The 57671-nt window shown below is 54.2% G+C and carries 43 protein-coding genes and 1 tRNA gene (2 of these 44 running past the window's edge); 24 read left to right on the top strand and 20 right to left on the bottom strand.

What is annotated here, in order from left to right; genetic code table 11:
• Together ACFE8Q_RS19650 and ACFE8Q_RS19645 are read right to left on the bottom strand one after the other, a co-directional pair.
• A protein-coding gene (locus ACFE8Q_RS19650) for an NAD(P)-binding domain-containing protein (RefSeq protein ID WP_375447140.1) crosses the window boundary here: on the bottom strand, positions 1–383 show its beginning. 784 nt of this gene lie to the left of the window's left edge; only the first 383 of its 1167 coding nucleotides appear in the window; it begins with the start codon at positions 381–383; its stop codon lies beyond the left edge, outside the window.
• A 160-nt stretch (positions 384–543) separates the two neighbouring features.
• Entirely contained in the window at positions 544–1809 is a 1266-nt protein-coding gene (locus ACFE8Q_RS19645) for a DNA polymerase IV (RefSeq protein ID WP_375447139.1), read from the bottom strand.
• Positions 1810–1931: 122 nt separating this feature from the next.
• Between ACFE8Q_RS19645 and ACFE8Q_RS19640 the strand changes: the two genes are divergently transcribed.
• Positions 1932–2648 carry a S24 family peptidase gene (locus ACFE8Q_RS19640; RefSeq protein WP_375447138.1) on the top strand — a complete coding sequence of 239 codons (717 nt, stop codon included), beginning with the start codon at positions 1932–1934 and terminating at the stop codon, positions 2646–2648.
• Between the two features lie 94 nt (positions 2649–2742).
• On the opposite strand, the gene ACFE8Q_RS19635 is transcribed toward ACFE8Q_RS19640, so the two are convergent.
• Entirely contained in the window at positions 2743–3405 is a 663-nt protein-coding gene (locus tag ACFE8Q_RS19635) for a hypothetical protein (protein WP_375447137.1), read from the bottom strand.
• Positions 3406–3502: 97 nt separating this feature from the next.
• Here ACFE8Q_RS19635 and ACFE8Q_RS19630 point away from each other — a divergent pair, with 97 nt between their 5' ends.
• Positions 3503–4630, top strand: coding sequence for a lactonase family protein (locus tag ACFE8Q_RS19630; protein ID WP_375447136.1), 1128 nt, complete (start codon positions 3503–3505; stop codon positions 4628–4630).
• A 135-nt stretch (positions 4631–4765) separates the two neighbouring features.
• Here ACFE8Q_RS19630 and ACFE8Q_RS19625 read toward each other — a convergent pair whose 3' ends face one another.
• The 3 genes from ACFE8Q_RS19625 to ACFE8Q_RS19615 all read right to left on the bottom strand — a co-directional run bounded on the left by ACFE8Q_RS19625 (position 4766) and on the right by ACFE8Q_RS19615 (position 6720).
• Entirely contained in the window at positions 4766–5161 is a 396-nt protein-coding gene (locus tag ACFE8Q_RS19625) for a hypothetical protein (protein WP_375447135.1), read from the bottom strand.
• A 36-nt stretch (positions 5162–5197) separates the two neighbouring features.
• Complete coding sequence (locus tag ACFE8Q_RS19620; RefSeq protein ID WP_375447134.1) at positions 5198–6007, bottom strand: PD-(D/E)XK nuclease-like domain-containing protein; 810 nt, start codon at positions 6005–6007, stop codon at positions 5198–5200.
• A 62-nt stretch (positions 6008–6069) separates the two neighbouring features.
• Positions 6070–6720, bottom strand: a complete 651-nt coding sequence (locus ACFE8Q_RS19615) for a hypothetical protein (RefSeq protein WP_375447133.1) — start codon at positions 6718–6720, stop codon at positions 6070–6072.
• A gap of 382 nt (positions 6721–7102) precedes the next feature.
• On the opposite strand from ACFE8Q_RS19615, the gene ACFE8Q_RS19610 reads away from it, so the two are divergent.
• The 4 genes from ACFE8Q_RS19610 (at position 7103) to ACFE8Q_RS19595 (ending at position 9769) form a co-directional block, all read left to right on the top strand.
• The gene (locus tag ACFE8Q_RS19610) at positions 7103–7573 is read left to right on the top strand and encodes a hypothetical protein (RefSeq protein ID WP_375447132.1); all 471 of its coding nucleotides are present in this window, start codon (positions 7103–7105) and stop codon (positions 7571–7573) included.
• Positions 7574–7814: 241 nt separating this feature from the next.
• The gene (locus ACFE8Q_RS19605; RefSeq protein ID WP_375447228.1) at positions 7815–8480 is read left to right on the top strand and encodes a DUF1080 domain-containing protein; all 666 of its coding nucleotides are present in this window, start codon (positions 7815–7817) and stop codon (positions 8478–8480) included.
• A gap of 64 nt (positions 8481–8544) precedes the next feature.
• Positions 8545–9432: a hydroxypyruvate isomerase family protein gene (locus tag ACFE8Q_RS19600; protein ID WP_375447131.1), complete on the top strand. Its 888-nt coding sequence runs from the start codon at positions 8545–8547 to the stop codon at positions 9430–9432.
• Positions 9433–9550: 118 nt separating this feature from the next.
• The gene (locus ACFE8Q_RS19595) at positions 9551–9769 is read left to right on the top strand and encodes a VF530 family DNA-binding protein (protein WP_375447130.1); all 219 of its coding nucleotides are present in this window, start codon (positions 9551–9553) and stop codon (positions 9767–9769) included.
• Here ACFE8Q_RS19595 and ACFE8Q_RS19590 read toward each other — a convergent pair.
• Complete coding sequence (locus tag ACFE8Q_RS19590) at positions 9761–11272, bottom strand: amidase (protein ID WP_375447129.1); 1512 nt, start codon at positions 11270–11272, stop codon at positions 9761–9763. The two genes, ACFE8Q_RS19595 and ACFE8Q_RS19590, sit on opposite strands and share 9 nt — an antisense overlap.
• A 16-nt stretch (positions 11273–11288) precedes the next feature.
• Positions 11289–14561, bottom strand: a complete 3273-nt coding sequence (locus ACFE8Q_RS19585; RefSeq protein WP_375447128.1) for a glycoside hydrolase family 2 TIM barrel-domain containing protein — start codon at positions 14559–14561, stop codon at positions 11289–11291.
• Positions 14562–14638: 77 nt separating this feature from the next.
• Here ACFE8Q_RS19585 and dnaG point away from each other — a divergent pair, with 77 nt between their 5' ends.
• The 3 genes from dnaG to ACFE8Q_RS19570 all read left to right on the top strand — a co-directional run bounded on the left by dnaG (position 14639) and on the right by ACFE8Q_RS19570 (position 17556).
• Positions 14639–16771 (top strand): DNA primase, encoded by a 2133-nt coding sequence (gene dnaG, locus ACFE8Q_RS19580; protein WP_375447127.1) that lies wholly within the window; start codon positions 14639–14641, stop codon positions 16769–16771.
• A gap of 128 nt (positions 16772–16899) precedes the next feature.
• On the top strand, positions 16900–17334 hold the full coding sequence (gene tssD, locus ACFE8Q_RS19575; protein WP_375447126.1) for a type VI secretion system tube protein TssD: 435 nt from the start codon (positions 16900–16902) through the stop codon (positions 17332–17334).
• Positions 17335–17340: 6 nt separating this feature from the next.
• Entirely contained in the window at positions 17341–17556 is a 216-nt protein-coding gene (locus ACFE8Q_RS19570; RefSeq protein WP_375447125.1) for a hypothetical protein, read from the top strand.
• A gap of 278 nt (positions 17557–17834) precedes the next feature.
• Here the strand turns inward: ACFE8Q_RS19570 and ACFE8Q_RS19565 are convergent, their stop codons facing one another.
• Both ACFE8Q_RS19565 and ACFE8Q_RS19560 read right to left on the bottom strand, forming a co-directional pair.
• A complete protein-coding gene (locus ACFE8Q_RS19565; RefSeq protein WP_375447124.1) occupies positions 17835–18125 on the bottom strand; it encodes a chaperone modulator CbpM in 291 nt (96 codons plus the stop codon).
• Between the two features lie 11 nt (positions 18126–18136).
• Positions 18137–19039, bottom strand: coding sequence for a DnaJ C-terminal domain-containing protein (locus tag ACFE8Q_RS19560; protein ID WP_375447123.1), 903 nt, complete (start codon positions 19037–19039; stop codon positions 18137–18139).
• A 92-nt stretch (positions 19040–19131) separates the two neighbouring features.
• On the opposite strand from ACFE8Q_RS19560, the gene ACFE8Q_RS19555 reads away from it, so the two are divergent.
• Both ACFE8Q_RS19555 and ACFE8Q_RS19550 read left to right on the top strand, forming a co-directional pair.
• Positions 19132–19623 carry a VOC family protein gene (locus ACFE8Q_RS19555; RefSeq protein WP_375447122.1) on the top strand — a complete coding sequence of 164 codons (492 nt, stop codon included), beginning with the start codon at positions 19132–19134 and terminating at the stop codon, positions 19621–19623.
• A 64-nt stretch (positions 19624–19687) separates the two neighbouring features.
• Positions 19688–20806 carry a hypothetical protein gene (locus tag ACFE8Q_RS19550; RefSeq protein ID WP_375447121.1) on the top strand — a complete coding sequence of 373 codons (1119 nt, stop codon included), beginning with the start codon at positions 19688–19690 and terminating at the stop codon, positions 20804–20806.
• A gap of 11 nt (positions 20807–20817) precedes the next feature.
• Here ACFE8Q_RS19550 and ACFE8Q_RS19545 read toward each other — a convergent pair whose 3' ends face one another.
• Complete coding sequence (locus tag ACFE8Q_RS19545; protein WP_375447120.1) at positions 20818–21402, bottom strand: RNA polymerase sigma factor; 585 nt, start codon at positions 21400–21402, stop codon at positions 20818–20820.
• Between the two features lie 317 nt (positions 21403–21719).
• Between ACFE8Q_RS19545 and ACFE8Q_RS19540 the strand changes: the two genes are divergently transcribed.
• Positions 21720–25937 carry an ATP-binding protein gene (locus tag ACFE8Q_RS19540; protein WP_375447119.1) on the top strand — a complete coding sequence of 1406 codons (4218 nt, stop codon included), beginning with the start codon at positions 21720–21722 and terminating at the stop codon, positions 25935–25937.
• Positions 25938–25964: 27 nt separating this feature from the next.
• On the opposite strand, the gene ACFE8Q_RS19535 is transcribed toward ACFE8Q_RS19540, so the two are convergent.
• Genes ACFE8Q_RS19535 through prmA form a run of 3 tightly spaced genes read right to left on the bottom strand, consistent with a single transcriptional unit; the run spans position 25965 to position 32689 of the window.
• Positions 25965–26561 carry a DUF1080 domain-containing protein gene (locus ACFE8Q_RS19535; RefSeq protein WP_375447118.1) on the bottom strand — a complete coding sequence of 199 codons (597 nt, stop codon included), beginning with the start codon at positions 26559–26561 and terminating at the stop codon, positions 25965–25967.
• Positions 26562–26616: 55 nt separating this feature from the next.
• On the bottom strand, positions 26617–31812 hold the full coding sequence (locus ACFE8Q_RS19530) for a hypothetical protein (protein ID WP_375447117.1): 5196 nt from the start codon (positions 31810–31812) through the stop codon (positions 26617–26619).
• Positions 31813–31852: 40 nt separating this feature from the next.
• Entirely contained in the window at positions 31853–32689 is an 837-nt protein-coding gene (prmA, locus tag ACFE8Q_RS19525) for a 50S ribosomal protein L11 methyltransferase (RefSeq protein ID WP_375447116.1), read from the bottom strand.
• A 208-nt stretch (positions 32690–32897) separates the two neighbouring features.
• Here prmA and ACFE8Q_RS19520 point away from each other — a divergent pair, with 208 nt between their 5' ends.
• Positions 32898–33539 carry a response regulator gene (locus ACFE8Q_RS19520; protein WP_375447115.1) on the top strand — a complete coding sequence of 214 codons (642 nt, stop codon included), beginning with the start codon at positions 32898–32900 and terminating at the stop codon, positions 33537–33539.
• A gap of 74 nt (positions 33540–33613) precedes the next feature.
• Here ACFE8Q_RS19520 and ACFE8Q_RS19515 read toward each other — a convergent pair whose 3' ends face one another.
• Positions 33614–35443 (bottom strand): ATP-binding protein, encoded by a 1830-nt coding sequence (locus tag ACFE8Q_RS19515; RefSeq protein ID WP_375447114.1) that lies wholly within the window; start codon positions 35441–35443, stop codon positions 33614–33616.
• A 168-nt stretch (positions 35444–35611) separates the two neighbouring features.
• On the opposite strand from ACFE8Q_RS19515, the gene ACFE8Q_RS19510 reads away from it, so the two are divergent.
• From ACFE8Q_RS19510 to ACFE8Q_RS19495, 4 genes are all read left to right on the top strand, one after another.
• A complete protein-coding gene (locus ACFE8Q_RS19510) occupies positions 35612–37300 on the top strand; it encodes a trypsin-like peptidase domain-containing protein (protein ID WP_375447113.1) in 1689 nt (562 codons plus the stop codon).
• Positions 37301–37509: 209 nt separating this feature from the next.
• Positions 37510–38364: a Stp1/IreP family PP2C-type Ser/Thr phosphatase gene (locus tag ACFE8Q_RS19505; protein WP_375447112.1), complete on the top strand. Its 855-nt coding sequence runs from the start codon at positions 37510–37512 to the stop codon at positions 38362–38364.
• Positions 38361–40094 carry a serine/threonine protein kinase gene (locus ACFE8Q_RS19500; protein WP_375447111.1) on the top strand — a complete coding sequence of 578 codons (1734 nt, stop codon included), beginning with the start codon at positions 38361–38363 and terminating at the stop codon, positions 40092–40094. Before ACFE8Q_RS19505 ends, ACFE8Q_RS19500 begins: the two co-directional genes overlap by 4 nt.
• Positions 40095–40099: 5 nt before the next feature.
• The gene (locus tag ACFE8Q_RS19495) at positions 40100–40723 is read left to right on the top strand and encodes an outer membrane beta-barrel protein (protein WP_375447110.1); all 624 of its coding nucleotides are present in this window, start codon (positions 40100–40102) and stop codon (positions 40721–40723) included.
• Between the two features lie 42 nt (positions 40724–40765).
• Here the strand turns inward: ACFE8Q_RS19495 and ACFE8Q_RS19490 are convergent, their stop codons facing one another.
• On the bottom strand, positions 40766–41353 hold the full coding sequence (locus ACFE8Q_RS19490) for a YdeI family protein (protein WP_375447109.1): 588 nt from the start codon (positions 41351–41353) through the stop codon (positions 40766–40768).
• 84 nt (positions 41354–41437) lie between these two features.
• Between ACFE8Q_RS19490 and ACFE8Q_RS19485 the strand changes: the two genes are divergently transcribed.
• Positions 41438–42940 (top strand): lipopolysaccharide biosynthesis protein, encoded by a 1503-nt coding sequence (locus ACFE8Q_RS19485; RefSeq protein ID WP_375447108.1) that lies wholly within the window; start codon positions 41438–41440, stop codon positions 42938–42940.
• Here ACFE8Q_RS19485 and ACFE8Q_RS19480 read toward each other — a convergent pair.
• From ACFE8Q_RS19480 to ACFE8Q_RS19470, 3 genes are all read right to left on the bottom strand, one after another.
• Positions 42893–44086 (bottom strand): putative sugar nucleotidyl transferase, encoded by a 1194-nt coding sequence (locus ACFE8Q_RS19480; RefSeq protein ID WP_375447107.1) that lies wholly within the window; start codon positions 44084–44086, stop codon positions 42893–42895. The two genes, ACFE8Q_RS19485 and ACFE8Q_RS19480, sit on opposite strands and share 48 nt — an antisense overlap.
• Before the next feature lie 620 nt (positions 44087–44706).
• Positions 44707–45306, bottom strand: coding sequence for a heme-copper oxidase subunit III (locus ACFE8Q_RS19475; protein WP_375447106.1), 600 nt, complete (start codon positions 45304–45306; stop codon positions 44707–44709).
• Positions 45307–45415: 109 nt separating this feature from the next.
• A complete protein-coding gene (locus ACFE8Q_RS19470) occupies positions 45416–46243 on the bottom strand; it encodes a 4-(cytidine 5'-diphospho)-2-C-methyl-D-erythritol kinase (RefSeq protein WP_375447105.1) in 828 nt (275 codons plus the stop codon).
• A 77-nt stretch (positions 46244–46320) separates the two neighbouring features.
• On the opposite strand from ACFE8Q_RS19470, the gene ACFE8Q_RS19465 reads away from it, so the two are divergent.
• The 3 genes from ACFE8Q_RS19465 (at position 46321) to ACFE8Q_RS19455 (ending at position 50092) form a co-directional block, all read left to right on the top strand.
• Positions 46321–46929 (top strand): HupE/UreJ family protein, encoded by a 609-nt coding sequence (locus ACFE8Q_RS19465; protein WP_375447104.1) that lies wholly within the window; start codon positions 46321–46323, stop codon positions 46927–46929.
• A gap of 57 nt (positions 46930–46986) precedes the next feature.
• Positions 46987–47571 (top strand): Uma2 family endonuclease, encoded by a 585-nt coding sequence (locus tag ACFE8Q_RS19460; RefSeq protein WP_375447103.1) that lies wholly within the window; start codon positions 46987–46989, stop codon positions 47569–47571.
• A 103-nt stretch (positions 47572–47674) separates the two neighbouring features.
• Positions 47675–50092, top strand: coding sequence for a M1 family metallopeptidase (locus ACFE8Q_RS19455; protein WP_375447102.1), 2418 nt, complete (start codon positions 47675–47677; stop codon positions 50090–50092).
• Positions 50093–50227: 135 nt separating this feature from the next.
• On the opposite strand, the gene ACFE8Q_RS19450 is transcribed toward ACFE8Q_RS19455, so the two are convergent.
• Positions 50228–50746, bottom strand: a complete 519-nt coding sequence (locus tag ACFE8Q_RS19450) for a hypothetical protein (RefSeq protein ID WP_375447101.1) — start codon at positions 50744–50746, stop codon at positions 50228–50230.
• A gap of 105 nt (positions 50747–50851) precedes the next feature.
• On the opposite strand from ACFE8Q_RS19450, the gene ACFE8Q_RS19445 reads away from it, so the two are divergent.
• The 3 genes from ACFE8Q_RS19445 to tssD (ACFE8Q_RS19435) all read left to right on the top strand — a co-directional run.
• Positions 50852–53464 (top strand): zinc-dependent metalloprotease, encoded by a 2613-nt coding sequence (locus ACFE8Q_RS19445; protein WP_375447100.1) that lies wholly within the window; start codon positions 50852–50854, stop codon positions 53462–53464.
• 128 nt (positions 53465–53592) lie between these two features.
• Positions 53593–53666 (top strand) — tRNA-Pro (locus ACFE8Q_RS19440).
• A gap of 607 nt (positions 53667–54273) precedes the next feature.
• Positions 54274–57671, top strand: the 5' portion of a protein-coding gene (tssD, locus tag ACFE8Q_RS19435) for a type VI secretion system tube protein TssD (protein ID WP_375447099.1). 811 nt of this gene lie beyond the right edge of the window; the window shows 3398 of its 4209 coding nt (coding positions 1–3398); its start codon is at positions 54274–54276; its stop codon lies beyond the right edge, outside the window.

Here is a 57671-nt window from a genome sequence, read left to right as displayed (position 1 = left end):
ATCGTGTCGCCGTTATCGAGTTCAGCCGTGAACGAGTCACCCGTTTTTGACAAGTGCCGAACATAGGTCGACGTCACTGGGATGCCAGTCTGTTCGATAAACCAGGTTAGGTATTCGATGTAGTGCTCCCGCGAAATCGGATCAGATAGGGGTCGGGCTGGGTAGTGTTCGGTAAAAAAGCGGTCGATGGTCCACTGGTTGTCGGTATCGAGATGCCAATTGGTGTTCGAGCGCAGCAACATTCCTTTGGGCATATGCTGCTCCCAGAACTCCATCGGTTTGCCAACGAGTTGGTACTCGTGCCGACGTTGCTGTAGATAGGAAGCCAGCCCTAACCCAAACGGTCCGGCACCGATGATGAGCGTAGTAGTCTCGTGATTCATAGTGGACGAGTTGGGCGATAAAAATGCAGCGTTACTAATCAGCTATAAGCTACCAGACGGTTTGCCAATGTACCAGCAAGGGTATTGACCGGTGCAGGCACGGCTAACGTAAAATAGCTGTCTGTCAGTATTTTGGGGAAAAGGAAGAACCCGGTCTTTACTACTCACCCAAGTCTTTGATCGAGCCGAATCCGATGAGGTCTACAGGTACGTCGTCGCGGAGTTCGGTGGCGCGGATGAGGCTATTTTTTCCGAAGCGCGCTTTAATGGCGTGCAGCGTTTGCCGGAATTTGTCTTTGCGGCTGCTATCCTCAAACAGGGTGTACTGCACGCTGTTGGCCGGTATGAAATCGCTGACGCCCACACCGATCTGCCGCACGTCGGGGTTGAGCAGCGGGCCGCTTCGGTGCATTTCCTGGTAGCGTTTCATCCGGCTCAACACCAGGTCGAACAGCTCAATACCATCCTGCATCGGAATGCTGAACGTCAGTTCATCGTCGTAGCGTTTGCCATTGTGGTAACGTACCCAGCCCTGTAGCCGACGACAGAAAAACTGCTGATGAACCATGCGTCGTTCCAGGGTCAGGCAGAGGGTGCGCAAAATCGTTTCCAGCCCGTCGGGCGATTGCCGCTGCTCGGTCGATACTGACCGGATGGCCTGCATCTGTTTGTACGCGTGGGTGGCCAGGTCTACCTCGCCGCCAAAATTGAGCCGCAGGTGCCAGTGCCAGCCAATAATGCTTTTACAGACAAGCTTCAACCGGTCGGGCGAGGCATAGCGTAGGTCGAGCGGCGAGTTGATCCCGCCAGTTTGCAGCCGGGCCGCCATGTTGGCGCCAATGCCGGGCAGGTCGGTGAGGGTGAGCTTGCCCAATACCTCGTCGATATTGCCGGGCGAAATGATAACCAGCCCGTCGGGTTTCTGAAGGTTGGAGGCCAGTTTGGCCAGAAAGGCGTTGGGCGCAATGCCGATGGAACAGCGCAGGTAGTCGCCCACCTCGGTGCGAATGGCCTGCTTGATGCGCTGTGCCGTTTCGGGCATGCTCTTGTACGCCAGTTGGTAGCGCGTGAGGTCGATCACGGCTTCGTCGATGCTTTTGGGCAGCACATCGTCGGAAAAGCGTTTGAAAACCCTGATGAGTTTTGTATGATACGACCGGTAACGATTGGGGCTGGTCTGAACCGGAACCAGATCAGGACAAAGCGCCATCGCTTCGTTGAGCCGCATGCCCGTTTTTACCCCGCGCTGCTTCGCCTCGATCGACGGCGCGATAACACAGCCATGCGCCCCCGTATATACGCATACGGCCACCGGACGCCCTCGTAGCCAGTAGTTGTCCTGCTGTTCGCAACTGGCGAAAAAGCTGTTCATATCGACAAAAAGCACCGTTGGCTCAAGATGGGTACGCAGGCGGTTGTCATTCATGAAATATCAGCTAAAACTCATAGGGTATGCTTTCCTTTTGATAGTAATTTGTCGTAAACTTGCATTGAAAGGGTGCAATATATTTTACTTGTAACACACTATCCAAATTTTATATCATAAAAATGGAAGACTGTGCAATAAACATCGAGGCAGTGGAAACGATTCAGGATCGACTCAAGCAGGTATTCGAGGCTTTGGGGATGACCATCTATCAGATATCCAAAGACTTAGGGGAAAATCCGTCGAAATTTTATAATATTCTGAGTGGCCGGGCAAAACCCTCTTATGATACGATCATGAGCCTGTTGGCCTGCTACCCTCAGATACGGGCCGATTTTCTGTTGCGGGGTATTCAACCCGTGCTGGCCGATGGCGCAGAGGGTGGCAACAGTAAGTTCATTGTGACAGACGAAAACCTGATCGAGGTTCCGTTTGTGCCCATTAAGTTTTACGCCAGTTTTGTAGAAACGTATACGGAGGGGTTCCGAAAAATGGATATGGATACCTACCGGGTACGTAGTTCGTCGGTTCGTTCCAACAAGCCGGTTGTGGTTATCGAAATTTCGGGAAACAGCATGACGCCTCAACTGGGCAACGGCGCTAAAGTGCTGGCCGAACAGGTTGATCAAAGCAACTGGGAATACCAGTCGGGCGGTATCTATGCGGTCATGTACCGCGACTATTTTGTGGTAAAACGCATTCGCGACAACGAGTTGATGACCAAGCGCTATCTCACGCTTCACTCCGACAATCCGCTGGGTGGCAGTGTCACGGTGGGGCATAAAGACCTGCGCGGCATCTGGAAAATCATCAGCATCGTCGATTCGCCAGTCGAATAAAGTAGTCTACCGTTTAAAGTCCAATGTGCTCTGCTACTTCTCACGTTTGTGGAGTAGCAGAGCACATTGGACTTTAAACGGTAGACATTGAACCTTACAAAATCCCCTTCGCAAAGTTGAGTACGCCGCCGAGCTGTTGTTTTACGGCTGGCTCCGCGGCGGCACCGCCGATGCCTCCGAGTTTACTCACGCCCGACAACGCGTTGCTGATGAGAGAGCCGCCTGTACTCGTTGCCTGGCCACCCAGCGAAGGAAGGCCCCCTTTCAGCAGGTTCAGGCCGCCTGTCAGTGCGCCTGCTGAGCTAAGCAGGCTTCCGCCACCGCCAAGCAAGTTGCTGATCTGATTGGCACCCAGCGCCATTTTTACGAGCGAAACGGCTTTCGTAAGAATGTTGCCTGATACAGCACCACTCGCCACCCCCGGAATTAAGTTCTTCAGATTGCTGGCCTGACTCATTAGCTTATCCTTGAAATCGCCTTTGCTGGTTGCGGCCTGTGCCTCGGCCGCCGCTACGCCCGCATTTAGCGCACTTACGGTAGCGGCTTTGTCGCCTTTGGCATTCGCCGCCACTGCCTGGTCAAGGCTGGCTGCCGCCGAATCGGCCGCCGTGGAAGTTGAGGCAACCGCCGTAGTAGTGGCTGATGCCGTAGATGGTACAGCCTTGGGCAGCGTACCAAATTGAGCAAATGCGCTTGCCGTGCTCAGTAACAGGCTGGCTAGTGTTAGTTTAGGCAGCGTAAACAGGTTGCGTGTCATAATTATGTGTGATATACCTGGCAAGGTTGTCGATGTATTTCGACATAACCAACCTGAGTGAAGACTTTTAACCTACTTTTTAGTAACGAGTTACCCCATGAAATACATCCTTTTTTTTGTTAGCCTCTTAGCCATCGGTACGGTGTCGCGTGTCCAGGCACAGTCTACTTCAGCCGCTGATCGACTTTATGTGGGTACGTATTCGAGACGGGGTAGTGAAGGCATTTACGTGGTTCAACTCGATCGGAAAACCGGTGCCCTGTCAATCATCGGAACGGCCAGGAATAACGAGAACCCATCCTTTCTGGCGCTACATCCCTCTAAAAAGTATTTATATGCCGTCAACGAAGCTAGCGGTGGCACAGCCGGGGCCAATGCCTATGCTATTGATAAGGCCACAGGTACGTTGCAACTGCTGAATCAGCAGGTGACGGATGGCGCTGGCCCCTGTTATATCAGCATCGATAAAGCGGGAAAAATGGCTTTTGTGGCCGCCTATGGCGGTGGGGTATTCACGGCTCTGCCTATTGGCACCGATGGAAAGCTGGGTACGTTGGTCGAACGGGTCAAGTACACGGGCAGCAACCCGGCCAATTCGCGTCAGGACGGGCCACATGCGCACTCGGCTACGGTTTCGCCCGACAGCAAGCAGGTGTACGTAGCTGATCTGGGCAACGACCGGGTCTACATCTATACTATCGGCGGCACCAAACCCGAGCCGAATGCTACTCCCTTTGTGACGGTAAAACAAGGGTCAGGGCCACGCCACATGGCCATTCATCCCAACGGGCGGTTTGCCTACCTGGTCGAGGAACTGACCTCGTCTGTGGCGGTGTTTGCCCGTGACCCCAAAACCGGTTCGCTCACCCTGATCAAAGATGGTATTGCCACGCTCCCCGCTGACTTCAAGGAGCAAAACACATCGGCCGATATTCATATCGATGCAGCCGGAAAATATATCTACCAGTCGAATCGCGGGCATAATGCGCTGGCGGTGCTGAAGGTCGGCAGCGATGGTATTCCCACCCTTGTCGGGCACGTACCTACGGGCGGCAAAACACCCCGTAATTTCTGGCTCGACCCGCGCGGTCAGTTTGTCATTGTGGCCAATCAGGACACCGATAATCTGGTTGTCTTCAAACGCAATGCCAGCACGGGTATGTTGACGACCACGGGTCAGGAATTAAAAATCCCCGCCCCCGTATGTGTTATCTCTGGGCAGTAGGATGATTGGTACACGGATTTAAAGGGATTTACGCGGATTTTTGGATTGAAATGGATTACTAGCTCTAAGCGGAGCCAATCTTCTTTAATCCAAAAATCCGCGTAAACCCCTTTAAATCCGCGTTCCTTTAAACTATCACTCAATCCACATCACCTTGTCGTAGGCGATTTCGTAGTTGATTTCTTCCAGCGGAAGGGTATCGACAAATTCACCGGCGGCGTTGACCCGCACACCATGCCAGAGGCCCGTCGCGTCGCGCAGGAGGATTCGATAGCCGTAGAGCGGATGATACAACGCCTCGTCGGTCCGGTGGTCCCAGCCGGTTTGTAATTCAATGGCAAACGCTACGCGACTGATGACTTCCCGCATTTGATCGAGCAACGTACCTGTGGTGCTGAGGTCTTCGATCCAAAGCACCAGATTGTCGGTTCCCCAGTCGAACTGAATTGGCGACGGCCGTACCGACAGCAGAAGGGCAGTCAGCGCAGCGGTGTCGGCCAACTGGGTTGTTGACGGCGTTTTCGTGTTCATAGTCTGTTGTTTCTATAGAACAAAAAACCATGCCGATTAGTCCGTTAACCCGCTGGTTTCCTGCCACTTTTTAAGCCAGAACCGGTACTTTTTCCGGCCGTAGTCAATGAATCCCGGCAGCGATGTAGCGTCTACGGCGAAGAGGCGATGAGGTGTCTGTTTCATCACGCCAACGAACACAAACCGGAACCGTTTAGTCGTGGCCCATTCGTGGCCGTCGGCATAGCGAAGGCTATCGAGGTAGAATGCCGCCTGCCGGTCGTAGTCGTAATCGTAGCAGCTTTGCAGAAACTGGGCCTGGGTACGTGCCGATGTTGTTTTAAAATCAAAAATCAGCGCGTTCTGCCGTTTCGGGCTGGTGTACACCAGATCCAGGCGCGATTTGCAGGCCAGTTGCGTGGTTGGATCGGTAAACAGAACAACCCGCTCCCGTTCGGCTTCCGCCATTTCCCGACTGGCTGTACCGATCATCTTTGCCTGCTCGGCCATGCGCAGGTAACGGCGACAGAACGGGTCATGGCGAACAGCGTCCATCAGGCCAGATGCGGGATCGCCGTCGAGCTGACGAAGGTCATTGCTGGCCAGGCGGTTGTTGGTCAGGTCGGGTAACAACTGTTCCAGCACCGTGCCCACCGTTTCGGGCTCAAGCAGATGCTGATGGAACGCTTTGCCAAAGCTACGGGCGCGCCCGCTGCTTTGGCGAGTCGACAGTTGGTAGCCCAGTTGTTCTTCTTTGATCCGGGTCAGATCGGAATTGGAAATACGCGGCAGGGCACGGTAATCAAGGCCAGGGTCGCGGGCAACTAACGCCCGTCCGGGTGATACGGCCAGCAGGGATGGAGTCATACGTGAGTGGGTTTTACCTCACCGATACGTCGGGGCGGTCCGACGTATCGGTGAGGTGTACACTATTCTACGCCAGCGGCCAGCAGGCCCGACGCTGGTTCGTCGATAGCGTGAGCAAACGGGTTATAATAGTTGAACGCCGTTTTTATGTTTGCGATGTCGGTTAGTGTTTCCTGGCGGAACACCTTGTAATCCTGAGCGAACTGCTTGAGTTCGGCTGATTTCTCAGGATTGGCCATCTTGTAGGAGAAGTTGGCGATGTAGTAAACTCCCTTCGGCTGAATTTTATTATTCTCTTTTTTCTCCGCCACCGCCGTGATCACTACGTCGGCCAGGGTCAGGTCATCGTAGTAGAGCGGCTCGATGAGCCGAAAGATATTATCGACCGAATAGCCGTGGAAAAGAACGGCGGACACGCAGTTTTTTTCGTCGATAAAAAACAGTTCGGCCCAGTTCTTTGTGCCCATATTCAGGATGTTATCCGTGAAAATGCGCCAGGCGATGGGCTGGAAAGTGAGCGTCCGCCCCAGCTTCTCTGCGCCGTTGATATTGAACACACCTTCTTTGGCATCGAACCGGTATTGGCGCGGATGACCCTCCAGATACTTGTACCGACTGACCACTTCACCCGTGCCTTCATGAATCATTTGGTACGGTTTAACCACCTGAGCGTTTTGAAATGTCTCGATTGTGTTCTTGTTTTGCGTGTTCATTAGTATTTGTTGTTTACTGTTCGAGCAGGGGGTCCGGTTGAGACCCCTTTTGCCTTTTATAGGGGTGTTGTTTACTGGTTTAAAGATACGCATAATTGATCAAATAGAAAAATATAGTATTCGTTTTTTATCGCATAAGAGGCCGCCAAAAAGTTCCCGTATACTCCCCCTTGTTTATCCCCTGAATCACCGACGGAAGGCACGTTAAAACGCCTTCCAGCTCCTATATCCTCTATCTTGGGCACACCGCCCGCAGCGATTCTATCCGACTGTTTTAGTTGTATTATAGTTTGCCGGGAAAAGCGCTCAAATCGGCTGTTTTGGCCGTTTAAAACAAGTCATGAACGGGCGGGGTTATATACGAAACAAATCCCTCAACGCTATGGCAACCAAATCGCCTTTCGATCCCGATCACGTCGACCCTGAGTATTACTCGCAAGACCCTAATCAACAGGGAAAATCAGATTACGGACATGAATCAGAAGGAGTAGGCACCAACACCTATAAAGACAGCACCTCGGGCGCCGACATGGACGATCAAAATCGTGACTATGTAGCCGAAACGCGGGCCGAAACTTTCAGCAATAACAACCCCGACGCACCCGCCGGCGAAAGCGTGGGTACGTATCAGGAATGGGATATCGATCCTGAAAAGTTGAATCCCGACAATGTTGCGCCGCGGGGCATGAGCGATGCCGAAGCGAAGCACCTGGAGAGCTTGCCCGATAACCCGTCTGACGAAGCATTGCTGCACCGGGGCGATGCAACGTACCTGGAGCAAGGCGATGACCCAACCCGGCAGTATGATCCGCACAACGCGGGTTATGATAACAAGCCCGGGAAAGAACAATAAGTAAACTGGTCGGCCGCAGAAGGCGAGTCTTCAGAGCATTCAGTCAGAATCTCTGAAGACTCGCCTTTTTGTTGTGGGTAAAAGCGCATTAATAAGCACTTTTGCAGAATGACGTACTGATACAATCGAAACCAACGTCTTTTCTTCGATGAATCTCACTCAATTGACTACCGGAGGCGCAGTTGCATTAGCCTTGCTCCTCAACGTACCTAACTCCATCGCCGACCGCGATCCTGCCGGTATGCGGTTGACCACCCCCGCCAGGAACGTCACCAAAAACGTACAGAAACCGTGGGAGCCGCTGTTTGATGGCAAAACCCTCACCGGCTGGCATGTCTACCTGAAGCCCGGACAGCCGGTTACCGAAAAATGGGTAGTTCAGGATGGAGCTATTTACCTAACTGCAGGTGGAATAGGTGACCTGGTGACGGATAAAGCCTACGGCGATTTCGATCTGGAAATTGAATGGAAAATTGCCGAAGGCGGAAACAGCGGGATTATCTACCACGTTCAGGAGGATCCCAAGTTTCATGCTACTTACCAGACAGGCCCTGAAATGCAGGTGCTCGACAATGAACGTCACCCCGATGCCAAGCAGGGTCGTGACGGAAACCGGACCGCCGGTGCCTTGTATGATTTGCAGAAGCCCGTTACGCTCAACGCTGCCAAACCAGCCGGTGAATGGAATAAAGCCCGGCTGATGATCAAGGATGGCAAAGCCGAGCAATACCTGAACGGCAAAAAAACGGCCGAATACCCTACATCCGGCCCGGAATGGGACAAGATGGTGTCGGAAAGCAAATTCAAAACCTGGCCCGATTTTGGTAAATACGCGACGGGGAAAATTGCGCTTCAGGACCACGGAAACCAGGTTTGGTATCGCAACATCCGTATTCGCGAATTATAAAGCTCAATTTTCAATGTACAGTGGATGATGAACACTGTACATTGAAACCTCTCTCATTCACCGTATGCAACGCCGCCGCGCCCTCCGAAATCTAACAGGTACTGCCCTCTCAATGAGCGCTATACCTTCTTTTGCACAACTCATGAAAGACTCCGATCCTACGGCTCCTAAAGCAGCAGTGGCCGCTCCGTTGAAGGGGAACATCAACCATTCGGTATGCCGGTGGTGCTACAGCAAAATTCCGCTGGAGGAGCTTTGCCAGGCAGCCAAGTCGATGGGTATCAAGTCGATCGACCTCACCGGACCAGAAGAATGGCCGGTGCTGAAAAAGTACGGCCTCACGTCGGCGCTGCCGCAGGGAGCCGGAAAGGGCATCAACGATGGCTTCAACGACCCCAAATTCCATGACGAACTGGTGGCCAGCTACGAAGCAATCTTTCCTAAACTCAAGGCCGCTGGCATGACTACCGTTATCTGCTTTTCGGGTAACCGCCGGGGCATGTCGGATGCCGTTGGGTTGGAAAACTGCGCTGTAGGGTTGAAACGCCTGATGCCCAGTGCCGAAAAGCATGGTATCACCATGATCATGGAATTGCTGAACAGCAAAGTGAACCATAAAGACTACATGTGCGACCATACGGCCTGGGGTGTTGAACTCTGTAAAAAAGTGGGGTCCGACAAGTTCAAGCTGCTCTATGATATCTACCATATGCAGATCATGGAAGGCGACATCATCCGCACTATTCAGGAGAGTCATCAGTACATCGGTCACTACCACACGGGCGGCAATCCGGGCCGGAACGAGATCGACGAAACGCAGGAGATTTATTATCCGGCCGTGATGAAAGCCATTGTAGCAACCGGTTTCAAGGGGTATGTAGCGCAGGAATTCATTCCCAAGCGCGACCCGCTCACCAGCCTGCGCGAAGCCGTTCTGCTGTGCGACGTGTAGCACTAATTTGGTCATCAAATAGTCATCAGGTGGTCATTGATAGTCATTCATTGCTTAAAACGAATGACTATCAATGACCACCTGATGACTATTTAATGACCACTTTTTTTTAAATAGTATGCCTGAACCGCAACCTAATAATCCCCTGCATGGCCTAACGCTGGCTACTATTCTGGAACACCTCGTTGACCGCTATGGCTGGGAAGAATTGGCCGAACGAATACCGATCAACTGCTTCAGGACAAACCCCAGCATTAAATCGAGCCTGACCTTTCTGCGCAAAACCGACTGGGCCCGGCAGCGCGTTGAAGGGCTGTACCTGAAGAGTTTACGCTAAGCCAGTTGGCCAGTTACCGACCCAGGGTTGAGCCTCTTCCAGTTGCGCGGCAAGCTGAAACAGCAACGCTTCATTACCCAGTGCCGCCGTGAACATAGACCCCACCGGCAAGCCATCGGCCGAGTGGTGCAGCGGCACCGACATCGACGGCTGGCCCGTTATGTTGGCGATGGGCGGGAAGGGAATATAGCCAAACGATTTTTCGGCAAGCTGGTCAATCTGTTTGCTGCCTTTCAGCAGTTTCAAGCCGCCAACGGTATCGATGACCTTGATCAACTGGTTTTCGGCGGGTGTATTCTGCAACTCACCAATACGGATGGGCGGACGCGATAGGGTCGGCATCAACAGCAGATCATACGTTTCGTGTAGTTGGCCCATGCGGCGGGCCAGTGTATTCCAGTGCCGTTTCTGGTACGAAAAATCAGCGGCAGAATAAGCCTCCGAGATGCGGGATAACGCCCACGTATTCAACTCCATATCTTCGCGACGGGCAGGTCGTTTCAGGTAATCGGCCAGTTCTCGGACGGTAGCGCCGGTTTCACCCAGCACCATTGTCAGGTACATTTCGCTCAGTACCGTATGATCGTAGGGCAGCGCGATTTCGGTTACCGTATGGCCGAGGCTTTCGAGTAGTTTAGCCGTTTTTTGTACACCCAGCACACACTCTGTATGGGTCTGCTGGCCAGGAAAAGGATGTTGTGTAGTCAGGGCAATGTGCAGTTTTTTCGGCCTTTTCCCCACCTGACTCAAAAATGACTCAGGCGACGTACCCATCGTATAAGGATCGCCCGGCGACATACCGGCAATAACGTCCAGAAAGGCAGCGCTATCGCGAACCGTTCGGGATACCACATGGCTTCGCACAGCTCCCTGCCACATTTCGCCAAAGCCCGGCCCCAGTGAGGCACGCCCCCGCGACGGCATCAGTCCAAACAGGCCGCAACAGGAGGCCGGAATGCGAATGCTACCCCCGCCGTCGCTGGCCGAGGCAGCCGGTACAATGCCCGCTGCCACCGCCGCCGCCGACCCGCCGCTACTGCCACCCGGCGAGTAGGCCAGGTTCCAGGGGTTGCGGGCCGGTCCATACAACTGCGATTCGGTATAGGGCGACAGACCAAACTCGGGCGTGTTGGTTTTACCGAAGAAAATTAAGCCGGCCTGTTTGTATTTCGCTACTGCAAAACTATCGGCCGTAGAGACGTACCCGGCATACCCCCGGCAACCCGATTTCATGGGCGTACCGGCCCATTCCAGTTCAAGGTCTTTCAGCAGAAACGGTACACCACGGAACGGCATATCGGCCGCCGCTGCTCCGTCGGGCAATTGATCGAGCATCCGCCTGCCCTGTTCGTAAAGCGGCGTTACAATAGCGTTTATCGCCGGATTCTGAACTTCAGCTTCTGCAATGGCTGCATCGAGTAGTTCAAGCGGCGTTACATCGCCCCGGCGCACCAGTTCGGCAAGGCCCAGCGCATCATGTTGGCGGTATTCGGTGGAAGTCATAATGCAAGTTTACTGTTTACCTTGGTAAGATCATGTTGACCACGGCCTTGCGGTCGGTGCGGGTGTCGGTGGGGCGGAGGCGGAAACTGTAGCTGTAGGTGCGGGTGGCAGGAAGCTGGTATTCGGCGTGGGTACGTGGTGTCCAGCTATCGTCGCCGCCGAGGCCCATCTGCTGGTAGTCGATGTTCACCACCGTTGTGTTGCCGTGCTCTACGGCTTGTGCGTGCGGATTTTTGGCGGCTAGCAGTGCTGCGTCGGTGTAGTCGCGGGCGTTGACAGTCAGCAACCCCGAACCGGCACCGCTGGGTTCGGCCATGATCAATAGGCCCGTGGCGGGATTGCCGCCATCGGTCAGGTGCGCCCAGCGAACATCCGTCTTGTTGCCATTTTCCTGCGCCATCGTATACGGGAAAAACTGATCGGCCACTGAGCCCGAATATAACCCCACAAAGGCCGCATCTTTCCGGTCCTGATAGCTCTCGAATGGGCCACGCCCGTACCAGGCCAGGGCACTCATGCTGGCGGGCAGGCTGAGCTGCATACCCACCCGGGCCAGAGGAGGCAGGCCCGCTCCCGACGTACCTGCGGTGCAAGTGGTCGATACCAGCACGTCGCCCGTGCCGTAGACCAGGTACTCGGTGGTTTGGCGAATGGTGCCACCCGTCATAACGAGGTCATTGACGCAGGTAACCCGTACCCGCTGCGTGCCCAGCTTCTCGATGCGCATCTCCACGGGGGTCACCACCGGTTTGTCGACACCGGCCTTTCGCCAGCGGGCGGCAAACGAGGCCGCCCCGCCGCCTTCGTCATTATCCGTTGGCACGCGGTAAAAATCAGGCTTCAGCAGGCCACCCATTGCCTCGCCCTGACCAGCCAGCAGGTCTTTCCCTTTATAAAGCCACTGGCTCAGGCCGCCGGTCGTGCGGTTGAAGAGCAGGCTGAAGTCTGCTCCGCTCAGAGATACGCCAGCAGCCGTAGGCGCCGACTTCAACGCGGGAATACGCGAGATGCCAACGACGGGCGGCATCGGAATGTCGGTTTGAATCGGGAATTGCTCGGCGGCTACTTCATGACCGGCGGCGGCCCAGGGTGTTGCTTCTTTGAGTTGCAGACTTAGCACCAGGAAGTACTCGCTGCCCGGTTCCCGAACGGCCGGAATGCTGTAGGGCACCGTCACCTGAATGGTTTGTCCGGCGCGGGCGGTCAGCGTGGGGACCGTGCCCTGCTGCACCACCTCGCCGTTGCGCATGAGCTTGCAAACCAGTTTCAGGTTGCTGAGCGTCTGGAAATCGTAGGCGTTTTTGAGGTTGACTTTGGTCTGCGTCGCGGTCAACGGTTCGGGCACAATGAATTTTACGTAGCTGTAGGCCCGCTTCACTTCGTTCAATTCGGGTTGAGGCGTGCGGTCGGGGTTCACCAGCCCGTCGCAGGCGTTGGCTCCGTCGATGTAGTTGATGTGATCGACGTAGAACTGCCCGTTCTTATCGCGCAGCGTCAGCCCCTGATCGGCCCAGTCCCAGATGAACGCGCCCTGTAATCGCGGGTATTTGTCGATTGCATTCCAGTAGTCTTTCAGGTTGCCCACGCTGTTGCCCATCGCGTGCGCATACTCGCAGACGATCACGGGGCGGGTGGGGTCTTTTTCCATCAGTTTCACCATCTCATCCACCGACGGGTACATGGTGGCAATGATATCAAAGCTGCTGAGCGTGGTCTGGTTGTAGGGCTTTCGACCTTCGTAATGAATCGGGCGGGTGGGATCAACGAGTTTGATGATACTGGCCATGTCGTTGAAATTCTGGCCCATGCTCGTTTCGTTACCCAGCGACCAGATCACAATCGACGGGTGGTTCTTGTCGCGCTCCACCATTGCCCGGCCCCGCGCCACAAAGGCGTCGCGCCATTCGGGCCGATCGGCTATTTCGTAGCCTTTATACCACAGGTCGTGGCTTTCAATATTCGCTTCATCAATCACGTACAGGCCGTATTCATCGCAGAGGTCGTACCAGTCCGTTACGTTGGGGTAATGGCTGGTTCGCACTGAGTTGATGTTGTATTGCTTCATCAGCCTGATGTCGCGGATCATGCTTTCCCGGCTGATGACGCGGCCCGTGTTGGGATCGAATTCGTGGCGATTCACACCCTTGAACGTCACCGGTTGCCCATTGATGAGCAGTTGACCACCCCGCATTTCCATTTCCCGAAACCCGATCTTCTGACTTACCGCTTCCGTTGGTTGCCCGTCGGGGCTCAGCAACTGCAACGTAAAGGTGTACAGGTTCGGCATTTCAGCCGACCATAACGCCAGATTGTCAACGGGTTTGCTGAGCCGGATAATCCCTTCCTGCTCCGAGCCAACGGCCGTTTCCGACGAGATGATATCTGTAAAAACCACGTTCTTGTCGGTATCATAGAGCGTTGCTTTCAGCCGGTACTTAGGCATTTGTTGCCCCGCCAGATTGCGCACATAAGCCGTCATTTTCAGGAGGCCAGTCCGGTAGGCGGGTTCATCGAGGTTCGTCGTTAGCTGAAGATCGCGCAGGTACAGCCTGGGACGGCTGATCAACGATACATCCCGAAAAATGCCCGATAGCCGCCAGAAGTCCTGATCTTCCAGATAGCTCCCGTCCGACCAGTTGATGACCTCCACCGCCAGCGTGTTCTCGCCCGCCTGAAGGGCATCGGTGATGCGAAATTCGGCGGGTGTCATGCTGTCTTCGTGGTAGCCAACGTACCTGCCATTCACAAACACCCGGCAGGTAGACTGCACGCCGGCGAAGTGCAGAAACGTTTCCCGATCGCCCCAGTCGGTCGGGATGGTGAAGCGTTTTCGGTACAGACCCACCGCGTTGGTATCGGCCCGAATCAGGGGGGGCGTGGCCGGAAATGGATGCTTTATGTTGGTGAAGATCGGCCGGTCATACGGGCGTCCTTCCCGCGCACCCACCACCTGCCAGTTCGATGGCACCGGTAAATCATCCCAATCCTGATCGCGGGTAGCCGGGTTACCGAAATCGGTCGTGACGAGCGTAGGATGCTTCACCCATTTGAATTTCCAGACGCCATTGAGTGACTGAATGCGGGGCGATGTGCTTCTGTAGTCGGTAATAGCTTGTTGTTCAGCAGGAAAAGGCCAGAGCGTTGTGTGTGGTGTCTCCGTGTTCTGGCTGCTCACTTTCGGATTCTCGTACATCGGAATTTCAACGGGCTGTTGCGCGAGAAGGGAACCGGTCAGAAATGCCAGGAGAAAGGAAGATCCAATCGCGACACGAAGGAGGTAGGTAGACATAAAGAACGGTATAGGTTGGGCTGTACGGTAACAAAGCGGGAAGATAGTCGATTTACGTAAATCGACTATCTTCGTCTATGCGTATTCCTGAAGAGACCGTCGAGCGTATCCGGCAGGCTGCCGATATCCTGGAAGTGGTGGGCGATTTTGTGTCGTTGAAGCGGCGGGGGAGTAATTACATTGCCTGTTGCCCGTTCCACAACGAGAAATCACCCTCGTTCAATGTCAACCCGGCGCGGCAGATTTATAAGTGTTTTGGCTGCGGAAAAGCCGGAGACTCCGTCCGGTTTGTTATGGATGTGGAGAATCTGGGCTATGGCGAAGCCCTGCGTTATCTGGCCAAAAAGTATAACATAGAGATTGAAGAACAGGAGGTTACGCCCGAAGAACAACTCAAGCATACCGAGCGCGAGAGCCTGTATATCGTGCTCAACTACGCCAAAACGTTCTTTCAGGAGCATATGCTGAAAACCGACGAGGGACGAGGTATTGGCCTGAGTTACTTTCGCGAACGGGGCTTCTCCGACCCAACCATTGCCGCCTTCGATCTGGGCTACAGCCCCGATCAGTGGGACGCCCTGCTCAAAGACGCACAAACAAAAGGCTATAATCCCGAACTCCTCGGCAAAGCAGGACTGACCGTGACGCGCGAGGAGAGCGGCAAAATTTTCGACCGGTTTCGGGGGCGCGTCATGTTCCCGATTCATAACGTATCGGGTCGGGTCATTGCGTTTGGTGCCCGTATTCTGAAGGTCGATCCGAAAGCACCGAAGTATCTCAACTCGCCCGAAACCGAAGCGTATCACAAAAGCCAGGTGCTGTACGGCATCTTCCAGGCCAAGCAGACCATTCGGCAGGAAGACGTTTGCTACCTGACAGAAGGCTACACCGACGTGATTTCGCTGCATCAGGCGGGGATAAAAAACGTGGTGGCTTCGTCAGGTACGTCGCTGACCATCGAGCAAATCCGGCTCATCAGCCGATTCACGCAGAACGTCACGATCCTGTATGATGGTGATGCCGCGGGCGTGAAAGCGGCCCTGCGTGGGCTGGATATGGTGCTGGAAGAAGGCCTGAACGTCAGCGTAGCCACCTTCCCGAACGGCGACGATCCCGACAGTTACGTTCGGAAAGTAGGTGCCGAAGCATTCAAGACGTACCTGAGCCACAATACGCAGGATTTCATCGCCTTCAAAACGGCGGCGCTGCTCAAAGATGCGGGCGACAGCCCGTTCAAGCGCGCAGAGGTGATCACCGAAATTGTGGGTAGCATCACCCGTATTCCCGACCCCATCAAGCGGCAGGTCTTTTTCCAGTCGACCGCCCGGCAGCTTAGTGTCGATGAGCAAACGCTGATTTCGGAAAGTAACCGTCTGCTCCGCAAACAGCACGACACGCAGCTTAAAGACTACGAACGCCAACAGGAACGCGATGCTCGAATCGACGCCCGCAACGGAAAACGGAACGTACCTGACGATGGCCCACCGGCCGATTTCTTCAACGATTTCCTCGACGAAGCCGGTATTGCGCCCGCCCCAAAAGACGATAACGTACCTGCTGGACAGAATGGAACGAGGCAAGGTGCACCCGGAAATAGCTCCGGCAGCGCAACAGAAGACAGAAGACAGAGGACTGAAGACTCAGCTCGTCCGCCGCTGGCTTATCAGGAAGAAGAGTGCATCCGGCTGTTGATGAATTACGGCACCCGCGAACTGGAGCCGGGCATCACCCTCTGCCACTATATCCTCAGCGAACTGAACGGAATCGACTTCCAGCACGCGCCCTACGACCTGATTCTGACACTCTACCGGGAAGCCTTCAACCGGGGCGAAACCCTGACCGCCGACGATTTCGTGCAACAACGGCCAACGGTCAGCGAAGCGCCGATTACGCCCCAACAGGCCAACGGTCTTCAATATCAGGCTATTAGCCTCACCACGCAGCGGTACGAAATCAGCAACCAGTGGCAGGACAAGTTCCATATTTTTGTGCCGTCTGAAGCCGACATTGGCGTACTGGCCGAGGCGGCCTACGGCAATATTCTGCGCCTGAAAAAGTTGATCGCAGAGGAGCGAATGCACGAACTTCTTCAGAAGATCCGCACCGTCACCGACCCGGCAGAGTCCGATCAGGCGATGGCCGATTATATGCACTTCAAACGCGTCGATGTAGAAATCGCCCGGTTGCTGGGCACGGTTATTTCGGGGTAACGCCCGGTGAACGTACCTGCCGATAACTCAATCAGACTGGCATTCATATAGACTAACTGGCAACAATTGACTATCTAGCGGCGTTGGGGTATCGGGTGGTCACTTCTTAACAAGGCACGAGGTCGGGTATGACGTCATTTTCTGCATTTCTGGAAGTGAAAGGTGAACAGTATCCGTTGCTGGGCTACGACCTGAGCATGCATCAGGAAACGGATTCGCTGGGTCGACCTGCCTCGCCCACGCTGGGCGGCACCATCCAGTGTGTGATGAGTGCGCCGGGATCGGATAAACCTTTTCTGCTGCAATGGATGTTTTCGCCCACCATGCAGGAGGATGGCCGCATCATTCTGATGCAGGATGCGCCCAGGGCCACGCTGAAAACCATTTCGTTCTTTAATGCCTATTGTGTGGGGCTGCAAACCGTTTTCAGGCCGGGCGATAGCGGCGGGGGCAGTCTGCAGATGCAGGTACGTCTGAGTCCGCAACGGGTGGCCGTAGGCGTGATCGTACACGACAATAACTGGCCGCTGGAAAGCCACGGCGCAGGCCAAAGCTTCGCCTGACAGGAAGTGCCTGTTCAGGAAGCCATTCCTTCAGCCGCCGACAGGGAGCCGGGTTTATTCAGCACCATTACGCATACGGTGCTGGATGTGGCGGGCCTGGTGTCGGTGATCGGCGAGTTGGCCGACGGAGCCAACGCTCTTTACTACCTGGCCGAAGGCAACAAAGTCGATGCCGCCCCAAGTACGATCGCCATGATGCAAATGCGTTCAGGCCTGCATTAACTGGGCCATCAGTGTCATCAGTGTTTGTCAGTTGCAGAGGCTGGCCCTCGGCTCCCCGGATTTTCAGATCAATAGTGTTGCCCGTTATGGGGTTACCCAGCACTGTCACGGTTAGTTGGGAACCCGGCTCTTCTGCCGCCATACGCGCTGAACCGCTGGACTCGGTGCCCCACACGCGCTCACCAGCAATATAGACGGGCACCCGGCTGTTGGCACTGCGCTCGGCGGGTTGCTCCTGCAAAACAGCATTCGGTACGAAGCCCTGTAAGACAATCACATTATTCGTAGAAGCGGAGGCGGTTGTGGAGGTCGGTGAGCTGGCTTTGTAGCTGCTCGACCTGTTCCAGCAGGTTAGATACAATGTCGAGGTCAGCGGGGTGGATGGCCAGTTCCTGATGAAGGCGCACCAGTTTCTCCAGCCGTGCCAGTTGCTCGGGCTGAACATAAACGGCCTGTTCAACCGTGATGATGTTGATCAGGTCGCGTTGCGCCAGATCGTAAAGGAAGGTGATTTCAACCTGATGATGCACGCAGAAATCGTGGGCCGGAATGAGCGCGTTGGTTGGCATAATGGGTTCGGTTAGCGGTTGAGGGCCTTGCGAAGCAGGTCTTTTTGTTCGTCAGTCAAGTTGGTCGGGAGCTTTACCTGCCATTGTACGTAGAGGTCGCCGAAGGTGTTTTCCTGCCGGTAAACCGGGAACCCTTTGCCTTTCAGGCGCACCTTCGTACCGGGCTGTGTTTCCGGTTTCACGGGCACCTTCACCTGGCCAGAGAGCGTTTCCACGACTTTATCGCCACCCAGCAACGCCGTGGCCAGGTCAATCTCTTCCGTTACATGAAGGTCGTTGCCCTGCCGTTTGTAGCGCGGGTCGTCGTCGACGGTGAAGGTGATGTACAGGTCGCCATTCGGGCCGCCGTTTACACCCGGTGCACCGTAGCCCGACAGCTTGATCTTCTGCCCATTTTCGATCCCTGCATAGATGGTGATACCGATGGTCTTGTCGCCAACGGTCAAGGATTGTTTATGCGTCGTGTAGGCGTCGCGCAGGCTGAGGCGGAATTCGGCTTCATAATCCTGGCCGCGATATTTGGCCTGCCGACGGCCGCTACCTGCGCCACTTTCTGAGCCAAACATCGACGAGAAAAAATCAGAGAAGCTATCATCGCCAAAACCACCGGAATAGGAGTAGCCGCCGCTACCGCCCGCCTGCTGATACTGGGTACGTTGCTCCCGACGAGCCTGCTCAAACTGCTCGGCGTGTTGCCAGTCTTTCCCGTACTGGTCATATTTTTTTCGCTTGTCGGGGTCGCTCAGTACTTCGTTGGCTTCGTTGAGCTGCTGAAATTTCTTACTGGCTTCCGAGTCGTTGGGGTTCAGGTCCGGGTGAAGTTTCCGGGCCAGCTTCCGATAGGCTTTCTTGATCTCCTCGTCCGTTGCGGTTTTGGAAACACCCAGCACGCTGTAGTAATCTATATAGTCCATTGTTTCGAAAAGAGTCAGTTTATGGCTTCGTGGTTAGTCGTCAGCTACTACGCTAGAAACGTAAATGATTGGAGTAAGGTTACCACTGTATCATGACTCCATACACCATTCCTGCCCAGACACGCATTGGGCACATTCATTTGAAAGTAGCCGATCTGAACCGGGCACTGGGTTTTTACCGGGATTTGCTGGGCTTTGAACTGGTTACCCTGTACGGTGATCAGGCGGCGTTTATTTCGGCGGGTGGCTACCACCATCATATCGGCCTCAACACCTGGTACAGCAAAGACGCGCCGCCCGCGCCCACACGCGCCGCCGGGTTGTTCCATACGGCTATTCTGTACCCCACACGCCGCGATCTGGCGGTGGCACTTCAACGCCTTATCGACGCCAAATACCCGATCACCGGCGCGTCGGATCATGGCGTATCGGAAGCAATTTACCTGAACGACCCCGACCAGAATGGCGTAGAACTATACTGGGATCGCCCCTGCGACGAGTGGCCCCAAACCGCAGATGGGCATATCGAGATGTATACCCGCTCCCTGAATCTGAACGGCCTGCTGGCAGAAATAGAGCGTTAATAAACGGTTTCAACAAAGTGTGGCGGATCCTGTTTACCTCTTGATTGACAAACTCGACGTACACATGATCCGCTACATACTGCTTGGCTGTATTGGCCTGGGCTTACTGGCCCGGTGCCAGCAAAAACAAACCGAGTCAACCGCTTCCAGCGACACAACGGCCACGGCCACCGAAACAACCGTCCCCACGGTTGGTAATCCGGTGCTGATGACCACCCTGCCCGACAAATACAATACACCCGACGGGCTGGCCGTGGCTCCCGATGGAACGGTTTACCTGTCGGTGCCTAATCTGGCCGACAACACGTACCCGGGCGTTCTGCTGAAGATTGTGGGCGACTCGGTGCAGTTTGTGAGCGACCTGCCCATCCAGCCCGACACCAAACATGCCTGCCCGATGGATCTGGCCTTTGGGCCGGATGGTAACCTGTATTATGCCGAAAACCAGTACGAGAACAGCAAAGACTTTAAGTCGCGGCTGATGTGCATCGGCATGAAGGGCGGTAAGGTGCAGGCGATCAGGCCGGTGGTAACGGGCCTGGCCCTGGGAAACGCCGTAGTCTGGAAAGGAAACACGCTATACATGACCGACAGCCAGTGGGATATGCCCGGCGACACGACGGGCAGTGCTATCTTCCGCTTTACGCTTGCCGAATTGACCAAGGCCGCCGCCGGGTCGCCCATCACGTTGAAGCAACGCACAATGGACCCGCACGTGCTGACTACGTTTACCACGAAAGTGAACGAAACGGGCCTCGACAATGGGGCCGACGGCATGGACTACGACAGCCAGGGCAACCTGTATACAGGTACGTTCGGCGACGGTACCCTGTATAAGGTAACGCTAAAACCCGACGGTACGTTTGCCTCGAAGGAGGTGCTGACCGTAAGCAAGCCAAACAACTGCGTCGATGGTCTGATCATAGACCGGGCCACCAACACGATGTACTTCTGCAACTCCAGAGAAAACGCCATCATGACCGTTAATCTGGCCAACGGCACCCTGACTACGCTGGCGCAGAATGGCGATACCGATGGTCATGACGGTCGACTGGATCAACCCGCCGAAGTGTTGCTGAAGGGAAAGCGGCTCTATATCAGCAACTACGATAAGCCTGATAAGAAGTTTGTGAACAAAAACGCCGACGAGGTGCACACCATGTCCTACATCGATCTGAAGTAAAGCCGGTCGGCTTACATAGAGTCGTCCTCGACCTGTAGCTGCTTGTAAAGGCTGTTGGCGTGTTCCTTGGCGCGTTTGAGCCGCATTTTCACCGCACTGGGTGTCAACCCCTGGCGGAAGGCAATGTCGTTGATCGACGTGCCAATGCCGTATTTGCTATACAGTAAATCGCGCTGCCCGGTGGGAAGCTGATTAAACAGTCTTTCGTAGGCAGGCTGGTTGTTTGGTTCGTCGAAAACCGTTGTCCAGTGTGTGCCGGTTACGCTGAACTCAAGTCGGTAACGTACCCAGAGTACCTGTTCGCGCTTGCGCCTTCGGAGTTGGTCCAGGCAATAGTTGGCCGCTACCGACCGGAGCCAGGTGCCGAAGAGCGATTTGCCCCGGAAGGTTGCCAGCCGATCCATCAGCCGCATGAAAATTTCCTGCACGAAATCATCCGCATCGTCGGAGTTGCCCATGTAAGTCAGACAGATCTGGTAGACCCGCTGGCGATGGCGGTTGTATAAGCTGGTAAAATACCGTTGATCGTTTGTCTGGAGGTAAAACGCAATCAACTCCTGATCAGAAAGTGGTTTTGTTACGAATGAGGAAAGCATACTAAGCTGGATAATGTACGTGTACTGATGAGTGGCGGGGCGGCTTGGAAAACCACGGTTGCCAACAGCGTCAGGCTGCGCAACTGACTGGTTAAAAACACAATACGCCGATAGGTTATTTAAGTGATACAAATAACTGTACAGTTGTAGTACCCGTTTTAGCCAAAATGAGCCCCGAATTGGACAAAATCAGTTGTTGAACCGAGAAATTGGGTACTTTCACTAACATTAAAGTATCTATTCGGTGAGCCGGTTACATGCCTACTTTCGTCAGTATCTGTTAATGGGTTATTTTCTAATCCAGGCTGGTACTGGCTTTGGCTCAGGCAAATAGCCCCGCCGGGGTGCCGGTTATTGCCGCCGATCCGCCTTATATTGTTCAGATACGTCACTTCTCGGTTGAGCAGGGGCTAGCCAACCGCTCGGTGGTTGATATGGGTCAGGATGCCCAGGGATTCATGTGGATTGGTACGCTCAATAATGCCTATCGGTTTGATGGAAACCGCTTTCTGCCCTTACCCGACCAGTCGCGGCCTTCGCGTGGTCAGTTGCCCGCCTATGTCGACAGAATCAGGGCCGATCAGGCCGGTTCGTTATGGTTTTTTAAAGCACGCTCCGAAAGGGATCAATGGGTTGAGCAGTGGGTGCCTGGCAAACAGAAACTGGTTCTACACACGGTTCCGGTGCCTTCGTCGCCCCACTACCATCTTTTCCCAACCTATGTAATCGGTCAGCGTGGGCAGACTACGGCAGCGGCCAAACCGCTGGTGCTTTTCCAGCCATGCGGCCGGGTTTATCGCTACAAGGCAAACGCGACACTAAAACTCATTTACAGGTCACCCACCCCCGTTCTGCTAAACTCCGTCTCGTCTACGGCAACGGGCGATCTGTTGTTGATCAGCAGCGACACCACAAAGACGCACTATTCACTTGTTGCACTCGACTCAGTGGGAAACGTCCGGCGTCGGCAGGCGTTGCCCAAACTGATGCGGCCTGTTTGTACGGATGCGCAGGGCGGTATTTACCTGGTTAAACTAGTGGAAGGCAGCGATAAACCAGGTACGTTGCCACGCCTGGAAGCACACCAGTTTACCGAGTTTATGTATCGGCTCACCCCTGGCGGGCAATTGACCAATATGCCCATCGGGTTTGTGAATAGCCCTTTCCTTGACTTGCCCGAGCAGGGGCAAACGCCTTTTTCGCGAATAGACAACCGGGTTGTGTACGACGCCCACCATGACCTGTTCTGGTTTATGGGTAAAAGCGTATTTTTTGCCTGGAGCCCAACCCGGGGCGTTGTGTTTGATCTGGTTGCTTCCGGTTTTTCGCTGGCCCAGATACCGGTGAGCTTCAGTAGTTTGCACATAGATCGAACTGGTGTGGTCTGGCTGGGGTCGAGCAACGGGGTATTGCTGTTTACGCTCACGCCAAATCAGTTTTCCCGGTATTTATACCGGCAACCCAACAAGGCCGGCGATTTTGGGGCCGCTACCCGGGGGCTTTTGCAGGTAGGCAATCACCTGTGGATCAACGCCACAACGAGCTGGCTTGTTGATCTGAAGACGGGTAGCCGTGCGCTGGGCCTGCCTTTGCCTTTGGTCGAGAAAGCCAATCTGTATAACCAGCAGCCCGTTGCCAGCGCTGGTGGCGGGGCTTTGTGGAGTGGTCATGGGGGGCTGTCACTGATTGACCCGTCGAAAAAAACAATTACGCAGTATCCGCTGCGGGGCGAAAAAAACATGTGCTGGGCCATCAGTGCCGACGGGCGCAACAACCTGTGGCTTGGCTACAATGAGGGGATGGGCTATTTCGATGTAGCTCAAAAGCGCGCCGTTCCGTTTACGCGCTATAACAACTGGCCCGAACTGGCCGTCAATCGAGTCAACGGGTTTTTTCCCGACCGGCAGGCTGGGGGCCTGTGGGTGGCATCGACTTCGGGGTTGTATGTGCTGGATACGCTGCGTGGCATCGTAGATCGCTATAGCGTGGAGCTACCGGCCCCGAAAAAACTGCCTTTCAACCACATTACTTACCTACACGCAGACCCAGACCAGCCGGGGCGGTACTGGCTGGCTACGCGTGGCGGTGGGCTGGTACGCTGGGATCGCGCCACGGGCCAGTATAAGCAATATACACAGGCAGACGGGCTATTGAATTCGACCTTGTATTGCCTCTATACCGACCACCCCGATCCGGCCCGCCGAGGGGATAAAAACCGGCTTTGGTTCACAACAGACTATGGCCTGGTAAGCTTCGACAAAAAAACCGAGCGCTTTCAGACCTATCTGCCCAAAGATGGTATCTCGCACGAAGAGTTCAACTTTACATCCAGCTACCAGGCCCCCGATGGCCGGTTGTTTCTGGGCGGGCTGGATGGCGTAACGGCTTTCTGGCCCAATCAGATGCAGGCCAGCGCGTCGATAAGCTCCCCATTGGTTGTTACCCAGTTTCAGCAGCTTGACGGTAATAACGGGACCATGACCGACTATATGGGTACGTACCGACCCGAGCAGCCAGTTCAGATTCTGCCGTCGAGCCGGGCGTTTTCCCTGTCATTTGCTTTGCTTGATTACCGGTTTCTGGGGCAGACCCGACTTTGGTACCGCATTGGGGGCTGGCAGGAGGCCTGGGCGACACAAAATCAAACTGATCTGCGTATCAATGGCTTACCCGCGGGCGACTACCAGCTCGAGGTGCGTATGCAGAACATGAACGGGCAGTGGGTGTCGGATACACTGACTATTCCGGTGGTTGTTCATCCGCCGTTCTATAAACGGATGTGGTTTATCGTACTTTGCTTTGTGGTTGCTGTTGGGGGGACACTGGCCCTATTTCGGTGGCGTAATCGGGTATTGGTTGAAGAGACCGTTCGGCTCGAAGCGGAAGTGGCCAACCGTACGGCCCGAATCAAAGGTGATAAAGCCATTATTGAGCAACAGGCCGCGGCGCTTCGGGAAAATGCTACCCTGAAGGCCCGCTTTTTTGCCAACGTTACCCATGAGTTTCGCACGCCATTAACCCTACTCCTTGGCCCACTAACGTACCTGACCAAACTCCATACCGATGCTCCGACCCAGCGATTGCTGTCGACGATGGAGCGTAACGCCCGGCACTTGCAGGAACTGGTCAACGATTTACTTGGCCTGGGAAAACTCGAAGTAGGCCAGCTACAACTCGATGCGCAACCGGCTGATCTGCGGGCGGTAATTGCCCGCACCGTAACCGCCTTTAGCACACAGGCCGGTTTTGCCGCTATCTCGCTGGAGATGGTGGGGCTGGACCGGCCCATCGGTATGCTGCTCGACGCGCCGAAGTTCGAAACTGTATTGCGTAACCTGATTGCCAACGCTTTACGGTTTACGCCTAGTGGCGGAACGATCACGATTGAACTACACGATGCCCAAGGTCAGGTACGTATATCGGTGAAGGATACCGGGCGTGGTATTCACCCCGACGACCTGCCTCATGTGGTGGAACGGTACTATCAGTCGAGCAGGCCCGAAGCACCGTTGCAGGGCGGAACAGGCATTGGGCTGGCCCTTTGCCAGGAATATTGCCAGTTGTGGCAGGGGATACTGACGATCGAAAGTGCGCTGGGAAAAGGAAGTACGTTTACGTTTACGTACCCTAAACGAGCGGTGGCGCTCCCGGAAGCCGTTCCGTATCCGTTGTTGGCGGAGCCACTTCTGGCCGAATCAGTAGCCGAAACAGAAACGGCTACCCAGCCAGAACGCCTGCTGATCGTGGAAGATAACCCGGATATGGCGGGTTACATGCAACTCTTACTGGCTCCGCATTACACCTGCCATTGGTGCCGGAATGGTGTTGAAGCACTGGCCTGGCTCGCCGCCGGGCAAAAGTCAGGTACGCTGCCCCATCTGATTCTGACCGATATGATGATGCCCGAAATGGATGGTATGACCATGCTGGAAACCATTCGGCAGGAGGGGACCCTACGGTATATTCCGGTGATCATGCTCACGGCCCGTTTCAACCAGGATGTGCGCCTGCGGGCTTTGCAACTGGGGGTAGCCGATTACCTCACAAAGCCCTTCGATGAAGATGAGTTGTTGGCGCGTGTTCAGAATCTGCTCGACCGCGCCCACGAACGGTCCTTCTGGTTGCCATCGATTGGTGAGACCCCCATCGCCGATGAGGCAATCAACGGTGGGGGCGCATCCGGTGCTGACGCTATCTGGCTACAACGTATTCAAACGCTGGTTGTCGATAGCCTGACCGACAGCCGGTTTCAGGTAAACGACCTGGCCGATGCCGTCAACATGAGTCAGCGCCATTTCTACCGGCGGTTGAAAACGCTGACTGGCTTTTCGCCCATTCACTTTATGCAGGAAGTCCGCCTGCAAACGGCCTACGAATGGATTGAAGAAGATCGGTACAAAACGGTGAAAGAGGTAGCGCATCACGTTGGCTTTCAGAAGGTTTCGTATTTTTCCCGCTTGTATCAGCAGCGTTTTGGCGTTTATCCGAAGCTTCAGCTTAACGATCAAAACGGTTCGTTATCTGGAGCCGACTAACCAACCCGGGGTAGCCTGTCAACGTACCTACAACGGCTTCAGGACCAGCTTGCGCCAGCGTACTTTTATGCCGCCGCCATCATGGATTTGCAGGGCTATAGACCCATTGGCGGCCCCAATTTTAGCGTCGTGCATATCCACCATCGGCGTACCGTTCAGGTACGTCTGTACATGGTCGCCATCAACGCGTATGCGCAATGTGTTCCACTCACCAGGTTTCAGAATGGTTTCTTTGTCGGGTGGAATCTGTTCCAGCCAGCCCCGGCCATACGATTCGTAGATGCCGCCGGTGTCGTGGTCTTTGGGGGCCACTTCGACCTGCCAGCCGCTGATCTTCGTGCCTTCGATCGACGACCGAAAAAAAACGCCGCTGTTGCCATTCGCCTCCTGCTTAAACTGCACCGACAGGTCGAAATTTTTGTACATCTGCTCGGTTGCCAGATACCCATATTGCTTGTCGGGGCCACTTTCGCAGATCAGCTCACCGTTGTCGACGTACCATTTTTCGGTGCCGTATATTTTCCAGCCCGTCAGGTCTTTGCCGTTGAAAAGCGTAACTTTTTTGGCCGGGGCCATCGCTATGAACAAGCCCGATAGTAAGAAAGCGAAAAGGAATCGAAGCATAAGGAACGTTGGTTTTAGTTTATGTAACACGGACTTCAGACACTTAAAAGCCTACTCAAAAGCCTTCTTTCTCGTCTTCCTTATCTTTCTTCGGCTCCTTTTTGACAGGCTCTTTTTTGGCAACCACCGTCGCTTTTTTGGTCGTATCGGACTTTGCGGGTTTGCCTTTTACCACTGCCTTTTTAGCCGCTGGTGCTGCCGTACCGGCTTCTTCGGCCGAGACCTCGGCGGCAGGATCGGTTGCTTTGGCTGTGGCCCTGGCCGGGTCTGTTTTGCCCGACTTGGCCTTGCCTTTGGCAACTGGTTTAGCCGCCGGAGTTGTTTCTTCGTCGGCGCCAAATCCGTCGGCCTCTTTAGCCACGGCGGTTTCGCCGGCAACTGGCTTGCTGGCTGGTTTGGCGGCTGGTTTCTTGGCAACCGGCTTCGCCCGAACGCGGTACTGCGATTCGTACCGCTCCACAAATAGTACTTTTTCATCGTCCGTAGCGGGCACAATCGTTAGCGGCGACTTGCTTTTATTATTGTTCAGCAGGGCCGTCAGCTTGTCGTTCGTTTCCTGGTCGGAGGTGAGAATGGCCAGTTGACCGCCCCCGCCATTGCCGGTGGGATGGTAGTCGTAGAACGCCCACACATCGTCAGAAGCGGCTACGTATAGGCTTAGCTCATCGCCGTTACCGCCTTTTCGAATCTCCAGGTAGCCATCCATTTGTGCGTTGATATCCACGTTCTGTAGATTCGAGACACCCAGCTTGCCGATGCTGTAGAAGGCATTGAATTTCTCCGACCAGCGCAGATTTGTGTTCGACAGCACCAGTGCCGTATTCAGTTTGGGCGACGCCTGGGCCAGCGACACGTGCTGGTTCTGCGCTTTATTCCGGTAATCGTCAACCGCCTTCTGACCAATCAGCGGCAATAATTTGTCCGACAGTCGGTTCAGGTCATCGTCGGCGGGGTCGCTGTTTTGTTCCTCCAGGTTGCCTTCCACCAGTTTACCCGCAATGGCCGCGTTGATCTGCTCGGGCACGGCAAACGTCAGCGCCAGGAGCGCGTTGATGCGGTAAGCGGCGCTATCGACGTTGACGCGCGCCGATCCGCTGGCAAGCAGGTACGTGTTCGGCTTGCTGCTCATGAGGTTCATTGCCCCCCGGAAGGTCATAACGCCTTTGTCGTCGTTGAACAGGAAGCTGCTCTCAAAATCATCCTGTAAGCCTTCGGTGCCCACTTTCGGCCCCACCACGAAGGTTTTTTCTTTCTCGTCGTAGCGCATCACGCCGGTTGCCCGGAAGATGTCATCGTCGCGGTTATCTTCTTTGGGCGACAGGAACGATGGGTAAATGCCGGGGCTACCAAACCGGCTCTGGATACCCGCCACCAGCACCTGACCCCCTTCGTTTTTAAGCTTATCATCCACCGGAATGTCAATCGTTTCCACCACGTTGGCCTTGAACGGAATCCAGCCGCTGATCAGGTCGAGGCGTTTCTTGAGCACGGGTTTCACAAACCCATCCAGCGCCAGGTCTTTCTCGGGGGCTCTCATCTGAATGTCGCCTTTGAATTGCATTTTCGAGGTCAGCATCAGCTTGTCGTTCTCGTCAATGTCGGCGCGGGCAACGGTGTAGTAGGTCGTCAGCGGCTGGGCATTGGTGGCTGCTGATCCCCGCTTGCGGCCTGCTGGTTTGCCTGTGGCTTTTGCAGAGGCACGCGTCTCTGAAGCCGCTAGTTTCTCTGCTTCTTTAAACTCGAAGCTACCCATTTTTATAGCTGAGGTATCGCCCTTCGCCTTGGCAAACAGGTACGTTGCATCGCCTGAAAAACGGGTACGTGATGCAATCTGGATATTGCCGTTCCGAAGGCGGTGAAAGCGCGAAATGGTGTCGAGTTCCAGGCGGGCGTTCTTGAATGGAAGCATATCGCCATTGCGCCGAACGGTTACCAGCCCTTTTTCGGGGTAAATCCGGGCATCGGCCGAGTTGATGTACGACACGCCACTGATATTGAGCGTCATCTTATCGACGTCATACAGCCCCGCACCCGCGTTGAAAGTCAGCCCTTCCTGTTCGTCGCCAGTGGCCGTGAAGGTCGAGGTTTTTGCGTCGCCTTTCATGGCAATCGTTTTGCCTTTCATGTTCCACTGCGCCTTGCTGATGTTGGTGCGGTAGGCCGCATACGGAAACTCCATGCTCGAACTCAGCGTATCGTCAACGGCCCGGTTATCGCGGTTAATGGCCAGATCGACAATGCCTTTCACCTGATCAAAATCGACGTCGATACCGGTGCCGAGCAAAATGGGCTTCGGCGCAACGCCTTTCACGTCGGCGGTCGATTCAATCTTGAGCCGGGCGTTATCGGCCAGGAATCCGTCTTTCCCGAACTTGATACTTTCCGATTGCACCTCCGAATCGGTCCGCGTCAGCAGGCCGTTGCCATACAGCCCCGTGGCCCGAACCAGCAGATTGCCCTCCAGTTTGGTGGTGCCGCCGAAGAAGGTAAAGCTGTTTTTCTGGGTGGTAATGACCATGCTATCCGCTTTGGGCCACCATTTCATGCCAAAGTTGGTCAGCGCCACGTTGGGGTAGTAGGTCTGTGCCTGAGCCGATTGAGTGGCGGCTTTTTGCCCTTTCTTTGGTTTGGCAACAGCCACCTTTGTGGCCTGTGCTTCCACGATCTGCCCCGTTTCGCCGGTAGCAATCAGCGAGTCGGGCATGAAGAGGATGTCTTTGGTGGCGAGGGTAGCCGCCAGGTGGGCGATCTCGCCGGGTGCGTGCAGCCCTTTTTTATCCATCACCAGCTCGCCCGTGAGCTTCACCGTCGAGGCCGGCACGCCGTAGAGCGGGTAGGTCATTGCTTTGTGGGTGAAACCCAGCGTCTGGTCAGGCATCGTTTTCAGCTCGGTCTGAAACGGCGGGAAGATGCCGTCGGAATGGAACGTACCTACAAACGAGATGTCGCCCTTGCCCACGCTGTCGTTGTCGATGGCCGGAATCTTGAAATACACTTTCCGGTTGTAGCGCCGGTCGCCGCGGTCTTCCTGATCGAAATAGACGGTCATGCCTTCGGGCATCACCAGCCGTTGCGTGGTCTTTTTGCCCTTCACCTTCCCCGACTTATTATCGGCCGTGGCGAAGAAAACGGAGCCCGGTTTTTCGTATTTGATGTCGCCGCCAATTTCGTCGGTTCGTCCCTGATCGGCCAGTTTTTGCGGGGTAAAGGTGATCGACTCGATCTTGTTCATGTTCAGGGCGAACTTGTCATAGTCGAAGGCCAGATCGATGCCATTGTAGCGCATATTGCCCGACTTCATCTGGCCCGTAAACACCAGCGACCGGCCTTTGCCAATGCGCAGTGTTTTGTTGCTGGGCATGCCATACAGTTTCAGCGAATCGCTGATCGTGAACCGGTCAACGCCCCGGACGGTCAGGAATTTTTCTTTGCTCCCCAGGTCGATGGTGGCGTTGTGTGCCGAATCGTTGCTGTTGAAAAATGATTTCACTTCGAAATTGTCGAAGTCGCGCTTCTCGTTATAAGCCAGGATGTAGAGCGCTCCTTTGCGGCTCAAACGCATCAGTTGCGTGCGCGGGTCCTGCTCCAGATACCCTTCCAGCAGCATTCGGCCCAGCGACCCGCGCAACGCCTGGGCATTCACGTTGGGTACCGACCGGATGATGTCGTCGTCGAGAAATGTCTGCTGTTTGGTTTTAGTGATGTAGTTGCCAATGATCTGCAACGGGTGGAAACCGTAGTCGGTGGCAATATCGGCGTAGCGTTGCGGCTGGAAATAATCGAACGATTCGAGGCGAACGGGTACTTCGCGCTTGGCGCCAATCTGGTAGAAATCGACTTTCTGCCTGGGTACGTCCCACCGAACGATTTCGGGTTGAATGAAAAATTTGTGGTACGTATCCGAGAACGGCACGCGCCCATAGCCCGTCCGGTCGACGCGGCTGAGCGAGGCCACCCGCATCGTTTTATCAAACTTGAACTGAATGGCCGGGTGCGTGAGCGAGTCGGCCGCGTCGATGTACCCCGTAAACTGGGCTGCCGCTGCCGTGATCAGCGAATCGCGGAACTCGAATTTACGGCTAACAGCTTTGAACACCGTTTTACCCGCCCGGTCGGCTACAGTCAGCACGGCGGGTTGCCCATCGGCCGAGGCGCCAACCAGTTGCAGCCCCGCCAATGCCAGCCCACCTTTGTAGCTAATGCCAGAGCCAAGGCCGGGGATGACTTCGTTATTTCGGTACGAGGCAAAGCGCGGATACTGGTCAGGTACGTTGCTAAACCGCTTTTTGCTGATATACTCGAATACACCCAGGATCGGTTTCGCTCCTTTTTCCATCGTCAGCGATACCTCGTCGGCCGCCAGGCGGGGATTCATCACCACCATACTGTAGTTGGTGAGGGTAACATATCGGTCTTCGCGCTTCTGTAAGGCCCACGTAAACACGCCGCCCTTGCCGACCCAAATACCGTCTTTCAGCATGAAATCGCCCGAGGTGTTGCTCACCAGGGCTGAATCACCGTTGGCTACAATGGCCAGAAACGCGTTGTTCAGCGTAACAACAGGCCCCGTTACGGTTGGAATTGGCCGTTTCTGAATCGGTTTGTACAATACGCCAACCTCATGAGGCTTTGTGGTGTCGAGACCGACCGGGGCATCCCAGCCATCGAAATTTGATGAGGCTGCTACGGTTGCCGTTTCAGACGTTGCCCCCGACGTACCCGTGGTGCCCTCTGGTGAAGTTGCGCCCGCCTTGTCGATCCAGCGAAATGAGAATGTGCCACCAAGGCCATATGTCTGGTTGAACTTAGCGGCGTAGAACTGGCGATGCTGTAAAAACGCCCGGGCAGCATCCATCACGCGGGCAAAGGCCTTGGGGTCATTCAGCGCAAACTGCTTCTCGGCTACCGTCAGCAGGTTATCAATGTCGGGGGTGCTTACGGCAGGTTTAGCCGTGTAGACGATGTGGTACACTGAAGCGAGTAGCGGCGAGAAATGCGTGGCGGCCTGATACCGTTTCTGGTTCATCTGCCGACAAAGTGCCATCAGCCGGTCGCGTTGCGAAGGCGTCAGCGTCGACTCGCCCCAGAGCGACTCAAAGTCTTTTTCAACCTGCAACGCTGCTGGCCCGCCGGTGGCCATGAGCTTCTGTAGGTCGGGCAGAAACTGCTCGGCTTTATCCGACAGTTTCACGTTCTGCGCCTGGGCCAAAACTGAGAGAAAAAGACAGGTAATGAGTGCTATACGCTTCATTGTACTTAACTAGTCAGTAGATGTTGTTGGTTGTACTGCACTACAGTTTAAACAGCACTGACGCCCATTGGTTGCGCGTCAGTTGGGTAACAATAGACAGGCCACTTTCGACCGCTTTTTGGGTAATATCAGGGGCATCATGTTCGTAAAAACCACTCACCAGCAGATACCCGCCCGGTGTCAAATGCGATACGTACGCCGGAATTTCGGCCAGCAATACGTTTCGGTTTATGTTCGCTAACACAATGTCGAACTGTTCACCGGCCGGCACACCTTCGATGGTGCCGCCGAAGACACGTACCTGCGGGCAGTGATTCAACGACGCATTCTCGATGGCATTTTCGACCGCCCATTCCTCAATGTCAAATGCCAGGGCATCCACCGCCCCCAGTTTAACCGCCAGAATGGCCAGAATACCCGTTCCGCTTCCCACATCGAGCACCGTTTTTCCGGCCTGGTTAAGGCCCAGTTGGTGCTGCATCATCATGTGGGTTGTTTCGTGATGCCCCGTACCAAACGACATTTTTGGGTTAATCACCAGGTCGTAGGTGAACCGGTTGTCTGGTTCATGAAAAGACGCCCGTACCCGTACCGATGCTGCATCTGTCACTACCTCGATAGGCTGATAGTTCTGTTCCCATTCGGCGTTCCAGTTCTTCTTTTCTAACGAAGTAACCGTGTAGGCTATTGCGGTTTGCGCCTGATAACGAGCCACCATCTCGGCCATGGCATCTGCATCGAAATCGTCCTCAGGTACGTAGGCGTTCAGTCCTTCGTCGGTCTCGGTGAAAGACTCAAAACCAAGCTCGGCGAGTTCGGCGGTAAGGATGTCGGCAAAGTCAGGCGAAAGAGTAAGCTGCAGTTCGATATAGTTCATACCTCAAACTTACGCATCTGCCGGTTTATAGTCGCACACAGCACCAGCCGTGTAGTTGGGTGGTGTAAAGTAAGTAGGGCACTTAGTTATGGTTCACTTCGCTCGACTATACGGCTGGTGTCGTGTACGACTATAAGCTGGAATGAGTAACAAGTCAGGATAAAGAGCTATCATTGAGTGAGTTTCGTTATCGTTATTAGTTCCCGCCATGTCACTTCGTGTATTACTGGTCGATGACCACCGTATCATCCTGGATAGTCTTTCGTTGCTGCTCGCTTCGCTCGATGACGTAGACGTGGTAGGCCAACTGGATGACAGCAGGCAGGTATTGCCGTTTCTGGCTGAAAATGCCGTCGATGTTTTATTGTCTGATCTAAACATGCCCCACCTCGATGGGGTGCAGCTGACGATGCAGGTACGGGCGCAATTCCCGAATTTGCCGGTGCTCTTGCTAACCGTTACCGATCAGGCCGATGTGATTCGGGATGCCTACCGGGCGGGCATTGCCGGGTACGTGCTGAAACGCGCCAGCCGGACGGAGCTCGAACGGGCCATTCAAACGGTGGCGCGAGGAAACCGATATTTTGCCGATGCGGTGTTGCACGAATTACTGTTGCCTGTTCGCCCGGCGGTTGATAATGAACCGGAGCCAACGCTGGTTAAATTAACTAATCGGGAGATAGACATTATCCGGCTCATTGCCCGCGAGCAGTCGACCACTCAGATCGCTGAGCAACTCTTTATCAGCGTTGGAACGGTCGAAACACATCGCCACAACATCATGCGCAAACTAGGTGTCCGCAACATGATCGGCATTCTGAAATACGCCCTCCGCTATCAGTTGATTTAGGGATTGGTGATTGGGTATACGCAGGTGCCTTCGTGCATAGCCCCAATACCTAATGGCCAATCAACCGATAACCCTTAATCAAGCGGGAGCGTGACCGTGACGTTGGTGCCCTGATTAAGCTGGCTTGTCAGGCTCCACTGGCCACCAGCAGCCTGTACCCGGCTTTCAATATTTTTCAGGCCCATTCCATCGCCTTCCCTGATCGTATCCACATCGAAGCCAACGCCGTCGTCGCCGAGCGACATCACGATCGAATCTTTTAACTGGCTCAGGCTCAGCCAGACGCGGTGCGCATTGGCATGGCGTAGAATATTGTTTGTGAGTTCGAGAATGATGCTGTACAGTGCGAATTTAGTAGTTGGCGACAGGTCCGTCGTGACTGGTTCGGTGACGAGTTGAAAGCGAATGGCGCCCCGATGATTCAGTTGGCCAACGAGTTTACGGAGCACATCGGCCAGAGGCTTTGTCGCCAGTTCGTCGGGCAGCATGTTGTGGGCAATCAGGCGAATATCGGCGTAAAGTTCACCGACCATATTCATCGTTTCGCTGAAGGTAGCCTGTTCCTGCACCGACCATTTTTTGGTAGGCATGGCCTCCAGCCGCCATCTGATTGCGGCTACTTTGGTATTCAGGCTATCGTGAAGTTCACCCGCCACTCGTTTGCGCTCCAGCGTTTGCCCACGGGTCAGGGCTGTTTCTATCTCGTTGTTTTTGAGGGCCAGCGACTGATTGGCCTGCCGTAGCCGCCGGTTGACGTAGACCAGTCCACCTACCAGCAGCACTGCCAATGCCGCTAGTCCCAGCCCGTAATTACGCGTCTGAATGGCTTTTTCGGTTGTTAACCTGCTAATGGTGAGGTCTTTTTCGGCGGCTTTGTATTGCGCCTGCAACTGGTTATACTGCGCTTCTACGTCGGTTCGTTTCAGGCTGTCGTTGGTCTGGTGATATTGGTCGAGCCAGGTGAACGCTTCCCGATCGCGCCCGCCATCGCGGTACGCATAGGCGAGGGTACGTTCGGCGCGGGCAATCATTTCGGGCCATTTAGACCGTTGGGCGTAACGCAGGGAGGTATCGGCGTAGGCAATGGCTTTGGCATACTGTTTTCGGCTGATACTAATATCCGTGAGGTCACTGTAGATGGCAAAGGGAACAATATAATTCCGGGCCGACAGGGCGATTGCCAGGGCTTTCTGGCGGTAGATACTGGCTTTTTTATCGTTGCCGAGCCGGGCATAGCAGGCAGAGAGCATATGCGGATTATCGGCTTTCAGATTAGGGCTGGTTGTACGAGGCAGTAGTTTTTCAACAGCCAGGTAGTAGGAGAGTGCTTTCCGGTAGTTACGAACGCCGAATTTTTCGTAATAGTTATAGTCGCCGTAGTAATCCAGAATCCAGCAGAGGTTATTGGTATTCCGGTCGTGGCGGGCTAGTGGTAAGGCAACACGCAGCAGTTGCTGGCAGGCGGCTGTCTGCCCGTTATTGCTCAGGACAAACGCGGCCAGAATGTAGGCATAGGTAAGCTCGTGGGTATCGCCTCCCGCTTTTTTTAGCGAATCGATGGCCGTCAGATAAGCTGTTAACGCAGGTTTGTACTGGCCATTGGCATCGTGCCATTTCCCCACAGCCCGCCAGTAAAGACCTTGGCCCTTCGCCCAGGGAAACCGCGTAAGCATAGCCTTCAGGGTGTCTTTATACGCTTCGGCCCGGGGGTCGTGCTGGTTGCAGAGCCGCTCGGTGAGCAGGTTCGTTGCGAGCCAGATCGTAGTGTCGCGCCCTACAGATGGGGGTTGCTTCGCCAGTCGGGTAATCTTCGTCAATAACGTGTCGATGATGGGGTTGGCGCCCTTCGGTGACTGGGCCAGCGACAGAGCAGGAAAGACGAGTAGCAGGTAAAGTAGACGCATGGATAGCTGGCGGTATGGTGGTTGAAGTAAACCAATAATTGGTTCTTTTCAGGGGGCTTTCCGGCAAAATACAGGTTTTCCTATAGACAAATTACAGGGATTTGCTGATTGATGCGATCGGTTGATAGTCAGAAGTTTGTATGGAATTCTACATCCCATTTTGCTACTATGGAAACACCGATTCAAAAGGTAATTATTCGCCATCTGGCGGGTACCCGCGCCAACCAGTCTGATGAATTCGAGGCCGATAAACTGGTTGAACTGAGCTTTGGCCGTGATGCTACCAACGATATCCGTTTTGATCCCGAACTGGACCTTGGCGTGAGCCGCCAACACGGACGAATACTGATACCGAAACGCCCCGACGAACCGTTTCAACTTATCGACAACAGCCGTAACGGCGTGCAGGTCAATGGCCGTCCTATCGACAAACAGGCCGCTTTTCAGCCCGGCGACGAGATTCAAATTGGTCCTAATGGCCCCCGTTTCGTGGTCGATCTATTTCCGCCTCGTGCCGCCGCTCCACCGCCAACGCGCCTGATGAATGCCATGCCTACGCAGGAAATGCGCAGCTCGGGTCTGGTGGAGGCTGTTGAAGTGATCAACCCGCCGAAAACGGGCATTGGTAAGCAAACGTTCGAGCGGGCTATTGGGGCCGAACGAAAGCGGTCGGGTCGCCAGACGGCCGTTGCCGTAGGACTAGTAGCCCTTGTACTGGGCGGGATCGGCTTTTTTGCCTGGAAGAGGCAGGGCGATTCGCTGGGGGGCGCGCTGGCCAGCCGCGACTCGCTCAATGCCGTGTTGACCAAAGACATGGTGGCCCTGCGCGGGAACCTGACGCAGCTCGAAGAGAAAGCCAAGAACCAGCCGCTGTCCGACGCTGAAGTAGGCGCCCTGGTGATGGATAAAGTGGTGAAGATCGAACTGGCCTGGGGATTATACGATGTGCAGACGGGCGATCCGCTCTGGCATATGTACACGATTGACCAAACTGCTGGCGGCCCGATTCCGGTGTTTATCAAGCGGGCAGATGGGAACCTGGAGCCCTATCTGTACCGGGCCAAGAGCAACATGTTGGGATTACCCGTTTCGGCGCAGGGGCACGGCACCGGATTTCTGGTGAGTAAAGACGGGCTGATGCTGACCAACCGCCACGTGGCAGCTTCCTGGGATACCCGCTATTCGATTCGGCAACTGACGCCACAGTTTATGGGCCTGGTGGTTGAGATGAGCGACAGTGGGCTTAAAAAAGTAGGCTACATTGATCAGCCCATTTCCTGGGTGCCGTCGGAAACACAGACGGTAGAAGGCCGACCAGCGCAGGTAGAAGGGCGTAATAGCGCGTTGAATGCCGTTTTTCCCGGCTCAACCAACCGCCGTGCTGCCCGGTTGGTCACGGCCTCGCAGATTCATGATGTGGCCCTGATCCGGGTAGAAATGACGCAGCCGACAGACCCCATCGCGATCGTAGACAACTACGCGTCGATGCCCAAAGGCGAACCGGTTGTGTGTATCGGCTATCCGGGTGTTTCGCCTGAAGCGACGGTGGTCCGTAAATCGAACGACGCATTCAAGCCAAATGCGTTGCCCGCCGGGGTGGCCAACCCGACGATGACGTCGGGAACGGTAACGAACCTGATCAAGAGTTCGACTGAGTTCAGTAATGAACAGAATATGGGCGATTACTACCAGCTCAGCATCAACGCCACTGGTCCCGGCAACAGCGGTGGCCCCTTGTTGAACCGGAAAGGACAGGTAATCGGCATCTTCTCGATGAGCCGTACCGGAACAGTGGGTGAACTGATCACCTTCGCTATTCCCATCAAATACGGTCTGGAACTGATCTCAAAAAACTAGTCATTATCTGGTCATTGATTGTCATTAGGCTGCGCTGTCATTGGTGGTCATTGATTGTCATTGATGGTCATTAAGTGGTCATTGATTGTCATTGATGGTCATTAAGTGGTCATTTATTGTAAAAACAGAGAATGACAATCAATGACAATCAATGACCACCAATGACAGCGCAGCCTAATGACCAATGACCACCTTATTTCCCCATCATTATGCCTTTCTGGAAACGTACCCGTAAACCAGCGCCATCACCGCCCGACCTGTCGGAACCCGATTTACGGGCGGTGGTACTGAGCGACGTCGGTTGTGTCAGAGATACGAATGAAGACGCCGCCCGCTTCGTGCGCCCCACTGATAGTGTCCTGCGCAGCAGTCGGGGTTGTCTGGCTGTGCTGGCTGATGGAATGGGGGGGCACGCGGCGGGCGAGGTAGCGTCGAACCTGGCTGTGGAGACTGTGGCGAAGGTGTATTACGAGCAGGCCGAAGCGGGAAGTGAGGCCCTGCGCCATGCCGTTCAGGAAGCCAACCGGGTGGTGTATCAGCGGGCAGAAACCCAGAAAGGGCAACGCGGCATGGGCACAACCTGCACCGCTATGGTCATACTGGGGAATCAGTTCTGGCTGGCTCAGGTAGGCGATAGTCGGGCATACCGGCTGCACGACGGACAGGCAACGCAGTTGACCATCGACCATACGCACGTACGGGAACTGATTGATCAGCAGCTTATTACGCTGGAAGAAGCCCGGCAGCACCCCGACCGGAACGTATTAACCCGCGCACTTGGTACGCGTAGCCAGGTGGTAGTCGACACCGACAATGAGCCGCATACCCTGGAGTTTGGGGAACGATTGCTCCTGTGTAGCGATGGCCTCTATGAATACTTCACTGATGCTGAACTGGCTGAGCTGGCCAGTACGGCCTATGCGCTGAGTGATGCTGCCCGACAATTGGTCGACACGGCCAAACTGCGGGGCGGGCACGATAACCTGACTGTATTGCTCATTGAGCGGGTGGCGGCTACAACTATTCAGTCGCCACGACCCACCGAATCGTTTGACCTGCCATGAACATCGGACAAACCATTTTGCACTACCGGGTAGAAGAGCTCATTGGCGAGGGTGGAATGGGTACCGTGTACCGCGGGCGTGACCTGAACCTGGACCGGTCGGTGGCCATGAAAGTCATTTATCGCCACCTGCTGAAAGACCCCACCACGCTCGACCGGTTCCGGAACGAAGCCATTATTCTGGCCCAACTGAGCCATCCCAATGTGGCGGGGCTGTATAATTTCCAGCCGCACGATGGAGTTTGGGTGATGGTGATGGAGTACGTCGACGGCCAGACCTTCGAGCAGCTACTGAAGCAAAACGGCCCGTTATCCGTCGAAAAAACCCTTGGCCTGATGCGGCAGGTATTGGCCGGTTTGCAACACGCGCACAACCTGCACGTACTGCACCGCGATCTGAAACCGGCCAACCTGATGCTCACCCGCGACGGACGGGTGAAACTGATGGATTTCGGCATTGCCAGAAAAGCGGGCGCCGAACGGCTGACGCGGGCTAACCACCTGATCGGGACGCTCGATTACATGGCGCCCGAACTCATCGCCGGTAAAGAACCCAGCGTTCAGTCGGAGTTGTATTCGTTGGGCATTGTCCTCTACGAACTACTGACGGGCCACCTCCCCTTTACGGCCACCACCGAACCCGCGCTGATTTCGGCCATTATGCGGCAAAAGCCAACGCCACCCCGGACTTTTTGCGCTGATCTGCCCACGTCCGTCTGCGACCTGCTCACCGATCTGCTACACAAAAAACCAGACCATCGCCCGGCCGACGTCGCTACCCTTGATGCTCGCATTGCGTCGATTCTGGCCACATTGCAGGCTGCCAATGCCGCCAAAGAAGCGAAGAAGACTACACCGGCTACCCGCACAACGGCTGCACCGCATAAGCAGTGGTTGGCTGGCCCGGCCCGCCTGTTGCGTAGCCTGGGTACGTTCGAGGGGCTTATGCTGGCTGGTAGCCTGCTGGTGGTTGGAGCGGTGCTGACTACGATCTGGCTGTTTAGGCAACCTGATCCGGGACCAAAACCACCGCCTCATTTTCCGCAGGAAATTAATTCAGATAAGCCCGCCGACGATACGCCTCAGTCGCAGACAACATCGTCGACCATTGAGCCGGTAGCATTTAATACCATTCCGGGAGGCAACGCGAAAAAGCCAGTGATCCGGCCAATCACTCCTACACCCGTAGACGCAGATCCCTCGCCGAAACGATCTGATCCACCGGTTACTGACCGGAAACGACCAACACCGGGAGATGATAACCGACGTACCCGTGACGCTGAGCCCGTGCGCACAAACCCAGCCGATCCGCCGACCACGGATGAGGAAACCGCCCATCCGCCCGTGTCTACGCCTGCCTCGGTTCGGACGGTGGCCCTGCGTGGGCGCGAGGTATTGCTTGAATTGCTCGAAGACGTGTCGCCGCAAGGCTCCGTACTGGGAAGTACCGTCCGGTTGCGGGTCGTGCGGCCCATCACCGTCGATGGGCTGACGGTAATTGAGGTGGGGGCACCCGCTACAGCCACCGTTACCGACCGAAAATGGTCGGAGGGAGGGCGTACGTTTCTTGAGATCACGCTGCAACAGGTAAAGGCCACTAATGGCAGTTGGATTCAGATTAAATATCCACCCATCAGCGAAAGCGGCAGTTCAACGAACCCCGTTGAGTTTCCACGCGGCACCCGCATTGAAGCCCGCCTTCGCGACAGTTCACTCACTTTAGCCATATAACGATCATGCACCGTTCCTTTTTTCTAGTGGCTCTTTGTAGCCTGTTGACAATCAGTTCATTTGCGCAACGCACGCTGAGCCTTCGTTCCAATATGGAAGGGCTTCAGTTTACGCTTCTCGGCGGTACGTCGAGCTGGTCATCCGATTATTTTACGAACCTCGATGACCTGGAACCGCTGGGGCTGGGCGGGGGCGTGCAGGTTGGCTACGGCATCAATCAGCGGCTGATGATTTTTGCACGGTATGATGGGTATTCGTACCGGCAAAAATTATCGTGGGATACCTTCAGCATGCAGAATATTGGTCTTGGTCTGCGCTGGAGCTTCAGTGGCACCACGCAGCGGTTTCGTCCATTTCTGGAAGCGGGGTACACTCATATCGGTCTGACAATCAACCCTGTGCTGTTCAATGGTGATCTATATAAATATTCGCTGGGTGGCGGGTCCGTGTCGTTCGGTGGTGGTGTGCAGGCGTTTGTTACGCCGAAAGTCAATGTGTCGCTGGGGGCATTATGGGCGGCGGGTACGTTCAGTAGCTTCCAGGTCAATAATCAGGGCCTGACCGATAAACCCGACGTTGTTCAGTTTCGGCTCTCGCTGGGCGTAACATATTGCCTGTCGCTGGATTAGTCAGGTACGTTGCTGGCAGAATGGTCGGCAACGTACCTGGTTTTACCTGTTAAACTGATTTGCCCGGATATTCTGTGCGGCCAGGGTGGCTGTTTCGAGGATCCGTTTGGCGCGGGTTTCGGGGCGTTTGGCGTTCAGGATCCATTGCAGAATACCCTGCTTTATTGATTTTGGAAAAGCGGAAAAATTGCCTTCGGCGGGTGGATTAGCCAGTAGGGCCGTCTGTAAATCGGCAGGGATCACCACCGCTTCTACCTCATCGAGGGCGGTCCAGGTGCCGGTTTCTTTGGCCAGGTCGATCATGCGCTGTCCGGCGGGTGTCATCAGCCCCTGTTCAAGTAGTTGGGCGACGCGGGTTTTGTTGAGGCCACTCCAGTTGCTGCGCGGGTTGCGGGGTGAATAATAGAGCAGCGATCGTTCGTCGTCGAGTTTGTTGGGTTTGCTGTCGATCCAGCCAAAGCAGAGGGCTTCCATCACCCCTTCGGCATAGGTAATGGTTGGTTTACCCGTGGCGGCTTTGTTGCTCATCAGCCAGACACCTTTTGAACTGGCGTGGTTAGCGATCAGCCAGTTGCGCCACTCGGCCCGGCTGCTGATTGCCACGATCGGAAATCCGTCGGTATGAATCATGCGTGTAGGTACGTTGTTTTGCCGTTAATTTACGGACTCTACCACGTAGTTGTTCAACGTCATTTAGTGAACAACGCCACCTTAATGAGCTCCATTCAACGCCAGACAATTCTGGGAACAGGTTTCTCCTATGCAGGCATTATCGTCGGTTTTATAACCACCGGCCTCCTGCTTCCCACCGTCCTCGATACGTCCCAGAATGGGCTTATTCAACTGCTGATGAGTCTTTCCATCATTTTGACGCAGTTTGCCAACCTGGGTATCAATGGAGCAGGCGGGCGATTCTTTCCTTATTTTCGAAACTATGAACGTGGCCACGGTGGCTTCCTGCTGTTGTCGGTTGGCATGTCAACGCTGGGTTTTGCGGTTTGTCTGGTCGCTGTTCTTCTTTTCAAAGAGCCGATTCAGGCAGCAAACCAGGCTAAATCAGCCTTGTTTTCGCAGTATTATCTGCTGCTGATTCCCCTCACTTTCGCCACGTTGTTCTTCGGCCTGTTCGACAATTACGCCCGTCTGCTCTATGATAGCGTGACAGGTACGTTCCTGAAAGATTTTTTACAACGGTTTATTTTTCTGCTGGTGGTACTGTTTTACTGGCAGGGGTGGATCAGCTTTCCAACCATGCTGGCTGGCTGGCTGAGTTCATACCTGATTGCCATGAGCCTGATGGCGGCCAGTGTGGTCCGCGACGGTCACTTTACCCTGTCGTCCAAGTACCTGAATTTTCCGCCCGACCTGCGCCGGTCGCTTTTCCGGTACGCCGGGCTAACGCTGATGACCGGGTTATCCACACAACTCATTCAACATGTGGATAAATGGTTGATCAATGATGCGAAGGGCCTTTCAAGCACAGGCGTGTATGGAATTAGCGCGGCCTTTGGTTCTGTGATCGCCGCACCGGCCACGATGCTTTATAAGGTGTCGGGCGTGGTGATTGCCGACGCGTGGAAGGAAAACAACCTGGCTACGATCCGGTCGGTATACGAGAAAAGCTGCCTGAGCCAGCTAGTCATTGGCTGTCTGGCTTTTGTGGGTATAGCCGCCAACCTACCCAATATTTTCCAGATTCTTAAACCCGAATACAAGGCGGGATACTTCGTCATTCTGTGGCTGGGCTTCGGTAAACTGGTCGATATGGCTACCGGCGTGAACGGGCAGATTCTGGGTACGTCACGCCGCTATGCCTGGGATTCGGTCTTTAATATCGCTATGATGGTGCTTGTCATCCTGATTACGCCTGGCCTGATACGTACCTACGGAATTGAAGGAGCCGCCGTTGGTGCGGTTATCGCCACAGTCCTTTTCAACGCCGCCCGCACTGGTTTTGTCTGGTATTCTTTTGGTTTGCAGCCGTTTAGCTGGCGTAATGCGGCCGTGTTAGCGCTAGGAGCGGTAGTGTGGCTGCTGGCATCACTACCGCCTTACTTGTCAGGGAGTAAGCTGCTGGTGATTGCTGATATCGCAACACGGTCGGCGGGGATCGTGCTGGTTTATGTAGGTACGTTGCTGGCGCTGCGTATCTACCCCGACCTGAACGGGCTACTGGCTCGTTACTGGCCCGCGCGTGGCGTCAAAAATCGCCGTTAACAACGCCTCTTCGGTCGCTCCAAACGCAACACCCCGCCGACCAATCGTTTCGCGGGCCACATACAATGCTTTGTCGAGGCGATACTCGGCGAAACCTTCGGCGGCACCACCCCACGAAAAAGACGGAATGTGTTTAGGCTGAAACCCGGCCCCGAACACGTTGACATTGACGCCCACGACGGTACCGGTATTGAACAGGGTACTGATCCCCGCTTTGGTGAAGTCGCCCATCATCAGCCCGCAAAATAACCGTCCCGTATCTTCGAGTTGCCCCGTAGCGTAGCTGTGTAGTTTCACATTGGTATAATCATTTTTCAGGTTCGAATTATTGACGTTGGCCCCCAGGTTGCACCATTCGCCAATGACCGAATTACCCAGGAAACCGTCGTGGGCTTTGTTACTGTAGCCAAACAGCACGGAGTTACCCACCTCGCCGCCCACCTTGCAAAACGGCCCGATGGTGGTGTTGCTACGCATTTTTCCGCCCCAGTTTACCGTCGAGTTATCGCAGAGCGCAAATGGTCCAATCATGATGGAGCCTTCGCTGATGGTGGCGTTTTTGCCAATGTAAATCGGCCCCGCTTCGGCATTCAGCACCGACGCCCGAATGGTAGCACCTTCTTCAATAAACAAATTTTCAACTCCGTAAACAGCCGTATGGGGATCGGTCAGGGGAGCAGAGGTACGTCCGGTGGTAGTTTTGGCGAAGTCAGCCCGAATCTGATCGCCGTTCAATGCAAACAGGTCGGGTAATTGACGGAGAACGACGGGTATTTCTGCCGTTTGAACTGGAAAGAAACCCGTGGCCGTTGGCGCCTTATCGAGGCGGTAGTTGGTACGAACGGCGATTAGTGTTTGATCGGCCGTGATGAGCGCCTGCCCGTCGGTGAGGCGTTGAAGGTCAGCCACCAGCGCATCGGTTGGGCAAACGGCCCCGTTGATATACAGGTTATCGGTACTCGAAATATGGGCGAATTTTGTCTGTAGATACGGCTCGGTCAGGTGCGAAACCGAAGTCTGTAGCCACTGCTCCCACTTTTCGGTGAGTGTCCAGATACCCATGCGGATACCGGCAACGGGACGTGTAAACGTAAATGGCAGCAAAGCCGTCCGAACGGTTGGCTCATCAAAGAGAATATAATTCATGCGGCAAAGATAAGGTATGGTTGATTTGCTGGATTGATCCCGATCGCCCCGACCGCTACCTGTACGCATGCCAAAGATAAGGTATGGTTGATTTGCTGGCCGTTGGTTGATGTGTAGGGGCGGCCCCTCGTGGCCGCCCGCTCTCGGCCCGTCAGGGCCGCTTGTAGAGAAAATTGTTATTTCATGCATAACCGCGGTTGTAACGCAACCAGCTACAGGCGGCCCTATCGGTCCGAAAGCGGGCGGCCACTGTGGGCCGCCCCTACACATCAACCAACGGCCAGCAGGCGAAGCTGTTTACTACGGTTTCGACCGCTTTATCTATTAGGATGCCAACACTTTTCGGAGGTTCGACGAGATAGCGGGCGCGTGGTCAAGCGTCATCAGGTGCCCACATCCAATAATTGGAACAGCGAATGTGCGTGATGAGAAAGCCCGTCAACTGAAGCGAGGCAAAAGCGCTATGATCAGCTCCTAATCCGCTGAATAGATATAGCGTTTTCATGGGATCATGTACACAATGGTGAGTTGCTCTACAGGCGGCCCTATCGGTCCGAAAGCGGGCGGCCACGAGGGGCCGCCCCTACAAATCAACCGATGACCAGCAAATCAATCAACCATTATAAACGCCAGTCGACGCGGTGGTGAAAGAGGAGGAAGACAAAGAGAACAACCCACAGCACATCGACGAAATGCCAGTAGAGTGTAATAAGCTTGATTTTGAGTTGGTTGGGTGGATTTACGCTGTAGACGAACGACTCGACGTAGGCCCGTCGGCGCAGGGCTTCAACCAGCGTGATGGTGATAAAGACCAGTCCGATAAGGATATGTAACAGGTGCAGGCCCGAAATGATATAAACGAACCCGCCGGCAGGATTGCCTTCCAGGCCCACGCCCGCCCGGACCATCTGTCGCCACCCCCAGCCCTGTAACAGAATAAACAACGTACCCAGCACCAGCGTAGTCGCCATATTGATTCGATACACCGAAAATTGCTCATGTCTGAACGCCTGGTTGGCATTGTGGAGCGTGAGGCTACTCAACAAAATGACCAGTGTACTCAAGACAAACACGTTGGGTAGCGCAACGTCGGCCCAGCCGGGGCCAGTTTGCCGAACAATGTATATGCCCAGCAGTACCGTGAACAGCAGTACGCTGCCCCCAATACCCAACCAAACCATAAACCGGAACGGCTCCCGCCGCTTTGTCAGTCGACTCATATTTGCTGTTTACTGCTTGCCGTTTACTGTTTTCTGTTGCTCCGTTTAACCCACGATCACCGTAACTAGCGGGACAACTGAAAACAGTAAGCGGCAAACAGAAAACTGTTTATAATTTTCCTTCCCAGACCGTATAACGCGAAAAGAGATCACTTCTCTCCGGTGGTGCCGAAAAAATCCCGTAAACCGTTGAGCCGCTACCACTCATGCTGGCATACAAGGCTCCCAGATCATAGAGTTGCTGCTTGATGTCGGCGAGCACCGGGTATGTTGGAAACAGACTATCCTCAAACTCATTGTGAACCCGGCCTCGCCACGTCTCGATAGGCGCTTCCAGTAATGTGCGGAGCGGGACAACTGGTCGGCGAGGTGTTACACCGGCGTAGGCTTCGGCCGTTGAAATGGCGAGAGTCGGGTAGACGAGCACAATGTGATAGCCCGTTAAGTCGAGGTCAATTTCTTCAAAAACGTCCCCTTTCTCAACGCAGTACTGCGGGCGATTCTGAATAAAGAAAGCGCAGTCGCTACCCAACTGGCGGGCGTAGGCTTCGCGCCGGTCAACGGGTAAGTTCAACTCGAACTGTGTGTTAAGCAGGTTGATCGTGGCGGCTGCATCGGCCGACCCGCCGCCAAGCCCTGCGCCGATGGGAACCACTTTGTGCAGGTGCATCTGAACGGGCGGCAGGTTATGGTTGGTTCGCAGAAGATCGTAGGCGCGTACGCACAGGTTATTCATCGGCTCATTGCCCGAAGCGTTGGACTGTCCGGGAATGGGTATACCGCTGGTACTGAAGCCAAACGTAGCGGCTGGAATAATCTCCAGGGCGTCTGACCAGCCAACGGGGTAAAAGGCTGACAGCAGGTTGTGAAACCCGTCGGGCCGACGTTCGGTCAGTTGCAGGCCGATGTTGATTTTACAGGCAGGAAAGGCAATCATACGGCGAAGGTAAGCCAGAATTGGCGGCGTTCGGAGTGTTGTTTGCCTTCATCATATGTAGGTATACCTTTGCCGCCATGAGCGACTTCTTCATCTATCTCCAACTTGGCTTTGATCACATTACCGACCCCAGGGGCTACGACCATATTCTGTTTGTTGTGGCACTCTGTGCCGTGTATACCCTGAGTCAATGGCGGCAGGTGCTGATTCTGGTTACAGCCTTCACAATTGGTCACTCCATTACGCTGGCCCTGGCTACGCTTCAACTCATTCACTACAGCACCGCCCTGGTCGAACTGCTCATTCCGATTACCATTCTCATCACGGCCTGCACCAATTTTTTCTATCAGGAACCCAAGTCGCGCTCGTTATCGACTACCCGAAGAGAGAAGCAACGTTGGCGGTATGCGCTGGCGCTGGCCTTTGGCCTCATTCATGGCATGGGTTTCTCTAATTACCTGCGCAGCCTGCTCGGGCGCGAAGCCGACATTACCAAGCCGTTGCTAGCCTTCAACATCGGGCTGGAACTTGGGCAGTTACTCATTGTCGGTATCATTCTATCAATAACGTACCTGGTTCTACACCTTTTTCAAAGCAGCCGCCTCCGCTGGACATTGATCATGTCAGGAATCGTGGCGGGAATGGCTATTTCTCTGATTATCAATAATCCATTGTTCGCTAAGTAGCGTTGGGTTTTTTCTCCAAAAGTTTTGTTATCCTTGGGAATAGTAATCTGCTTACTTATGATACTGCCATTGAACCCCACCTTGCGCCGGGATGAGCGACTGAGCGACGACGAGTTCTTCGCGTTTTGTCAGGCTAACCCAAGCCTGCGTATCGAACGCGACGAAACCGGCCAAATCATCTTTGAGATGCCCACCGGAATCACTACAAGTATCACGAACTCGGCCCTGAACGGCGAATTGTATCTGTGGAATCGTCAGTATAAGCTGGGTTTCGTAACTGACTCCAACGGCGGTTTCACGCTGCCCGATAATTCAGTGCGTGCACCGGATGTGGCCTGGATAAGCCGCGAACGTTGGGCGTCGGTACCGGACGCAGACAAAGATAAGTTCGCCCACATCTGTCCCGATTTCGTGATTGAACTCATGTCAGACACTGACGAGAAATACACATTACCAGCCAAGATGGAGAAGTACCTGCAAAACGGTGTCCGACTCGGTTGGCAGATTGATCCCTTTTCCCAGCAAACGACGGTGTATCGCCCCGAGAAGGCCCCGCAGGTCATACCGTTCGATGAAACGCTGAGTGGTGAGGACGTGCTGCCCAACTTTTCACTTCGATTAAGCGATTTGGCCAATAATTAATTGGGCTTTTTGTATTTGTGATGAGCGGTTAGGGCGTTTAAATACGCTTTATCCGCTTTTTCTGTATTTTTAAGGCTGTAATTTCATGAACAAACCTAATTCTATGCGACACACAATCGGGTCGGTGCTGGCTGTAGCCCTGGCTCTGCTAGTTGGCGACCGGGTCATGGCCCAAACGGCTCCGTCAAGTTTCAGCGCCAATGATAAATTTGAGCAGCTTGGCCCCACGCTGCCCACGCCCAACACCTTCCGTACCGCTGCCGGGGCACCAGGTAAGGATTACTTCCAGAACCGGGCCGATTACGATATTAAAGTCACGCTCGACGACGCCCAACAGAAAATCATTGGTACCGAAACGGTAACCTACTTCAACAACTCGACTGACGAACTGCGCTACATCTGGCTGCAACTCGATCAGAACCTGTTTGCCAAAGGCTCAACGAGCAGCATTACCCGCACGGGCAGCGTACCCGAAACCGGTATGACCTTTGCCCAGTTGCAAAACCTGACGTCGGTGCGGGAACGCAGTCAGCAGCAGGCCAGCGACAAATACGGGTACAGAATCACGAAAGTGACCACGAAAACTGGCCAGACGCTGCCGTACACGATCAACCAGACTATGATGCGGATCGACCTGCCTACGCCCCTGAAGCCAGGTACGTCGTTTGCGTTCAACGTTGACTGGAATTACTTCGTCACGGAATACTATGGCCGTAGTGGACTGGAGAAGTTCAAAGATGGCAACAGCAACTACTTCATTGCGCACTGGTTTCCCCGCCTTTGCTCATACAACGATGTGACCGGCTGGCAGAACAAGCAGTTTCTGGGCACTGGTGAGTTTACGCTGATCTTCGGCAACTACAAAGTGGCCATCACCGTCCCCAGCGATCACGTGGTGGGGTCAACGGGCGAGTGTTTAAACTACAAACAGGTGCTTTCAGCAACCCAGCAGCAGCGTTTGGCTAAAGCCGCAACCAGCAAATCGCCCGTAGTAATTGTAACGCAGGCCGAAGCTGAAGAGGCACTTAAAGCGAAACCGGAAGATGTAAAGACCACAAAAACGTGGATTTACAAAGCCGATAACGTACGCGATTTTGCCTTTGCAAGCAGCCGCCGTTTCATCTGGGACGCCATGCAGACCGACGTATACGGTGATGGTAAGAAAATCTGGAGCATGTCGTTCTACGCCAAAGAGGGCAACCCACTTTGGGGCCAATACTCGACCCGTGTGGTAGAACATACCCTGAAATCGTACGGTAACCGCACCATCAAGTATCCGTATCCAGTCGCTATCTCATGCCACGCAACGGCAGGTGGCGGTATGGAATACCCGATGATCTCGTTCAACGGTGGTCGTCCGGAAGCCGACGGTACGTACTCTGAGCAAACAAAAGCCGGTATGATCGGGGTAATCATTCACGAAGTGGGCCATAACTTCTTCCCCATGATCGTGAATTCCGACGAACGCCAGTGGACCTGGATGGATGAGGGCCTGAACACGTTCTGCCAGTATCTGGCCGAGAAAGAGTGGGACTACAACTTCCCAAGCCGCCGGGGCGAGCCTCAGTATATCGTCGATTATATGAAGGCTGACAAATCGGTGCTGTCGCCGATCATGTCGTCGTCGGATAACGTGATCAACCTGGGTGCCAACGCTTACGCCAAGCCTGCCACAGCCCTGAACATTCTGCGCGAGACCGTGATGGGACGCGAACTGTTCGACTATGCGTTTAAAGAGTACGCTCGTCGCTGGGCGTTCAAATCACCCGAGCCTGCCGATTTTTTCCGCACGCTGGAAGATGCGTCGGGTGTTGATCTTGACTGGTTCTGGAAAGGCTGGTTCTTTGGCGTTGAGGCCGTAGACCAGGATCTGGTGGAGGTTGACTGGTATCAGCCAAGCTCGCAGAACCCTGAAATAGTGAAAGCAGAAGCCAAGGAGGCGTATAACCGCCGGATGAACACGGTTGCCAAGCAGCGCGACGCCGCCACAAAAGCAGAAACCGTAGTGGCGCAGGATTCCACGATGATGGACTTCTATAACCGCTACGACCAGTTTGCCGTCACCGACGCCGATAAGAAAAAGTATCAGGACTACCTGGCTACACTGACGCCTGACGAACGCGCTGTTCTGGAGTCTAAGCAGAATTTCTACACACTAACGCTGAAAAACCGGGGCGGTATTCCGATGCCGGTAATCATTCGGATGCAGTTTGAAGACGGCACTGATTCCGTAGCCCGGCTCCCGGCTGAAATCTGGCGTTACAATACCAATCAGATCAACAAGGTATTTGCCACCAGTAAGAAGGTAACGCAGTGGACGCTGGACCCGTATCAGGAAATTGCTGACATTGACACGGAGAACAATTCGTTCCCACGAGTATCTAAACCAACGCGTCTGCAATTATTCAAGCAGCGCCCTGGTGGTTTCGGACCGGGTGCACAAGGACCAAACCCGATGCAGCAGCAACGCCAGGGAAGTGGCACGCCGCCTGCCCAGCAAGGCACCGGCCCGCGCCGATAGGTACGTTCGAGTTTACTAAAAAGGTCCCCTGGCAGATTGTCAGGGGACCTTTTTTATGTGGAGTAAAGGGCACAATGCGCGAAGCAACACACTAGATTGAAAAGCAATGGAGGAAAACAACGTATTCAGGGCGCGTTACCTGTTCAGGAAATAATCCCGGAAAAGAGCCAGTTCTGCCTGTTCATGGGCAACGTACCTGGAAAATATCTTGTCGCCAACCTGATGCTTTAATGCCGAGATGCCTACGTCGATCAGGCGTAAACCGCGATTGGTCAGAAGGATATTGTCGAAGGCTAGACCGTCCAGATCAGACGGGCGTTTCAAGTCGCGGTGTACAAAACCATTGGCATGCAATTGAGCCAGTTCATCGGCAAACACATCGAACCAAAGTTCCCGGCGTTCAACTTCATGAGCGCGGTAATCAATCGGATAGATGCGCTCCATAACCAGCATTTCGGCATCAAGGGCGTCGTTATAGTCGAGGCGGCTGAACCGGACTACCAGTTCGTTTACGGCATTGGCAAATCGCATTTTCTCCGCTTCTGAACCGATGTCTGAGCGGGTATCACCCGAAAATAATTTGGCTACTTCTGTTTCTGACAGCACAATGACCGTGTTATTAGCGCCTGATGACAACCGTCGGGGATATTTCATCGGTTATGAGGGGAAATACGGGTAGCAGCGACTAAATAGTCGCTTCATATGTAGTAATTTTAAAAGCGCATGCTCATGCGCCATCTCGTAAATATATCTCTTTAAATGCATCAACATCTATCAACTGTCCTGCGTGGCGTGCTGCTGCTGGGACTAGCTGTGCCCGCACTGGCGCAAAACCGGCGGCCAGACGCACCCACCTCTACGTCGGTCACATCGGCCACTACAACACCCAATACCGGATCGCCCACAGCGGCTGGCCCGCCTCGCGCTGCGATCAGACCGTATCGTGAAGTGATCACCCGTGCTGCCAAAACCAGCAAAGGCCTGTTTACGTCGCACCAGATCGACGACAAGTACTACTTCGAGATTGCCGATTCGCTGCTTGGTCGCGAGTTCATGGCTATCACCCGAATTGCCAAAGCACCAACCGGTGCCGGCTACGGCGGCGAACTGGCCAACCGGCAGGTGTTGCGCTGGGAGCGTGGTCCCGATCGTCGGCTGTTGCTGCGGGTAGTTAGTTACATCAACGTCGGCATGGCCGGGGGCGACACGCTGCCTATTTCGCAGGCTGTTCGTAACTCCAACGTAGAGCCGATTGCGGCGGCTTTCGATGTGCGGGCTATTCGCAAAGATTCGTCGACGGTAATCGACGTAACGGATTTCTTTCGGAATGACAATCAGGTTGTATCGTTGACTCCCGCTACCAAAGCCCGTTACCGGATTCTGGCCGCAGCGGCTGACCGGTCATTTATCCAGACTGTCAAGTCGTATCCGATAAATACGGAAGTGCGTGTCACGAAGACCTTCAACGTAAACACCACACCAACGCCGCCGTCGCCCATTCCGTCGCCGCAGCAGACCGTTACGCTGCCGGGTGGTAATGATGCCGGGGCTGTTACGATGGAGATCAACACGTCGATGATTCTGTTGCCGAAAGAGCCGATGCGCAAACGCCTGTTCGACAGCCGCGTTGGTTTCTTCGCCAACAACTACACCGTTTACGACGACAACTCGCAACGGACAGAAGACGAAACGTTTGCTGTTCGCTGGCGTTTAGAGGCCAAAAATGACGCCGATGCTGAGCGTCAGAAAAAGGGTGAACTGATTGAGCCAAAAAAACAGATCGTATACTATATCGATCCGGCAACACCAACCAAATGGCGGCCTTTCCTGAAAGCGGGCGTGGCCGACTGGCAGAAAGCGTTTGAAAAAGCAGGCTGGAAAAACGCCATCATTGCCAAGGACTGGAACCGTACCGACACTACGTTAAGCCTGGAAGATGCGCGCTATTCGGTAATCCGCTACTTCGCTTCCGACATTGAAAATGCCTACGGACCAAACGTAAACGACCCACGTTCGGGCGAGATTATCGAGAGCCACATTGGCTGGTATCATAACGTGATGAACCTGTTGCGGAAGTGGTACGTGGTGCAGGGATCTGCGGTAGATGCCCGCGCCCGCAAGCCTAAATTCGATGATGAACTGATGGGCCAACTGGTCCGTTTTGTCTCGAGCCATGAAGTAGGCCACACGCTGGGCCTACGCCATAACTTTGGGTCGAGCCACGCCACACCGGTTGAAAAACTGCGCGACAAGGCGTTCATTGCACAAAACGGCCACACGGCTTCGATCATGGACTATGCCCGGTTTAACTACGTGGCGCAGCCTGAAGACGGCATTACTGACCTGTTTCCCCGGATCGGTACCTACGATATCTGGGCGATCGAGTGGGGCTACAAACCCGTTTACGATACTAAAGATGCTACGGCCGACAAACTGGTGCTAAACACGTGGGTGAAGAGCCACGAGAAAGATCCGCGCTACTGGTTTGGTACCGAAATTAACCCGATGGACCCTCGTTCGCAGAGTGAAGATCTGGGTGATAACGCCATGAAAGCCAGCACCTACGGTATCAAGAACCTGAAGCGTATTATGCCAAATCTCACCGAGTGGACAAAAGAAGAGGCTGAGGATTACGATAAACTGCGCGAGATGTACGGTGAAGTAGTTGGGCAGTTCCGTCGGTATATGGGCCACGTGACCAAATACGTAGGTGGTATCTATGAAACACCACGTACCTACGACCAAACCGGCCTGACAGTCTACGAACCAACGCCAAAAGCACTGCAAAAAGAAGCGGTGGATTTCCTGAATACGCAATTGTTCCAGACCCCAACCTGGATTCTTGACCCAAAAATCATGCCGCTGGTACGGGCTGATCAGGGCATCGATTATATCCGTACGCTTCAGGAAACAACGCTCAACAGCCTGACTGATGTAGGCCGGTTGTCGCGCCTGATCGAAACTGGTTCTGGTTCACTGGCCAAGCCGGGTGTGCCGAGCTATACGCTTATCGAGTTTATGAGCGACTTGCAGAATGGTATTTTCACCGAACTGTCAACTGGCAGGGCGATTGATATTTATCGTCGTAATTTGCAGAAAGCGTATGCAGAAAAGCTGATTGCTGTCCTGAATACGCCAGCGTCAACGGGGACTGGTGCTGCGCCTTTCGCGGGTGCTGGCTTCCGGTTCAACCCCGGCCCGGTTACAGATATTCGTAAGTCAGATATCATGTCGGTCGTTCGTGGTCAGTTGGTTGGGCTGCAACGCAGCATCACCGCCGCCATGCCCCGCCAGACAGATACGATGAGTAAATACCACCTGGCCGACCTTCAGGCACGCATTCAGAACGCGTTAGATCCGAAGAAAGGATAATAAAGAAGGTTTAAAACGCAATGTCTAAAGTCCAAAAGTTGCTCAGTTAGGTTCTAAGTATCCGGGCAACTTTTGGACGTTAACCATTGCGTTTTAAACCTTCTTTGCTACTTTTGTGGCTCAAGAAACGGGATGTAGCGCAGTCCGGTAGCGTGCTTGCATGGGGTGCAAGAGGTCGTGGGTTCGAATCCCGCCTTCCCGACAATTGGTGATCAGCCACTTACGATTTTTCGTAGGTGGCTGATTTGCTTTAGAGGTACAACGCAATATAAAACCTCTTTATAAGCTATTCTTGATTATTCCTTCGGAGCGTAATCAGTTCCACCCACTCAGTACTGTCGATCTGGTACATCTTTTTCAACTACTTGATATCACCATCAATTTATGGAAACTACTGAAGACAAGTTCCTAACAATCGAAGAATAGGAAACCGCACTTTTGCGGATCACAAGTCTAACGCAGCGCACCTAATTCCTGCTGATGGGTGGCGCCGGCCTTGGTGTTACAGAATTCTGTGAACTTCGTTGGTCATCAATCGACGTTTTTAAGAAAGTAGTATCGGTTGACTTACTAAAGAAGCGCGACAAACCAGACGGCCGCAAGATTCAAATGAGTGCCAGGCTATAATACGTTCACGACGAGGTTGATGCTATCACGCTTTGCAACTCAATCATAAAAGCTGTTTTGGGTATACGCAAACCATTTACTCAGTCAGCCTATAAAGTATGTAGACATAATTGTTTAGCCTGCTTATACTTGTAACTAAATCAACCCGGTAGGTTTTGCCAGGTTACACAACTCAGCAGCACATGGCCTCATTCACGGCAATTCTGGAAGTCAAAGGCAACTGCTTTCCGTTGCTAAGCTATGACCTGAGTATCTATCAGGAAACCGACTCGCTGGGTCGACCCGGCTCACCGACGCTGGGCGGCACCATCGACTGTGTATTGAGTGCGCCCGGCTCAGATCAGCCTTTTCTGCTTCAGTGGATGTTTTCACCCACCATGCAGGAAGACGGTAAGATTATTTTGCTGCAAGAGTCGCCAAAGGCTACACTGAAGACTATCAGCTTCTTTAATGCGTATTGCACTGGCCTGCAAACCAATTTTGTCCCCGGAGATAGCGGGGGTGGGTCTCTACAAATGCACATCCGCATCAGCCCTCAGCGCATCGCCGTGGGGGTTATTATTCATGATAATAATTGGCCCCTGGAAAGCCACGGAGCAGGGGAGACGTTCGCCAGAACCATACCGCCACCTTCTAATGAGAAGGCCGCTAGAGAAGAAGAACCCTCAGCTTTTATGGAAGGTTTACACGGCGTGCTCGATGTGGTGGGTATGATCCCCGTCATTGGCGAGGTCGCCGATCTGGCTAATGCGGCAATTTACACGTCAGAAGGCCGTTACGGCGAGGCCGCACTTTCGGCCGCTTCTGCAATACCACTGGCAGGAAATATAGTCGGTGCTGCCAAGTTCGGGCGGCGGGCTCTCAAAGTGGCCGATAAATTGGGAGACGCTTCCAAGCTGGTTGGAAAAGGAGTAAATAAGGCAGAAAAGACACTTGACGCAGTAAAGGGACCATTAAAGAAAAACCGGACAACGTGCGGCGATCCCGTTGATGTCGCCACGGGTGAGGTACTGGCTGACTCAGTTGACTTCTTCTTTGACGGCCCCATCCCATTAACCTGGGAGCGCAATTGGTATTCGTCGTCTACCTATACAGGTCCGTTAGGGTATGGCTGGCACCATAGCTACGATTGGGCAATTATTGCGCTGGCCGATGATGGCACCGTAGGGCTACGTGATGCCGAGGGCAGGCTTATAACATTTGAAGCTCCTATGCCCAGCGGTACAGGCACACAGACAGAACAATTAGCCCTGTTTGTAGATGCAAGGGGAAGTTACCGGCTATGGCACATGGGCGAATTGCGCTGGTATGTGTTTGGAACGGTTCAACTCAATCAGGATCATCCTCAACCCCTTCAGGCCATCGAAGATCCGAATGGCCGGTCTGTACAGTTCACTTACGATGAGCGGCACAGGTTGCAGACACTTACCGATTATGCCGGGCGCACAGTCCGCGTAGAGTATGGAGATGAAAACCGTATTGCCGCGTTATATAGCTCACAGACAGCGGACTCGGATCCATTCGTATTAGTGCGTTATGAGTATGACGTCCTGGGCAACTTAGCCGTAGTCTATGATGCAGAGGGAGCCAAGACCCTCTACGAGCATAATGGCCATCAATTAGTCCGTCGTTGCGACCCGTCGGGCATAAATTGGCATTTCGCGTACGAAAACCCGGAAGCCGGGGGGCGTTGTTTACACACGTGGGGCGATGGAGAGTTAATGGATTATCTTATCCAGTACAATAGCCCCGAGCAGACTACCGTGCTCGATTCATACCGGCAACCGGTGATGTATCTACATCAGAACGGGCTTGTCACTCGTCAAATAGACGCTTTAGGGCGCGAGCAGGCCTGGCTATACGATGAGTCAGACCTGCTGATTAGTCAACGTAACGCGTTGGGAGAAACAGCGCGCTTCATGTACGATTCACAAGGCCGACTAATCGAGACCGTGACACCTGGTGGACATAGTACGCGCACTCAGTACGACGAACGGGGTTTAGTAGCCCGGGTGATTGACCCGCGAGGTGGAGTCTGGAGTTGGAAATATGACCAGCGCGGTAGCGTAGTGGAACGTGGTAATCCGCTGGGCGAAGTTGCCAAATACGAATACAATCAGCAAGGCCAGTTGACCACCTTAACCGATGCGTTGGGGCATCAGACGCATTTCCGGTATGACGAGAAGGGAAATCTAGCGCATGTAGTTACCCCCGACGAACAGATTCGATCTTTCGAGTATGATGGTCTTGGACGTTTGACTGTACTTACTGATCCTACAGGAGCTAAAGAGCGGCGGTCATATGATCGGCTTGGGCGAATCGTGCGGGTTGAAGAGGTCGATGGTACGGTGCGCGAACTGATTTATGATGCGTCAGGAAATGTACTTGAAGCTCGTGAACATGGACAGGTGGCTCAGTTCAACTACACTGCCTTAGGACAGGTTGTTAGCCGCAGGCAAGCCGGTCAGGAGGAACAGTACATATACGATCGGGAAGGTCGACTTACTGATATCCTTACTAAAGGGGGGAAGCGATACCGGTTTGCGCTCGACGCTGCCGGACAGGTTGTCGAAGAAGAAGGCTTTGATGGCTTATTACGACGTTATGAGCGCGATGCGGTTGGACGAGTCAGACGGGTGCTGCGACCTGGCGAACGAACGACTACTTATAGCTATACGGAAGAGGGAAAGCTTGCTTCGGCATATCATAGTGATGGGTCCTTCGAAACGTTTCATTATGATGAAGCCGGGGCACTCATTAAAGCGCAGAACGCTACATCTTCGGTGCGTATCGAGCGAGATAGGCTGGGTAATATCCGGCGTGAATTACAAGGGGATCATTGGATTGAGTACGTCTACGATGCGTTAGGCCGGCGTACACAGCTACGATCTTCGCTGGGAGCGACCATAGATTTTCAACGGGATGATTCTGGTAATGTGCGCGAATTGACCGCTGATGGCTGGAAGGCACAATTCCACTATGATAATCGTGGTCTGGAAGTTCAGCGCAGTCTTAGCGGTCGTGTACAAATCGGCTATCAGCATGATGCGATGGGTCGGTTTATCAGCCAGCAGCTTAAGGTAGGTACTACTGAGCCCCGGCAACTTACTTATCAGTGGCAGGCCGGCAGCTTATTGGCAAGTATCGATGATAGTCTCACCGGAACAAGTCAATATACTTATAACGAAAATGGCGCTCTGACGCAGGCGCATTACGCAGACGGTAACACTGAATTGCGTTCCTGGGACTTGCTGGGAAATCTGTTTGAAACCGAATCGAAGAGCGATCGGCTTTACAACGCAGGTGGGCAACTAATTAGTAACCAGCAGGCTACGTATGAGTATGAGGCTGAAGGGAATCTGGCAAAAAAAACGACCCGGCTAGGTCAGACGTGGGCATATGAATGGTCAGATAACGGTTCGCTGACGAGCGTGTTACGACCCGATGGTGAGCGGGTTATTTTTACTTATGATGCGTTGAATCGTAGAATCAGTAAATCATATAAGACCAAAACGACTTATTGGTTGTGGGATGGTAACGTACCTATTCATGAATGGGAAGAAGAAGCGGCCAATGAGCA

Origin of the sequence: uncultured Fibrella sp., from assembly GCF_964250085.1 — a bacterium.
In the GTDB taxonomy this organism is placed as follows: Bacteria; Bacteroidota; Bacteroidia; order Cytophagales; family Spirosomataceae; genus Fibrella.
Note: the sequence above shows the minus strand (reverse complement) of the source record. Positions and strands in the feature narration are given on the sequence as shown.

Excerpts from the sequence above, each read along its gene's own strand:
- ACFE8Q_RS19490 (WP_375447109.1), bottom strand. The coding sequence starts at position 41,353 with ATGATTCATACCGACGGATTTCCGATCGTGGCAATCAGCAGCCGGGCC.
- ACFE8Q_RS19610 (WP_375447132.1), top strand. The coding sequence starts at position 7,103 with ATGGCAACCAAATCGCCTTTCGATCCCGATCACGTCGACCCTGAGTAT.
- ACFE8Q_RS19520 (WP_375447115.1), top strand. The coding sequence starts at position 32,898 with ATGTCACTTCGTGTATTACTGGTCGATGACCACCGTATCATCCTGGAT.
- ACFE8Q_RS19640 (WP_375447138.1), top strand. The coding sequence starts at position 1,932 with ATGGAAGACTGTGCAATAAACATCGAGGCAGTGGAAACGATTCAGGAT.
- ACFE8Q_RS19615 (WP_375447133.1), bottom strand. The coding sequence starts at position 6,720 with ATGAACACGCAAAACAAGAACACAATCGAGACATTTCAAAACGCTCAG.
- ACFE8Q_RS19620 (WP_375447134.1), bottom strand. The coding sequence starts at position 6,007 with ATGACTCCATCCCTGCTGGCCGTATCACCCGGACGGGCGTTAGTTGCC.
- ACFE8Q_RS19470 (WP_375447105.1), bottom strand. The coding sequence starts at position 46,243 with ATGATTGCCTTTCCTGCCTGTAAAATCAACATCGGCCTGCAACTGACC.
- ACFE8Q_RS19590 (WP_375447129.1), bottom strand. The coding sequence starts at position 11,272 with ATGACTTCCACCGAATACCGCCAACATGATGCGCTGGGCCTTGCCGAA.
- ACFE8Q_RS19475 (WP_375447106.1), bottom strand. The coding sequence starts at position 45,306 with ATGAGTCGACTGACAAAGCGGCGGGAGCCGTTCCGGTTTATGGTTTGG.
- ACFE8Q_RS19625 (WP_375447135.1), bottom strand. The coding sequence starts at position 5,161 with ATGAACACGAAAACGCCGTCAACAACCCAGTTGGCCGACACCGCTGCG.
- ACFE8Q_RS19465 (WP_375447104.1), top strand. The coding sequence starts at position 46,321 with ATGAGCGACTTCTTCATCTATCTCCAACTTGGCTTTGATCACATTACC.
- ACFE8Q_RS19565 (WP_375447124.1), bottom strand. The coding sequence starts at position 18,125 with ATGCCAACCAACGCGCTCATTCCGGCCCACGATTTCTGCGTGCATCAT.
- ACFE8Q_RS19510 (WP_375447113.1), top strand. The coding sequence starts at position 35,612 with ATGGAAACACCGATTCAAAAGGTAATTATTCGCCATCTGGCGGGTACC.
- ACFE8Q_RS19495 (WP_375447110.1), top strand. The coding sequence starts at position 40,100 with ATGCACCGTTCCTTTTTTCTAGTGGCTCTTTGTAGCCTGTTGACAATC.
- ACFE8Q_RS19585 (WP_375447128.1), bottom strand. The coding sequence starts at position 14,561 with ATGTCTACCTACCTCCTTCGTGTCGCGATTGGATCTTCCTTTCTCCTG.
- ACFE8Q_RS19630 (WP_375447136.1), top strand. The coding sequence starts at position 3,503 with ATGAAATACATCCTTTTTTTTGTTAGCCTCTTAGCCATCGGTACGGTG.
- ACFE8Q_RS19600 (WP_375447131.1), top strand. The coding sequence starts at position 8,545 with ATGCAACGCCGCCGCGCCCTCCGAAATCTAACAGGTACTGCCCTCTCA.
- ACFE8Q_RS19645 (WP_375447139.1), bottom strand. The coding sequence starts at position 1,809 with ATGAATGACAACCGCCTGCGTACCCATCTTGAGCCAACGGTGCTTTTT.
- ACFE8Q_RS19555 (WP_375447122.1), top strand. The coding sequence starts at position 19,132 with ATGACTCCATACACCATTCCTGCCCAGACACGCATTGGGCACATTCAT.
- ACFE8Q_RS19505 (WP_375447112.1), top strand. The coding sequence starts at position 37,510 with ATGCCTTTCTGGAAACGTACCCGTAAACCAGCGCCATCACCGCCCGAC.
- ACFE8Q_RS19545 (WP_375447120.1), bottom strand. The coding sequence starts at position 21,402 with ATGCTTTCCTCATTCGTAACAAAACCACTTTCTGATCAGGAGTTGATT.
- ACFE8Q_RS19480 (WP_375447107.1), bottom strand. The coding sequence starts at position 44,086 with ATGAATTATATTCTCTTTGATGAGCCAACCGTTCGGACGGCTTTGCTG.
- dnaG (WP_375447127.1), top strand. The coding sequence starts at position 14,639 with ATGCGTATTCCTGAAGAGACCGTCGAGCGTATCCGGCAGGCTGCCGAT.
- ACFE8Q_RS19460 (WP_375447103.1), top strand. The coding sequence starts at position 46,987 with ATGATACTGCCATTGAACCCCACCTTGCGCCGGGATGAGCGACTGAGC.
- ACFE8Q_RS19450 (WP_375447101.1), bottom strand. The coding sequence starts at position 50,746 with ATGAAATATCCCCGACGGTTGTCATCAGGCGCTAATAACACGGTCATT.
- prmA (WP_375447116.1), bottom strand. The coding sequence starts at position 32,689 with ATGAACTATATCGAACTGCAGCTTACTCTTTCGCCTGACTTTGCCGAC.
- tssD (WP_375447126.1), top strand. The coding sequence starts at position 16,900 with ATGACGTCATTTTCTGCATTTCTGGAAGTGAAAGGTGAACAGTATCCG.
- ACFE8Q_RS19595 (WP_375447130.1), top strand. The coding sequence starts at position 9,551 with ATGCCTGAACCGCAACCTAATAATCCCCTGCATGGCCTAACGCTGGCT.
- ACFE8Q_RS19635 (WP_375447137.1), bottom strand. The coding sequence starts at position 3,405 with ATGACACGCAACCTGTTTACGCTGCCTAAACTAACACTAGCCAGCCTG.
- ACFE8Q_RS19560 (WP_375447123.1), bottom strand. The coding sequence starts at position 19,039 with ATGGACTATATAGATTACTACAGCGTGCTGGGTGTTTCCAAAACCGCA.
- ACFE8Q_RS19445 (WP_375447100.1), top strand. The coding sequence starts at position 50,852 with ATGCATCAACATCTATCAACTGTCCTGCGTGGCGTGCTGCTGCTGGGA.
- ACFE8Q_RS19515 (WP_375447114.1), bottom strand. The coding sequence starts at position 35,443 with ATGCGTCTACTTTACCTGCTACTCGTCTTTCCTGCTCTGTCGCTGGCC.
- ACFE8Q_RS19485 (WP_375447108.1), top strand. The coding sequence starts at position 41,438 with ATGAGCTCCATTCAACGCCAGACAATTCTGGGAACAGGTTTCTCCTAT.
- ACFE8Q_RS19550 (WP_375447121.1), top strand. The coding sequence starts at position 19,688 with ATGATCCGCTACATACTGCTTGGCTGTATTGGCCTGGGCTTACTGGCC.
- ACFE8Q_RS19455 (WP_375447102.1), top strand. The coding sequence starts at position 47,675 with ATGCGACACACAATCGGGTCGGTGCTGGCTGTAGCCCTGGCTCTGCTA.
- ACFE8Q_RS19535 (WP_375447118.1), bottom strand. The coding sequence starts at position 26,561 with ATGCTTCGATTCCTTTTCGCTTTCTTACTATCGGGCTTGTTCATAGCG.
- ACFE8Q_RS19605 (WP_375447228.1), top strand. The coding sequence starts at position 7,815 with ATGCGGTTGACCACCCCCGCCAGGAACGTCACCAAAAACGTACAGAAA.
- ACFE8Q_RS19500 (WP_375447111.1), top strand. The coding sequence starts at position 38,361 with ATGAACATCGGACAAACCATTTTGCACTACCGGGTAGAAGAGCTCATT.
- ACFE8Q_RS19530 (WP_375447117.1), bottom strand. The coding sequence starts at position 31,812 with ATGAAGCGTATAGCACTCATTACCTGTCTTTTTCTCTCAGTTTTGGCC.